Here is a 57671-nt window from a genome sequence, read left to right on the forward strand (position 1 = left end):
AAAGGTAGGCGGATTTTTTATATCACCAACTTTTTTTTGAAACTATTTTAAACAGAAACGCCGCAACCCTTTGTGGTAAAGGATTACAGCGTTCATTTTTTTCATCAGTTATCTATCTATCCGCTGTAATAATCCCTCCGGATAACTTACTTTCATCAAAAACAAGCCTTGTGGCGGCACTGCAAAATCAGCTTTTGTACAATCCCTGCTTTCAATTGCTTCCCTGAACTGATCCATCGTCAGCTTACCACGACCTACCCGTAACATCGTACCAACAAGGCCTCGCACCATTCCGCGCAGAAAACGGTTAGCGGTAACGTTATAGACTATACGTTCTTCCGACACCTCCCAATGCGATTCCCCGATCGTACAGAGAAATGTTTTCACCTGCGTATTCCGTTTAGAGAAAGTGGTGAAATCTTTATACTCCCTGATCACCGCAGCGGCTTCCTGCAATGCATCGATATTCATCTTATAAGGAAAGAAGTAGCCCCTGTCTTTCATAAAAGGGTCCTTATGGGTATATAGCGTGTATTCATAAGAGCGGCCCAGAGCGGCGAAGCGGCAATGCGCATCAGGCGGCACGCGGTACACCTGTTTCAGCACTACATCTTCCGGCAGGATGGCATTGATCTTATACAGGAACTGCGGATGCAAGGGCAATGCGGTATCGAAATGCAGAAAGTTCTGCATGGCGTTCACACCGGCATCTGTGCGGCTGGAGCCCGTGCTCACAATCGTATCGCGGAACAAGATGCTCAGGGCCTTGTCTATCTCTGCTTGTACGGTATGTGCATTTTCCTGTATCTGGAACCCGCTGTACTGCGCGCCTTTATATGCTACCTCGATAAAATACCTGTTCATGGGCGCGAAGTTAAAATAAAAAACGTCCGGGGTCGCCGGACGTTTTTGTGAACAGATGAAGGTAAAATTATTTATGCAGCATCGCTTTGAAGCGGCCTTTGTAATAAGAGTCGGTGAGTACACTCTCCAGAGAGCTGTATTTCTCTGAATCATACGTGATCGGGTAAGCCGTATCCAGCAAGCGATAGCGCGTTTCATCGGAAGACATCAGCTGGGCCAGCGTTTTGATCTGCGCCGTTTCCATGCAGTAGTTGCGGCTTTGCCGGCGGAATACATCAAGCATGCTATCGTCGCTCTTAGCAGCAACGAACCTGCGCAACAGTTTGCGGAAGGTGCCATCGTCCATTACATTGGCACAGTCGCTGTTGACAAGGCGGGGCGTATTTTTCTTCACACTGGTTTCATCATTGGGCGATGGTGTGCCTGCTGCCGGTGTAGCAGCCGTTGCATCCGCTGTGATGGCGGCTTCATCATCGGATTTGCGTTTCTTTTTCTTTCTTGTTTCAGCAGGCTGGTCATAGACGGCCAGACCATAGCCACTGGTATCAGTAACGATCTCACCGGAGCGTGAATCGTCGCGGTGCCGTTTTTTCCTTTTAACAGACGCCGGTTGTTCATCGGTACTAACAGGAGCGGGCGTTTCCGGCGCGGCGGCCACTGGTACCGATGCAGGCGCTACTGCTGTAGCGGCGGGCGCATTTTTATCATCCTGAAATTCTATGAAATCGGGATCCCCTTCTTTCTTTTTGTGACGTTTCTGTTTTTTGGGAGCAACATCATCTGCCGGCGCGGCGGCGTCCTTCACCGCTTCTTTTGCCGCCTCTTCTGTGGCGGCTTCGCTGGCAGCAGCTTTATTTTCATTCGCGAGCACATCTTTCAACAGCGCTTGTTCTTCTTCGGTGAGCGGCTCCCTGTCGCCCTTCTGCTTTTTATTCTTTGGTTTCTTTACTGCTGCATCTGCCGCATCAGTGGCTGCGGGTGCGGGTTTGGCAGGAGCTACCTCTTCTACCACGTCTCTGTCGTCTGCACTTACCACTACTTTATCGAGTGCGGAAGAAAAGGAATTACCAGTGGGGGCGGGCTTTTTAGACGCTGCACCAATAGTAGCTTTGCCGGCGAAGGTGGTTTCGATGTCTTTTTGCATATTGGCCATCATCTCCTTGCGGGCAGTATCCTGATCTGCCGGTTTTTCTTCTGTAGCAGCAGTGGTAGTTTCCTGTTCAGCGGGGGCTGCTGCCGGAGTGGCGTCGCCATTATCCGCTTTGATCTCACGGAAAGATTGCAGATTATAGAGCGTATATCCATCCGCGCCTTGTTTCAACAGGAAGCCCTGGTCTTTCTGCGAGATCCTGACAGCGAAATGTTGCTCAGGCGCCTGGTTTTGCGGGAAACCTACGGTGATAGGGTTGGTACCGGCATCCAGCTTGGGGATAACGATATACCCTCTTTCGGTGGAACTCAGCACCTGGCCATTATGTTTCACATAAAACGGCTGTCCTTTTTCACTCTGGATATAAACGTAATAGTGTTTGTCCTGTGCCCACACGCGGGTGCAGAGTAACAGGCACGCCCATACGTACAATACTGTCCTGTATTTGAGATGCATACTAAAAAAGATATAAAAAACTGTCCTTGTGCAAATATTATTCCAGCACTATCAGCACTTCGCCTTTTTCTACGGCGGTGCGCTCGGTTACTTTCACTTCTTTTACTACGGCATCGGCGCTGGCTTTGAAAACGTTTTCCATTTTCATGGCCTCCAATATCAGTACAGGATCGCCTTTGCGGATAGTTTGCCCGGGGCTTACCAGCACTTTGAGTACCAGGCCGGGCATGGGTGCTTTGATGTCGTTCACTTTTTTGGCCATGGCGTCTTTGATGCCCATGGAAGCGAGCAACTGATCAATCGGTTCTTCAATGGCAACTTCGTACTGTTGCTGGTTGATCTGTAATACCACTGTTTTGGTATCCCTGTCCACCTTCAGTACCTGTGCCTGGTAGCTATGGCCATCCATGATAATGCTGTAATCACCGGTGGGGAGCCTGGCTGCGGACCAATCTACTGCTTCGTTATTGCAAGTAAGCAGTGTATCGTTATTCACGGTAAACGTAGATTTACCATTCACTATTGCTTTGATCATAATGCTTTTTTAATGGCCTGTTAGCTTAACAAAAATAGCATTTTTAACCACTCAGGCTTGTTTTTGGCTCATTTGTTTAAATTTGGCCCTATTTAAATTTTGCAAACAATACATTTGTTCAAAACACCTTATTTCATGAATCAACACCTGAAGCAATCCCTCCTGGGCCTGCTGATCGGCGGGATAGCCACTGTGGGAATGACCCGCCCTTCCGTGGCCCAAGCTGTAAAACCACCCCAGGAAGACTCCCTGCTGAAGATCTACCGGGCATCTGCCACCAAGATCAACAATCTCGTACACACCAAGCTGGACGTACGTTTCGATTACGCCAAAAGATATCTGTACGGGAAAGCATGGATCACCCTGAAACCCCATTTCTATCCTACCGACTCCCTCACCCTGGATGCAAAAGGCATGGACATTAAAGAAGTGGCCCTCGTAAAAGGCGGCAAAAACAATCCGCTGAAATATACTTACGACCAGCTGCAACTGCACATCGATCTGGATAAAACCTACGATGCGGCCGAATCCTACACCATCTACATCAGTTATACTGCGAAGCCCAATGAGCTGAAAGCCAAAGGCAGCGCGGCCATCTCCGATGCCAAAGGTCTTTATTTCATCAACCCGGATGGTAAAGAACCCAACAAACCAACCCAGATATGGACCCAGGGCGAAACAGAAAGCTCTTCCGCCTGGTTCCCAACTATCGATAAAACCAACCAGAAATGTACCGAGGAGATCAGCATGACGGTGGATAAAAAATATGTGACCCTCTCCAACGGTAAGCTCATAAGCCAGAAACACAATGCCGACGGCACCCGCACCGATACCTGGAAGATGGACCTGCCACATTCTCCCTACCTTTTCATGATGGCCGTTGGCGATTATGCGATTGTAAAAGACAACTGGCGCGGAAAAGAAGTGAGTTATTATGTAGAACGCCCCTTTGAAAAATATGCGAAGCAGATATTCGGTAATACACCGGAGATGCTCACCTTCTACTCAAAGATACTCGGCTATGAATACCCCTGGGTAAAATATTCCCAGATCACCGGCCGCGATTACGTTTCCGGCGCGATGGAAAATACCACCGCCACCCTGCATGGTGAATTTATGCAGAAGACAGACCGCGAACTGCTCGATAACAACTATTACAACGAATGCGTGATCGCGCATGAGCTGTTCCATCATTGGTTTGGCGACCTTGCCACTGCCGAATCCTGGAGCAATCTCACCATGAATGAATCTTTCGCAGACTATAGCGAATACCTCTGGCTGGAACATAAATATGGTAAAGACGCTGCAGATGAACACAGTTTCGAAGCCGCACAGTCTTATATGTCGATGGTACAATATGCCGGCGACAAAGACCTCGTACGCTTCCATTACCGCGACAGAGAAGATATGTTTGACCAGGTGAGCTACCAGAAAGGCGGACGTATCCTGCATATGCTGCGCAATGCTGTTGGTGATTCTGCCTTCTTCAAATCACTTCAACTCTACCTGAAAACAAATGCATTCAAAGCCACAGAAGCGCATCAGCTGCGCCTCGCCTTTGAAGAAGTGACCGGCCAGGATATGAACTGGTTCTTCAATCAATGGTACTTTGGCCAGGGCTTCCCTGAACTGGACATCAGCTATAAATACACCAACAACAAAGTAACGGTGATCCTGCAACAGATCCAGAAAAGCGACAAAGTATGGCAGCTGCCCATGGCGATCGATATTTACGCCGGCGGCCAGAAAGTACGCCACCAGGTAACGATGAAGAACCGCGTAGATTCCTTCACATTTGCTTACAGCATCAGACCAGACCTGGTGAATGTGGATGCAGACAAGGTTATTTTATCGAAGAAAGATGATCACCGTGATTTTGCCACCTATGCCTTCCAATATGCACATGCACCCAACTATATGGACCGCCGCATTGCCATTGAAGAAGCCGTAGAGCAACAAGGCAATAACCCGGAAGCGGTAAAACTGTTGCAGGCAGCGTTAAAAGATAAATTCGCCGGGCTCCGCTCCTACACCGCTTCAGCACTGAGTTTGAAGCATACTGCGGTAAAAGCGGCCGTACTTGAACAGCTCATCGCCATGAGCAAACAGGATGAAAATGCACTCGTGCGCGCTGCCGCAGTGAAACAGATCGCAGACCTCAAAGACCCGCAATACGCCGCATTGCTGGAAGCCGCCACCAAAGACCGTTCTTATGGCGTGCAGGCAGCTGGCCTGGAAGGCCTGGCCGATCTCGATCTTGAGAAAGCATATACTATTGCCAAACAGTTATCAGCGGATACCAAAGGCAAACTGGTTAGTGCGGTATCGTTGGTGTTTGCACGCAAAGGCAATGCAGAAGACCTGGGCTTCGTTGCAAACAAATTCGATGAAACCAGCGGCCAGGACAAGCTCAACGCGGCTTTCGACTATCTTGGTTTCCTCTCAAGGGTGAACAACACGCCGGCCGTGATCCGCGGTGTGGACCAGGTGAAAGCCATGGTAGACCAGTTCAACAACAACCAGGTGAACGCCTACATCGTAAACTGGTTACAGGAGATCGCCAACATGAAAGCAGAAGCGGCAGGTAAGGCTGGTGATACCGATAAGAGTGAGTTGCGCAAGCAAGCTGATTACATGCGGAAGATCGCAGACCAGATCAAAAATAAATAAAAGATAAAAGCCCTTGAAGCGCTCCATGCGTTTCAAGGGCTATATCGAAACAATACGTTTAAGTGCTGTATTCCAGCGCCACTGGCTGTTTTGAAGCCTTACGCCACCGAGCCACCGGTGTTCCAGCGAAACATAATCAATATAATTTTCTTCATTGTCCAGCACTTCACGGCCCAGCGCTGTGATCTTCAGCATCTGATCGATCTGTTCAATTACGCCGGCTCTGCGCATGCGCAGCGTATAGATATCCAGCTGAAAATCTCCGAAGCCATATATCTTCATCTCATCCCAGAAAAGTACGTAGAGATCATACCAGCGGTAATCTGCCAGCGAGAGCTTTTGCAGCAAGTATAGTTCCACTGCGCTTAACCCGTTGGTGGTATTGGGGAAACGTTGCAGATGCGCATGGATGGCGGCATGCAGGTGTGGCAGCTTTCCACCGGGCATCATGGCCATTGTTTCCAGTGCCAGCGGCGTATCGAGACAGTAGGCATCCCAGGCATCGGTAGCCATTTGGAGGTCGTCGCTATCGAGTATGACGCGTGTTTCAAAAATTGACTTGAGGGTATTGGCATCGCGTTGATGCGGCAGATCCACCAGGCTGATATTGGGCAGCGGCTTTAGTTGTTGCCGGATATAATGCAGCATGAACAACTGGTTGATCTGGCAAAAGAGATCGTATTCGAACCAGAGTATTATTTCGGTCCAGGAGCCGGAGCTATTGAGCTTTTCCAGCTCCTGGACTACATTGGAGTAATAAGTTTGTTTATCAATGCCATATTGAAATTCGAGGTGTTTGGCGCGGCTTTCAAAGAAGACGGATGGATCTTTGGTGTGTTTTACTTTTCCTTCGCACAGCATCTCCCTGCATACGATGTAATCTCCTGGCAGGCCACTTTGTTTAAAAAGGGCTACGATGGCATCTCCATTCAACACGTGCAGATATGACATAAAAGATATTTTCTGTTGTTACCAACTGCCGCTGGCGCCGCCGCCGCCACCAGAGCCGCCTCCGAAGCCGCCGAAGCCGCCGCCTCCACCACCGCCGGACCAGCCGCCGCCGTCTCCACCGGACCAACCGCCGCCGAAACCGCCTATTACAGGCCATATCCAGCCGCCTCTCCGGTTGTAGGTAGTGCCTCGTCCGCCGCCACCGCTGCCGCCACCACGGCTGAACAGCGAGATGATGATAACGACGATGATAATGATAATGAATATTGTGCCGGTGCTGAGGCCAGGATCGCTTTGGCGGGGATCGGCTTTGTATTCGCCTTTCATCACCTTGATCACCGCATCGGTGGCGCCATCCAGGCCTTCATAATAGTGACCTTCGCGGAAGGCTGGACTGATGATATTGGTAATGATCTGGTTGGCGAGCGCGTCTGGCACACCGCCTTCCATACCGCTGCCTGTTTCAATTCTGACCTTTCTGTCATTAACCGAAACAAGTATAAGCAGTCCATTGTTCTTGCCTTTTGTACCGATGCCCCAGTCGCGCAGGATCTTGATAGCGACCTGGCTGATATCATACTCTCCTACAGATTTCATGGTAACGATAGCGATCTGTGTGGAGGTACTGTCGTAATAGGCCACCAGCTTACGTTCCAGCGCATCGTCCTCGCTTTTGAGGAGAACGCCGGCGAAATCGTTCACCAGTGCGGGGGGATTAGGACGAGGAGGGATGGGCTGTGCTTGGGCCATGAGGCCGGATAATAACAGCAATCCGGGTAAAAACCAGCGTAATATCCTCATTGTATGTAAGCTAAAAAACGTTTTAAAAGAGCGGCATCAGCGGCCGATCACGATATCATCGGGTAATTCGTTGGTATCGTCTGCTTCATGCGGGAACCAGGTGCGGAGGGATTCTCCGATCTCCCGGATGCAGGCCTCGATGCCTGAGATGATCTGATTATCCTGGAAATGTGTTCTCAGCAGTGTGGCTTCCTGTTGCCAGAAATCATCGCCTACTTTATCGTGAATACCCTGATCGCCGAGAATGGCGAACTGGCGGTCTTTCAGGGCTACGTATACGAGCACGCCATTGCGTTGTTTTGTTTTTTCCATGCCGAGGGAAACGAAGGCTTCCTTCGCCCTGTCCAGCGGATCAACGTACGTGCAGTGGCTTTCCACGAACAGCCTGATCTCTCCGGATGTCAGTCTTTCTGCCACACGGATGGCTTGTACCAGTCTGTTTTTCTCCTCTTCGGAAAAAATCTCTTTTCTTTTAAAAGGGAAAATGCGCATAAGCGATCCATTTATGGAGGTCATGAATGACGGTGTAGACCGTCATTCATGACTGATATAGTTTAGAACTGAACTTTAGGAGCATTCTTCGCGGATTCGTCAGCAGCGAAGTAGCCTTTTTCCTTGAAGCCGGTGATACCTGCCACGATGTTATTAGGGAAGGTACGTACGGTGCCGTTGTAATCATTTACGGCATCGTTGAAATCGTTGCGGGCTACGTTGATCCTGTTTTCAGTGCCTTCCAGCTGCACTTGCAGGTCACGAAAATTCTGATTGGCTTTCAGGTCAGGGTAGGCTTCAGATACGGCGAGCAGGCGGCCGAGGGCCTGACTGAGCTGACCTTGCGCTGCCTGGTACTGCTGAATTTTTTCAGGAGAGAGATCGTTGGCGTCTACCTTGATCTGTGTAGCACTTGCACGTGCTTCCATTACTTTGGTAAGGGTTTCAGTTTCGAAGTTAGCCGCTCCCTTTACGGTGCTCACCAGGTTAGGGATCAGGTCCGCACGGCGCTGGTAGCTGCTTTGCACGGCGCCCCATTTATTTTTTACGTTCTCATCTTTCTTCACCATGCCATTGTACTTTCCGCAACCTACGAACACTAATAATGCGAGAATAATAACGACAATGATTCCTTTTTTCATCTGAATAAATTTTTAGGTTTAAGTGCCGGCATCTGTGCAAAACGCATTCCCGTTTTCGGGGTCTGCCGGTAGAAGTATTGATTTAACCGGTGAACATAATAAAAAGGGCGGTAAACGCCAGCTTTTCTTATCTCCACGAAAATATGGAAAGAAAAGCAGTAAACGACTAAATTACCGAAACGATGAATTTAAAAAAAAGTTCATTCATATCTTGAAAATTTCCCCGTAATACATTATGTTTATATGTACCTTTACGCTGAATTTGCGAATGGGACAGAATGGACACAAAATCGTTTTTTTACAGGTTTCATTGTTCCTAACTCATTTATTATTACTAACTTGGAACTAAGTCTGCCTAAATGAGTGCTCAACACATCCATATACTCTATATCGACGATGAAATACATAATCTGAATGCTTTCAAGGCTTCATTCAGACGACTTTACAACGTATTCACCGCCACTTCCGCAGAAGAAGCAGAAAAGCTGCTGGAAGATCATGAGTTTCATATCATCATCTCCGATCAGCGTATGCCGAGGATGACTGGCATCGAATTTTTTGAATCGATACTGGAAAGATACCCCGAACCCATCCGCATGTTGCTGACCGGTTATGCCGATATTAATGCAGTAGTAGATGCTATCAACAAAGGACAGGTGTATAAATATTTCTCCAAACCCTGGAACGAAGAAGAGCTGAAACATAATATAGACAAGGCTTTCGAAGTATACTCCCTCCGCAAGGAAAACAAGGAACTCACTGCCAAACTGCTGGACGTAAACGAAAAGCTCGAATTTCTGGTAAGACAGAAGTTGATTTCCTGATTTACGGATTGCCTGATTTATGAATTGACCCCGATCAAATCCCCCAAATCCCAAAATCCTCAAATCCGAAAATTCAAAAATCCCGACATTCGAAAATCCGTTAACTTGCAGCCTTTGTGAAACTTAATTTCTTCAATCATGCAAGTTTGGAAAGATTACCAGGCCCAACATAAAGACCGTTTCCTGGATGAATTGCTCGCATTGTTACGCATTCCTTCTGTGAGTGCGGATTCCCGTTACAACAATGATACAGCGCAGTGCGCAGCAGCCGTTAAGCAACGCCTGATCGAAGCTGGCGCCGATAACGTAGAAGTATGCCCCACTGCCGGCCATCCCATCGTGTATGGCGAAAAAATCATCAACCCTTCTTTACCCACCGTATTGGTTTACGGCCACTATGACGTGCAACCCGCAGATCCGCTGGAACTGTGGCACAGCGGCCCTTTTGAGCCAGTGATCAAAAACGGTAACATATATGCCCGCGGCAGCGCGGACGACAAAGGCCAGTTCTACATGCACGTGAAAGCCTTTGAAACAATGAACAAAACCAACACCCTCCCCTGCAATATCAAATTTATGATCGAAGGGGAAGAAGAGGTAGGTTCTGCCAACCTCGGCGTTTTTGTTAAAGCCAACAAAGATCGTCTGAAAGCCGATGTGGTGCTGATCTCCGACACCTCTATGATCAGCCTGGAAAATCCTTCCATCGACACGGGCCTGCGCGGCCTCGCCTACATGGAAGTAGAAGTGACCGGCCCTAACCGCGACCTTCACAGCGGCGTTTACGGTGGCGCCGTTGCCAACCCCGCCACCATCCTGGCTAAAATGATCGCCAGCATGCACGACGACAATAATCACATCACCATACCAGGCTTCTACGATAAAGTACAGCAGCTCTCAGCTGAAGAAAGAGCCGCCCTCAACGCCGCTCCTTTCAACGAAGAAGAGTACAAGCAAGACCTCGGCGTAGATGAATTGTGGGGAGAAAAAGGCTATACTACCATCGAAAGAACCGGTATCCGTCCTACCCTCGAAGTAAACGGCATCTGGGGCGGTTACACCGGCGAAGGTTCCAAAACAGTACTGCCCTCCAAAGCATTCGCAAAGATCTCCATGCGCCTCGTTCCTAACCAGGACTGGCACGAGATCTCCGATCTGTTTGCCAAACATTTCACTGCTATCGCTCCGAAGAGCGTGAAAGTGAAAGTGACAGCGCATCACGGCGGCAGCCCATATGTTACGCCTACTGATTCCGTTGCTTTCAAAGCAGCACACAAGGCTATCAGCACCACTTTCGGTAAAGAGCCGATCCCGGTGCGCGGCGGCGGCAGCATTCCCATTGTGGCACTGTTTGAAAAAGAACTGGGCCTCAAAACCGTATTGATGGGCTTTGGTCTCGACAGCGATAACCTGCACTCTCCCAACGAAAAATACGGCCTCGATAATTATTACAAAGGCATTGAAACAATTCCTTATTTCCACCAGTTCTTTGCGGAACTAAGTAAATAAGAGAGGAATTTTCGGATTTTTTGATGTGAGAATTGGATGGACCTGATACTTCAAAAAATTCTTACATCAAAAAATCCGAAAATCTTAACTGTTCAATAATGGAAAAATTACGTGTAGACAAATACCTCTGGGCGATCCGCGTGTTCAAAACCCGCAGTCAGGCTGCTGATGCCTGCGATGGAGGTAAAGTGAAAATGAACGGTAATACCGTGAAAGCCGCCAAACCTGTTGCTGTTGGCGACAAATTTGAAATTAAAACGGAAGCCCGCAAATGGGTGATCGAAGTAACCGGACTGCTTTATAACCGCGTTGCTTATAGCGAAGCTATCAAATACTACGTAGACAATACTCCTGAAGAAGATAAACTCGCCCCTGCCTATGTAGCGGCTGTTTTCCAGACCGGTAAACGGCAAAGCAAGATCGGGCGCCCCACCAAAAAGGAACGCCGTACCCTCGACGATTTCATGGGCAACGAAGAAGAATAGTCACTCAGGGATAAGCGGCACGCAACGCAGCGCGCGCTTCTGCCGCATTGATCTCATCTGCATTGTACAAAGCGCATACGTTGCCATTCGTACGTGAAAAATGTGCGGCACTGGCCAGATTATCTAATTGAGTGAGGGTCATCCAGTCGCTCACACAATCCCTGATGATCGGGCAAGTAAGCCCCAAACCATCTTCCGTAGTGATCATATAATCTCCTCCGGTAAGCAGGTCGTGGAATTGTTGCGCCTGATTGTTGAACTGAAATACCGTATTGCAGTTCTGCGGTTGTATGCCTGTTCTGGCAGTGGTGAAAGAAGGAAGTTTCATGGTGATCATTTTGAGGTGATACTAACAATACAATTACCCAAAGAGAATAGTTTAAACTGAAATGCTATAACAGCCGTGGGTGTTATATTCATAAACAAAACCCTGTTTTTATGAATGACCTCCAGAAGCTCAAAGTGCCCCCTACCTCTACGCTGGTGCTACAGTATGCACAAAAGTTCTATACCGGCAAAAAAGAAAAGCAATACCTTCAACTGATCGATTACAGTGGCGTAGCTGAGTTGGCGGCAAAGATAGACGCACTGTACAGCTCCTTCGATGAATTGATATGTCTCCGTAAATTCTGTATCCGGGAGATGATCCGGGAACGTTTTCTCGAAAACGGTATTCAGCAAGTACTGATCCTTGGTGGGGGCCTCGACCCGGTAACCATATTCCTGATGGAGCAATACGGCAACCGTATCAGCCATGTTTTTGAGGTCGACAACGGGTTTATAGAAGAGAAGGAGCAGCTGTTCCGCCAGCTGTTCGACTATGGGCGGCGCATGCATTTCATCAAATGCGATATCACCGACAGCGACCTGCTGATGGCCAAGCTGGCCGTAGCCGGCTACCAGCCTGGCATTCCTACCATCGTCATCTTTGAAGGGGTGATCCATTATATCACCAATACCGAATTTGTATCGCTGTTCAGGTATTTCATGACCGACGATCATCGCAACATTGTGCTGATGGATTATTCCCTGGTGCTGGAAGAGGCCACAGCAGCCTTTTACCAGCTACATAAGAATTTCCTGGATATGGTGGCCGATAGCCTGCGTATACCTTTCAACGTCAACTACCGCGATACAATACTGGACCTCGTAAGCCAGCTGGATGGCCAAGATGCCCGTATTCATACCTATCACGAGCTGGAAAAGCGGCTGTATGGCGAAACCCGGCTATTCAAAGCCCGCGGGGAGGGCATTTTAGAGGTCATGAGCTTTCATATCTGAATCTCCCTATATGAAAAAATTGCTTATTTAACCAGTAAAAAGCGGCGTGTTCCGAGTTTTATGAAAATTCTCGTTTTTGCGTAGTAATTTTGCCCACTCATTCTTAAACCAAGGATTTATCAATGCCTAAGCAAAGCGACGTACTCACTGCCGACTTTCTCGTGAAAGTGGCCCAGGAATTTGGTACACCGGTATACATCTACCATGCAGAGAAGATCAAAACCCAATATGAGAAGCTGCAAAAGGCCTTCCATAAGGCAGATACCCGCTTCTTTTACGCCTGTAAGGCATTGACCAATATCAACATCCTGAAGTATATCAACTCCATCGGCTGCGGCCTGGATACGGTATCCATCCAGGAAGTACAGCTGGGCCTCAAAGCCGGCTTTGATCCCAAGAACATCATCTTCACCCCTAACTGTGTAGACCTGCAGGAAATCATTGCAGCCAAAGACCTGGGCGTGATCATCAATATCGATAATATCTCTATCCTGGAGCAGTTTGGCAACAAGTTCGGCGATAGCTATCCGATCTGTATCCGACTGAATCCACACATCATGGCAGGAGGTAACTTCAAGATTTCCACCGGGCATATCGATAGCAAGTTCGGTATCTCCATTCACCAGCTGCGTCATATCGAGCGCATTGTGAAATCCACCAAACTGAAGGTGACCGGCCTGCACATGCATACCGGCTCCGAGATCAAAGACGTAGATGTGTTCCTGCGTGGCGTGGAGATCATGTTCGAGATGGCACAGCATTTCCCGGACCTGCAATCCATCGATCTGGGCAGCGGCTTCAAAGTGGCCTACCAGCAAGGCGATCCTGAAACGGATATCGATTTGCTGGGTAAAAAACTGACCGACGCCTTCAACAAATTTGCAGCGCAATACAGCCGTCCACTCCAACTGTGGTTTGAGCCAGGAAAGTACCTGGTGAGCCAGTGCGGTTACTTTGTGGTGAAAGCCAACGTGATCAAACAAACCACTGCCACCGTGTTCGTGGGCGTGAACTCCGGCTTCAATCATCTGATCAGGCCTATGTTCTACGATGCGTTCCACCTGATCCGGAACATTTCCAATCCCAAAGGCACCGAGCGTATCTACACCGTGGTGGGTAACATCTGCGAAACCGATACCTTCGGCTGGGACCGCAAGATCAACGAAGTAAGGGAAGGCGATCTGCTTGTATTCTACAATGCCGGCGCCTACGGTTTTGAAATGTCGTCCAACTTCAACTCCCGCCTGAAACCCGCGGAAGTACTGATCAAAGACGGTAAAGCACAACTGATCCGCAAACGCGATACGATAGATGATCTGCTGAAAAACCAAATAGAAGTAAATATTTAGATATTTTCATATTTCGGTATTTAGAAATTGTATTGACGTTTTGTTGAACAACAAAACATCAATACAATTTCTAAATACCGAAATTCATAAATCCCAAAATATTTCCCCTAACTTTGCGTCTACAATAATATCCCCCTTGTTCCTGCGCTGTTTTCCATTGTGATTGGATTGAAATAACTTAGTTATTGTTAGATTATGAAGCTTTTAACTGCACACCAGGATCTGTTTAAAGACGAACAGTTGATCTCAACCAGGATTTCATTTGCTCCCTTTATACGTTTTCTCAAAGATAAAATCCGGCAAAATCATGATGGCCGGGCTACTTACTATAAATACATCATCGATAAATTCGAGGAAAACCCTGCCCTGCTGCAGCCGCTCCCCGAAGATGCCGACCTGGAGCCTTACCGCGAATACCTCGATATGGTGACCGCCGCTATCTTCCCTGTTACCATCGACAGCAAGAAAGATATCTACGGTATCAGCATACCATACAAATTTGCCATCTTTTATTATTCCGAGATGTTCCAGCATCTCTTCACCGAAAACGGCACCATGCTGGCCGCCGTACCCCGCGGGGTTTCCCTCGCGAAGGTGAAGAAAGATAAGAAAATGTGGCTCTACAAGCTGATCCTGGAACGCATTTACCATTTCCCGATGGGGTATCAGAACGAGATCATTCATACCATCGAAGCGCCGGACGGATTGAGGCGTCATGTGAAAGTCAATATTGACGCACGTTTCGTGGATGTGAAGGTCAACAACGATGTACCTGCCACGCTCGACTACAACCAGTTCTGCACCAAACAGGTGACCATGGAAAGGCTGGAAGAGTTTATCCCGCTGGATAAATTCAGCCTGGAGGGCTTTGCCATCTGGACCGTGGAAGACGTGACCCAGGCCGAAGCCCTCAACACCGTGAAAGGCCTCGTGATGAATATGCAATCCAGCAATGAACTGGAAAGCTACCGCACCCTCGAAAGATTGATACCCGCCGTATTAGGCATCTTCGATATCACCGCGCACGTGGTCCCCTTCCCGGAAGTGAACGGCAAACCCGTGCTGGAAGAGCAATTCGCAATATCCGACCCCATGCTGGGCGTAGGTAATAAGAAACAGCAGCAAACACTTTTTGCACAAGTACAGGAACACTTATCAAAGCACCGCATGCCGCTGATCATCCCGGAAGTATCGGAAGACAGCATCGCCGCCTATCCGTTCCTGAAATTTCTTCCGCTGAAAAAAGTGAGGAGCTTTATCCTCTTCCCTATCACCCATAAAAACGAAATCCTCGGTGTGCTGGAACTGGCTTCTTCCCGGCCCAATGCGCTGTCGGAAAGGCCTTTGTGGCAACTGCAAAATATTTATCCGTTACTGGTATTGATGCTCAACCGCAGCATCGGGATACTGGAAAGTCGTATCAACGAAGTGATCAAAGAACAGTTCACCGCGCTGCAACCCGCTGTGGAGTGGAAGTTCGTGGATGCCGCCTGGAAATATCTCCTCACGCCGGAAACAGAAAGAAAAGATATCGGTAACATCAGCTTTGATGAAGTGTACCCCTTGTACGGCGCCGTTGATATCCGCAACTCTTCTGTGGAACAGGGCAATGCCATCCGGGAAGACCTGCAGGAACAATTGCAGCTGATCGGTGAAACATTACAAGCCATCGCCAAAGAAGTGCCGCTGCCGCTGCTGGAAGAGCTGCAGTTCAAAACGCAGGACCTGCTCAATAACCTCAGCCACAACCTGCAGGCCGGCGAAGATGTGAAGGTGAACGACTTCATGGACCAGGAAGTACAACCGGTACTGGAACACCTTTGTGAAAGCAACGACAAACTGCAACCGGTACTGCAAAATTATTTTTCCAAAGTAGATAAGTCCGAAGGCCATGTATTCCACCACCGCAGGGAGTATGAGGAAAGTCTTGCGCAAGTGAATGCCGCTATCAGCCAGTACCTGGAAAAAGAAAGGCAATACATTCAGCAATCGTTTCCCTGCTATTTTGAAAAGTACCGCACGGATGGTATTGAATACACTATCTACATCGGGCAGTCGATTGCGCAGGAGAAGAAGTTCGATTCGCTCTACCTCCGTAACCTGCGCCTGTGGCAACTTTCATCGATGGCCAACATTGCGCGCATCACGCACAAGCTCAGTCCCAAGCTGAAGATACCCTTGATGACCACCCAGATGATCCTGATGCACAGCGCACCTATCACCATCAGCTTCCGCAACGACGAACGCCGTTTCGATGTGGAAGGCGCTTACAACATACGCTATGAGATCATCAAGAAAAGGATCGATAAAGTACATGTAAAAGATACCGGCGAAAGGCTCACTCAACCCGGCACCGTAGCCATCGTATATTCCAATGTGCGGGAGATGGAAGAATACCAAAAGTATATCACCTTCCTCCAAAGTAAAAATATCCTGAAACCTGAAGTTGAAATGCTGGACCTGGAAGAGCTCCAGGGTGTGAGCGGGCTGAAAGCCTTGCGGGTAACGGTAAACCTTGAACAGGAATAATTTCCCTGATTTAACGCGAAGATTAACGAGATTCAAGCCCTTGAAGCGCTTTGAGCGCTTCAAGGGCTTCTTTTTTATTTAAATCTCTAAAACTTAAATCCCAATGTTACATACGGCACGGTCTCTTCCCTCGAATGCCCTATCACCGCTGTTACGATGAGCGCATTCACCGGCGCCAGATAAATACCGCCGCCATAGCCATCATGCCATACATGTGAGGTTTCGCCGGGTGTCCATACACGGCCTACATCGTTGAAGGCCAACAGCCCTACGCCGGCAGGCAGGATGTATGTTTTGAGATCAAACAGCTTTACTCTTATTTCGGTATTGTTATATACCCCGGCATCGCCCGCGAAGCGGTAGTTGCGGTAACCACGAAGACTTTGCACCCCGCCGATGGTATAAGCCTGGAAATATTCGAAGTTGCCCCATACCTTGCCACCACCGAAGCGGCTAACGATCACAAAGTTGGCCGGAACGCGGAAACTCATATACACACTCAGATCCGTGAGCAGGCTGGAATAGTGATTACTATTGTTATTCAGCCCGAAGTTGCCATTGAAGGTGGTGGTCCAGAGGATACCGCGGGCCGGTATCAGTTTGTTATCTCTCGTATCTATCTGCGCGATCACTTTTCCACCGGCATATGATTTATTGTTATAGATGCTGGCGCTGTCGAGTTTATTTACCGCGAAGTTGGTGATGAAACGATTGTCGTTCTCACTTTTATTAAATGCATAGTTGCTGACAACAGGGCCATACGACAGGCTGAAATGGTTGCTCAGACTGGTTCTCAGCAATGCTTCCGCGCTATAGAGGTTGAACCTTGCGCGGTAGTAGCTGATTCTTTTACCATTGGATTTATCAAATATTGTTTCGTTGCCGTAGCCGAAGAAATTGATGGTGTTGTTGGGCGCTTTGGCACTGGCATTGACGAGCAGGTCGGATTTACCGATTACGTCGGTGTATTCGCCCATATATTTAAAGTTCCAGGCGCGGGTGGCCAGTGCATGTGTGGCTATGAAAGTATGTTTGGCGCCGAAGGGTTCTTTACGCCAACTCTGTTTCAGGTATTGCAGCGCTACGCCCAGCAGCACGCCATCATCGCGGTTATAGGCGCCGGCGAGCATGGGCGTGAGCTTGTTGTATTTAAAGGCGTTACGGTCGTAGGCGATGTTCTCCGGTTTGTTGGACAGCTTCAGTTTATCATGGCCGTGGAGCTGGAATGTATCGCTGGCACTGCGTTTATCGTATATGCGTATACGTTTGCCACCAGATGCGGTGGAGCTATCGATGAAAGTATCTGCATCGGCGCCGCCTATCAGCCGGATGCGGATGGGGGTGCCATGATCGCCTTTGATCTCGAAGCGGTCGTGACCACCGAGGCCATATACGTTCACTTCTTTTGTTACTTTGGGATCGAAGGTGCGGGAATAGATGTTCTGTTGTACTTCTCCTTTCTTGCTGATCTTGTAGATATTCAGTTCCACCGCGCCTCCCGCCTGTTTATCGATCGTAAAAAGCTCGTTCTTCTCTGTACCCGGTACGTCCACGCCTTTCGCAAGGAAGCGGTAGTACTTCATAATATTTTTCTCCATGATGCCGCGGCGCGCTTTGAGCGTGTTAAGCATCCAGGGGCTCAACATACTTTTTACGGTGTCGGGGAAAGCGTTGACAGCAGCTTCCAGCACGCTGTCGGTCATGCGTTTCAGGAATTTATCGCTTTGCTTTTTCCAGTCGTGTTCATCCAGTTCATTGAGGAAGGAGCGATCGAAGTAGCGCGCGCTGAAGTTGAAACCATTGATATCAGGTATCTTGTCGCGGAAACCTTGAATGGCTGGAAGCAGCCATGGACGGGATATAAGACCGGGCAGCAATCCGCTGTTCACAAAGAATGCCTGATCGCGGTCGCGGGGCACGGGGTAGTAATAATCCTGTCCTTTGTGTTTCTCTTTATACCATCTCCACTGATCGTCATGACGATCAAAATCCATGATATACATATCGAGGATACGTGCGCGCAGCACGGCTTTCTGGTCTACATGGATATCGTTGTCGCCCAGTATTTTCTTCAATACTTTCGGTGTATTGTATGTTTTTTCGTTCTTACCGGTTTTGGGTTCGCGTTCTTCCATCAGGTACACGTCGTTACCGAAATCATGTGCATAGATGCCGAGGGCGGTATCTACGGGCATATAAACGAAGGTGGGATGCGTATGCGGCACATCGGCGGCTTCGGCCAGCACGCTCACTGCCAACGGTGCATAAGGGTTGGCGGCGGATATCTGGTCTTGCACCAGTTCGCGCGCTACGGTTTCGCGGAGCATTTCCGGGATGGCGGCGAGTGGATATTTTTTGAGAGAACGAATGGCGTATTCCGTGCCGGTACTGTCTTCTACCCGGAGCGAACGGGTTTGCTTACCGCCGCCGCGTTGTAATATTTTCAGTCCGCCTTTGGTGTTGCGGAAATCGAGCACCGGAAATTTGAGCGGCGTAGCCCAGATTTCGCGGTAATTTTTTCCAAGCAGGAAGAGGTGAAATTTATTCACATGAGCGTATTGCGTATCTGGCGCCATCGACACGAAAGCCGGCAGCGATGAGGATTGCGTGAACTGCAGGCCTTCTTTCGGCAGGTCGGAAAGATGCATCAATTGCTGGCTGAAGGCGGGATGTGCGGTATCTGCCGCCAGGTAATATTGTACCTGCACGGTACCATCGGCCAATAGTTCTATAGCGCTGAAACCATTGTCGGAAGTGGCAAAGCGCGATTTCGCGCCGCGCTTCACGCGGTTGTTTTTGGCGCCGCTGCCGCTCACAATGTAACTGTTCTGCTGATCCTGTATGTACTGTAAAGTATGGTCATGGCCGGAAACGAATACCACCGGCCCATGCGGGCGCAGGGCGGCTTCCACGCCTTTGACCATCTCCTTGTATTTGGGATGAGGGAGATCTTCATGCGTACCGAACACGCCGCGCGCCAGCGGATAGATGGAACCTATCACCGGCAAAGGCAGGTACAGCCAGGGTTTGAGATCGGTGAGCGGGAAGATATGTTGCTTAACGGTATAATATCCACCGTGGATGCCATAGCTGCGGAAAGGGTGATGCGTGGCAAAGATGATCAGCTTATTCCGGTTGAGCGCTACTATTTCAGACAGTTTGGTGAGCACTTCGTCTTTGTCTTTGCAATCGCAGGAAGATTCCACGCCTGGCTTGGCGTAGGGAAACACCCACCATTCGCTGTCCATGATGATGAGGGTGACATCCTTGGAGAGCTTTACTTCTACAGGGCCGGGGCAGCCGTCTTTCGGCAGGAAGTCGACATTATCGAGGTGCAGTGAATCGATATATTGTTGCTGGTTGCGGATCACCTGCCAGCCATCGGGCTTGCTCTTGTCCCAGTCGTGGTTACCGGGTATGAAGATGCCGTGGCTATTGGTGCCGCGCACGAGGTTCACCTGGTAGTCGAGTATTTCTTTGGCGACGGGATAGGTGCTGCTGCCGGAGTCGGGTAACCCTTTCGGATATACGTTATCACCGAGGAAGAGGACCGTATTGCGGCTATCTTGCAGGTCGAATGTGCTGCGTACTGCGTCCACTACGGGGTTGCGGCCATTGCTATGCAGTTCGCCGGCATCGCCGATGAGGATGATGCGTTTCACTACAGGCTGCTGCGCCTTTACGGCGATGGCGGCCCAGAGCAATAATAAAAGACAGATGAGGGCTCTCTTGATCATTTGTGCGTATACGTAAATTTAAGAATGTTGGCCACGCCATCGTATCCTCCTTCGTTGGAGATATACATGTCGCCGCCGGGTGCAAAGGCCAGTCCTTCCGGTTGCCGGAACAGCCGGTGTTTCAGATTATATGCTTCCTGTACATGTCCTTGCAGGTCGGAGATCACCAGCAGGCCATTGACAGAAGCCAGGATGTATAAACGTTTTTCGATGGGATGAATAGCGGCCGCCGAGGGCTTGAAAAAGCGCATGTCGTTGCCAGCCAGCTGTGCGATCTCTTTGGCGTTGAAATGAAATACCGGCGTGGTATCGAAGGCCATGCGTTGCAGATCGAAGCGATAAGCGCTGGTGATGCCCGCTTTTTTGTCGTCCGCACAATTCTTGCAGATCATGATGATGCTGTTCCGTGCGCTATCGTAGTAAGTGGTCTCAAACTCGTTCTTGCCGGGCTTTTCCAGCTTATAATGCGTGCTCGAAATAGTATCCGTAAACGGATCGTGTATGCGGTACAGTGAGCCGCCGCTCTTGAGCACGAACCAGCCGCTGTCTGTTCTGCAAACATCTTCATAATCGGCATTCTTGGCGAATTTCCAGGAGTCGTAGGGGCCGGCGCCCGTCACATCTATCCGGTAAAGCCTTCCTTCTTCATCATTCACCGCAATGATATTATGTTCATCGGGAAACAGTGCGATGCCGGAGATCTCCTGCATGGATTCCCGTACGCGGTAGCGCACCGGCTCAAGCAGGTGGTAGCCCTTGGGAGAAGCGTATACCTTCTGTTCCCTGTCGGCGAACATGTTGCAGGACAATAACAACAGGCAAAATATTAAGGGGAACCGGACAATCATATCGATGCTTTATGCCATAAATTTAACTCAAAAATGCAGTAACTTCCCTTCCGATTTAATCATCTCCATATGCAAAGTACAGCTATCATAGACGCGGCGAAAGATTATGTAACCTCTCAATACCAGGAGCACCCGCACCCGGAGCTCGTGTATCACAACCTTGTTCACACACAGCAGGTAGTGGCGGCAGCCGCCCAGATCGCGGCCCATTACCGTTTACAGGACGATGAGCTGGCGGCCGTATATATTGCTGCATGGTTCCATGATATCGGTTATTTGCTTGGAGCACCTAAACAACATGAAGAACACGGCGCCGAAGCGGCGGTCCGTTTCCTGCAGGAACACGAAGGTACGGAAGCCTTGCAACAGCTGGTAAAAGGATGTATCCTCGCTACCAAAATGCCGCAATCGCCTACGTCGCTCATCGAGCAGATCGTTTGCGATGCTGACCTCTTCCATCTCGGCACCAAAGAATACAACGATCGTAACAAACTGCTGCGCCATGAAGTGGAAATAACCTACCAGAAAGGCATTTCGCAAACCGACTGGCTGCGTGGCAATATCCGCTTCCTCAGCGAACATCACTACTGGACCGACTACTGCCAGACCCTCTTGAAAGAACAGAAAGAAGAGAACCTGCAGAAGATGAAAAAGAAACTGGAGAAGAAAGACGCAGAAGAGGCCACCAGCACAGAAAGCCCGGCCACGCCGCAGGAAGGCAATGAAACAGCTACCGCCTCCCTGCCTCTCAAAAAGAAAGAAAAAGAAAAGAAACTTAAAAAGCCGGAACGTGGCGTGGAAACGATGTTCCGCATCACCGCCACCAACCACATACGCCTTAGTTCCATGGCCGATACCAAGGCGCATATCATGATCTCCGTCAACTCTATCATCATCTCTTTCATGCTCTCTGTGCTCATTGGCAGACTGGAAGACTATCCCAATATGGTGTTGCCGGCAATCCTCTTTGTTACCACCTCGGTGATCACGGTAACGTTTGCCGTACTGGCCACCCGGCCCAATATTACGCGAGGCACTTTCACGAAAGATGATATCGCCAATAAAAAAGCGAACCTCTTGTTCTTCGGTAATTTCTATAAGATGGACCTTGAAGAGTACAAATGGGGCATGCGGCAGATGATGAATGATGCGGATTATCTCTATGGCAGCATGACGCAGGACGTGTATCACCTGGGCGTGGTGCTCGGCCGCAAATACAAGCTGCTGCGCATTTCATACAATGTATTTATGTTCGGTCTGATCGCCTCTGTGATCGCATTTATGACCGCTGCCATCTTCTTCCCAGTAAAAGCATAGTGTAGTATGGCTGCTTTATATAACCGCGATCTCAGCTGGTTGTCGTTCAACTACCGCGTGCTGCTGATGGCACAGGAACAACGGGTACCACTATACGAAAGAATTAAATTCCTGTCGATATTTTCTTCTAACCTTGATGAGTTCTTCCGCGTGAGAATGCCGGCCATACTGGCGGTGAACCGGGTGCTCGACAAAGAGCCCTTTACCGGCGGCGATGAAACCGTAAGCGTCAATACATTGTCGGAAGTGCTGGGAGAGATACATCGGCAGCAGGAACAATATGGCAAAATATTCACTACAGAGATATTGCCTGCCCTGCTGCAACAGGGCATACATCTTTATTATAACGAAGCATTCAGTCCGGCGCACCAGGCTATTGCACGCGAATACCTGCTCACTACCGTGCTGGCCTATCTTCAGCCGGTATGGCTGAAACATGGCGACCAGCCTTTCTTTCCCGAGAATAATGCCCTGTACCTGGCAGTGGCCGTATCTCCCGAAAATGTATCTCAACAACAACAATATGTGATTGTAAATATTCCTGGTGTGTTGCCGCGTTTTTTGCAATTGCCTTTCAGCGAGGGGCAGCATCATATCGCCATCCTGGACGATGTGATCCGGACGCAGCTCGATTATCTCTTCCCGGGATATACGATTAACGATTGCTACAGCTTCAAACTCACGCGCAATGCGGAGATGGATATGGACGAATTTAAAGGAGATATCCTGGAAGAAGTAGAAACGTTGATCCGTAAACGTGAGTTGGGCGTGCCTACCCGCTTTCTTTATGATGCCCGCATGCCCGCGCCCTTGCGGCATTTCCTGGCACAGCAGTTTGATATCCGCGATGACGAGATGGTGGCCGGCGGCCGTTATCATAACCTGAAAGACCTGGCCAACCTGCCCATGCCGGTAGCGCTCCCCGATGCCCTCTACCCGCGGCAGGAGGCGGCGCCGATAGCCGCGGCCGCCCAAACAGATCATATACTGGACCTCATCGCGCAAAAAGACCTGCTGATCCATCTCCCCTATCAACAATATGATTACATCCTGCGCTTCTTCAACGAAGCCGCCATTGATCCGGAAGTAACTGAAATATATGTGACCCTTTACCGCATTGCCTCCGGCTCGCAGATCGCGCAGGCGCTCATCAGCGCTGCCCGCAATGGTAAATCGGTAACGGTGTTCGTGGAACTGAAAGCCCGCTTTGATGAAGCTAACAATATCCGCTGGTCCAAACAGATGAAGGCCGCCGGCGTCAGGATCGTATACAGCATCCCCGGTATGAAGGTACATGCCAAAACCGCGCTGGTAAAGCGCCGCAGAGGTTATCAACATCTTTATTCCGGCCTGATCGCCACGGGTAATTTCAATGAAAGCACGGCCCGTTTTTATACCGACCATGTGCTGTTCACCTCTCACCTGGCTATCACGCGCGAAATGGAATTGTTATTCCTTTACCTGCAAAGCCGTAAGCAGCCGGTAGATTACAATTTCCTGCAATTCCGCGAACTGCTGGTGGCACAGTTCAATCTCACGCAGCGTTTTATAGAGATGATCGATCGCGAGATTATACATGCCAAAGCAGGCCGCCCGGCGCGCATCCTCATCAAACTTAATAATCTACAGGAAAAAGAAATGATCAACAAACTGTACGAGGCCGCAGAAGCAGGCGTACAGCTGGATTTGATCATACGCAGCATCTGCTGTCTCGTGCCCGCCGCGAATATGCGCGTGGTGCGGATTGTAGACAGATACCTGGAACATGCCCGGGTATTTGTGTTTCATAATAATGGAGAAGAAGAAATTTACATTGGCTCGGCCGACTGGATGAACCGTAACCTGCACCGGCGCATCGAGGTATGTGCCCCCGTGTATGACCCGGCCCTGAAAAAGCAATTGAAAGATATCGTGGAACTACAGCTGGCCGACGGCACGCATGCCCAGGAAGCAATCCGGGACTATGTTCGGAAAATGCTGTAAATTACGGGATACGACAAATATCTATTTATGAAGAAGTATGTATGGACCTTGCTATTGAGCCTGGGCTTTATCATTCCTGCCTCCGCGCAAACCCTCGACCTGGAGCACATCTACAACCCTGCCGCTGACGCAAAGGCGGATGTTTCGGCGGCTGTAAAAGAAGCGGCCAAAGAAAACAAACATGTGCTGTTACAGGTAGGCGGCAACTGGTGCATCTGGTGCAAAAGGATGTATAAGTTCATCGAGGAAGACGCAGACCTGAAAACGGCCATGGACAAGAGTTATGTGGTGTATCATCTCAATTACAGTAAAGAAAACAAAAACCTGCCGCTGCTGAAAGAACTGGGATATCCGCAGCGTTTTGGCTTCCCGGTACTGGTGGTACTGGATGCAAAAGGCAATCGCCTGCATACCCAAAACACCGGCCTGCTGGAATCCGCAGATTCTTACGACAAGAAGAAACTGATGGAATTCCTCAAACAGTGGAGCCCCGCTGCCTTGCAGCCTTCCCATTACATCAATGAATAATCATTCGATATGAGTAACGGCGTTACTACTTTTAATACGGATGCAGTGCAATCTTTCCGGAGGTTTGCACTGCATCCGTTTAAATTTTCGGCCTACCTTTTCTGGAAGCTGCCCGCAGCCTGGCTTGCCGGCGTGCGCCTGCAATCGCTCGATGAGGATACCTGCGTTACGTCTGTGCCTTTCCGCTGGCTCTCGCAGAACCCATTCCGTTCTACCTACTTCGCCTGCCTGGCGATGGCCGCAGAACTGAGCACCGGCCTGCCTTCCATTATGTATGTGCGGGGAGCTCCCAAGCGTGTATCCCTGCTCGTTACCCAGCTGGAGGCCACCTTTTTGAAAAAGGCCACCGGCATCACTTACTTCACCTGTCATGAGCTGGCTGCCATCAGAGCCGCCATAGAAAAGGCCCTCACGACAAATGAACCTGCTACTGTCACCCTTCATGTGGATGGTAAAAATAAAGACGGCATATTAATTGCCTCCTTCGCTGTCACCTGGTCGTTCAAATCCAAATAAACAATTCCCAAAAATTATGAAAATAGCTTTTCATGGCGCAGCCCGCACCGTAACCGGATCAAAGCACTTGATCACATTGAAGAATGGAAAAAAAATTTTACTGGACTGCGGTATGTTCCAGGGCATGGGTAAAGATACCGATGCCATGAACCGCGATTTCGGTTTCGATCCACAGGAAGTAACGTACATGTTACTATCGCACGCCCACGTGGATCATACCGGTCTTATTCCGCGCCTCGTGAAGATGGGCTACAAAGGCCCTATCTACTGCACGCCCGCCACCCGCGACATGGCCGAAATCCTCCTGCTCGATTCTGCCGAGATACAGGAAGATGATATCAAATTCTCCAACAAAAAAAGAGCACAGGAAGGACAACCTTACCTGCAGCCACTTTACACGGTGGAAGATGCCAAAGCATCCATTCGCTCGCTGAAGCCCACGCAATACGATACCTGGGTAAGCATCGATCCTGATATCCAGGTTATGTTCACCGACGCAGGACATATCGTAGGCGCCGCCGCTGTACATGTGCGCATTACTGAAAACGGCAAAACAGAACAGATCTCCTTCAGCGGCGATATTGGCCGCTACAATGATGCCATCCTGAAATCACCGAAAGTATTTCCACAGGCGGATTACATCCTCATCGAATCTACCTATGGCAGCACCTTACACGCCGATGCCAAACCATCCGATGCTGAACTGCTGCGCTACATACAGGAAACCTGCGTAGAGAAAAAAGGAAAGCTCATCATCCCTGCATTCAGCGTAGGTCGTACACAGGAGCTGCTGTATACCCTCAACAACGCACAACTCGCCGGCACGCTGCCTAAAGTAGATATCTTCGTAGACAGCCCGCTTTCTACAGAAGCCACTGAAGTAACCAAAGCCCACCCGGAAGTTTTCAACAAAGAAGTACAGGACCTTTTGAAAACTGATGCCGATCCTTTTGACTTCCCCGGTTTGCGTTATGTAAAATCCGTCGATGAGTCCAAAGCACTGAACTACCGCAAAGAGCCTTGTGTGATCATCTCCGCCTCCGGCATGGCTGAAGCCGGCCGTGTGAAACACCACATCGCCAACAATATCGACGAGCCGCAAAATACTATCCTCATCGTGGGTTATTGCGAGCCCGAATCATTAGGTGGCCGCCTGATGCGCGGCGCCAAAGAAGTATCTATCTACGGCACCCGCTATGAAGTAAAGGCCGAAGTAGGCGTGATCCGCTCCATGAGCGCCCATGGCGACTACGAAGACCTCAGCCAATGGCTCTCCTGCCAGAACCCGAGGGATATTAAAAAATTATTCCTCGTTCACGGCGAATACGAAGTACAACAGATCTTCCGCAACTGGCTCCTCAAAAAAGATTTCCTGGATATCGAAATTCCGGAAAGACATTATGAGATCGGCTTGTCTTAAGCGAAGTTTGTCTTACTCAGGATTATATTGATTGAAAGGATTAGCAGGATTTTTTTACCGGTAGAATTGGTAGAAAAATCCTGCTGATCTTTTAATCATCACGCCCCTCGTCAACCACATTTGCTATGCAGAAAATCCCTTTTGCCAAGAAATTCATTACCTGTGCACTTGCAGGATTAGTATTTGGTGCTTGTATACTGCGGCAGGGTATTACCTTTTTTCGAACATGGATCTCTATAGGGTTGCTCACCATCGTCCCTTTCCTTTTTTTAGTTGCTGCCGTCATTTATGCTTTTATATGGCAGGCCCGGAAAACCAACAGGCCAGCTACACTTGCCTTCTGGCAAGGTTTAATCCGGTATGGTGTGGCATATGATCTGGCATCATTCGGGTGGGAGAAGATCTGTCATTTTCAGCTGGTGATGCCGCAGAGCAAGCTCGATCTGCCGTACAGCAGCCTTTCGCCATCCGATCTGTTCTGGGCTTTCTTCAGTCATTCTTATCTTTTAGGTTGCATGATAGCAGGATTGCAAATTGCAGGGGCTTTCATGCTGCTCTTTGGAAGAACAAGGCTGATAGGTGTGTTTGTGCTGCTTCCTGTGTTGGCTAACATTTTACTGATGGATATTATCTATCAGATCGGCGGCAGTGTAGTTGTGCATGCTTCCATCATGTTATCGGGCACGCTTTATTTTCTCTTTATAGAATTCAAGCGGTTAAAAGAATTTTTTCTTGCTGCAAAAGATCAATTACCTGCGTTGAACCTGTCGCGATTTTATAAGATAGCCATTCGTTTCTCCATCATTTATATTCCGCTGCTGTTGATTGCTATGCATGGCAAGCCAGATAAGCATCCGGAGCTAACTGGTAAATATGAAGTGAAACAACTGAAAATAAATCAGCTGCCGCAATACCGCACCAGTTGTGCTGATAGCATACTTACAGTGGTTTACTTTGATATCAAAAATGGTTGTGTATTTGAATTCAATTCCCCGCAAAAAAGATGGAATGGTACTTATACGCTGGCTAACAATCACCTGGAGATCGGTTGGCGCTCACCTTCAGATATGCCTGTTTTCAACGGAATGATATTGCCGGATGGCAGCTCCGGGCATTTAATGCTGACTGGAATGCTGGGGAAAGATTCCATCAATATCACTTTAGAAAAACACTTGTGAGTGAAATAAAAAAGGCCATCATTTTTAATGATGACCTTGTAAGTGATTTGTACCACGTACGGGAATCGAACCCGTGATTCCTCCGTGAAAGGGAGGCGTCTTAACCCCTTGACCAACGCGGCGTTTTTCGATTGGGATTGCAAAGATAAGCAAATGTTTTACTCTGCAAAATTTTTTTGAAATAAATGTTCCGTTGCAAGATTGTTTATTTTAAAAGACCGGAACATCTTCATTGAAAAAGAAAAAGGGCTTCTCATAAGAGAAGCCCTCGGCTCTGTACCACGTACGGGAATCGAACCCGTGATTCCTCCGTGAAAGGGAGGCGTCTTAACCCCTTGACCAACGCGGCGTATTGTTTTGGGATGGCAAAGGTATGATCTTCTTTCATATTTCCAAAAAAATTTTCCTTAACCGAAATTTATATTGATTTATACGGGTATAGCTTGTAAATTCGCCTTCGATTTTTTCATACTCAAATCACGATGTAAAATGGGAACTACTCTCAAAATTGGTATTAATGGTTTCGGCCGTATTGGCCGTTTGGTATACCGCCAGATTTACAAAATGCCCGGCATTGATGTGGTAGCAATCAATGACCTCACCAGCCCCGCTGTGCTGGCGCATTTGCTGAAATATGATTCAGCTCAGGGTAGGTTTGATGCAGAAGTAAAACATTCTGAGAACGCAATTAATGTGAACGGTGAAGATGTGAAAATATATGCACAGAAAGACCCGTCTCAAATTCCATGGAAAGACCATGAGATCGATGTTGTAATCGAATGTACCGGTTTCTTCGCCGACAAGGATAAAGCTTCTGCCCACCTGAAAGCTGGCGCAAAAAGAGTAGTGATCTCCGCTCCTGCTACCGGTGATCTGAAAACGATCGTTTTCAACGTAAACCACGCCATCCTTGATGGTAGCGAAACTGTTATCTCCTGCGCTTCCTGCACTACCAACTGCCTCGCTCCTATGGCGAAAGTACTGCAAGACAAATTCGGTATCGTTAGCGGTCTGATGACCACCGTACACGCTTACACTAACGACCAGAACACCCTGGATGCTCCGCACCCGAAAGGTGACCTGCGCCGTGCACGTGCTGCTGCCGCCAACATCGTTCCTAACAGCACCGGCGCCGCTAAAGCAATCGGCCTCGTGCTGCCCGAACTGAAAGGCAAACTCGATGGCGGCGCTCAACGCGTTCCTACCATCACTGGTTCCTTAACTGAACTCACCACCATCCTCGGTAAAAAAGTAACTGCTGAAGAAATCAACGCAACGATGAAAGCCGCTGCCAATGAGTCTTTCGGCTACACTGAAGATGAAATCGTAAGTTCTGATGTGATCGGAATGCACTTCGGTTCCCTGTTCGACGCTACACAAACGAAAGTATTGACTGTTGGCGATCACCAACTGGTGAAAACCGTTTCCTGGTACGATAACGAAATGAGCTATGTTTCTCAGCTGGTACGTACTGTGAAGTACTTCGCCGGTCTGATCAGCAAATAAAACCATTCATGTGGCTCCGTCAGCGGAGCCACTGTCTTGAAATTCCGCGGAACTACACCACAGCAGCGATATAGCCGGATTTTTCCTGGCGGCATGATTGCTTTGTGCTGTCGGCTCCGCGGTTTTTTTTATTCTGTTATTAAACTAATACCCATGAGCAAGTTCTCCGATTATAATTTCAATGGCCGGAAAGCCTTGATACGCGTGGATTTCAACGTTCCGCTGAACGATCAGTTCGAAATCACCGACGATACCCGCATGCGCGCAGCCGTGCCCACCATCCAGAAAATCCTGAAAGATGGCGGCGCCGTGATCCTCATGTCGCACCTCGGCCGCCCGAAAGATGGCCCTACCGATAAATATTCACTCAAACATCTTGTATATCATCTCATTTCCTTGCTGGGTGGCGCTACCGTAAAATTCGCGGAAGACTGCATCGGCCCCGTAGCCGAGAAAGCCGCTGCCGACCTGCAAATGGGCGAAGTGCTCCTGCTGGAAAACCTTCGCTTTCATAAAGCGGAAGAAAAAGGCGATGCCGCCTTCGCAGAACAACTCGCCAAACTGGGCAACGTTTATGTAAACGATGCCTTCGGTACCGCCCACCGCGCGCATGCCTCCACGGCCGTGATCGCACAATTCTTCGCACCGGAAAACCGTATGTTCGGACTGCTGATGGAAGCAGAAGTGAACAACGCAGAAAAAGTGCTCAACAACGCAGAAGCCCCGTTCACAGCCATTCTCGGTGGCGCTAAAGTGAGCGACAAAATCCTCATCATCGAAACACTGATGGACCGCGCCAACAACATCATCATCGGTGGCGGTATGGCCTACACCTTCCTCAAAGCCCAGGGCAAAGAGATCGGTAACTCCCTCTGTGAAAATGATAAACTCGATCTCGCCAACGAACTGATCGAAAAAGCAAAGACCAAAGGCGTACAACTCGTACTGCCAGTGGATTCCATAGCGGCGGATAAATTTGCGGAAGATGCCGCCACACAGATCGTATCCAATGACAACATCCCCGCAGGATGGATGGGCCTCGACGTAGGACCTAAATCTGTAGCGCTTTTCAGCCAGGTTATCAGCACATCTAAAACCATTCTGTGGAATGGCCCGATGGGTGTATTTGAAATGAAACCTTTCCAGGGTGGTACCAAAGGCGTAGCAGATGCGATCGTAGCAGCTACTGCCAAAGGTGCTTTCTCGCTCGTTGGCGGCGGCGACTCTGTAGCCGCAGTGAACCAGTTCGGACTGGCAGATAAGGTAAGTTATGTATCTACCGGCGGCGGCGCCATGCTCGAATTTTTCGAAGGCAAGGTACTGCCCGGTATCGCAGCTATTCAATAAAGAAGTTCTTCAATAAAGAAGTATGCGTCAGGTTACCCTCAGGGGTAACCTGCGTCGCTTTATGCAACATGCTCGCGTAGCTTCACGAACATCTTCAAACAAAATAAAGTCTTGCGGAACTCGCTCCGCTTCTTCATCGCCAGGAAATAATGCCTGTACCGGAAGAATAAAGACATCCGCAAAAAGTTATTCGACAGCGAATAACTTTGATAACTCTGTTGCAATTTATTCAGCACCTGCTTCTCCTTCATCAGCGACGGCGGGCAGCTGCGGTAAAATATCTCCGCACGCTTTCTGGCCTCTGCTATCTTCACATATTTATCTTTCTTCTTCGATGTGATGTTGTAACCATGTTGCCGCCATTTTACCAGGGCCTGATCAAAATATTTGATCGTACCGCTGAAAGTGGCTACAAATGCGAGCCACAGGTCATGCGGCATTTCCACCGGAAATGGCATGGCGCGTTGTACCACCTCTTTTTTCATGATCAGCGCATGCCCGCCCACACAGTTGTCCGTAGCAAAATAAAGCGGGTTATCAAAGTCCTGCAGATTTTTGAGGTCCTTATGTGTGCGGCCCAAACTGTTGAGATCCTCGTCTACAAAGGCCGAATCGCAATAGATCATCGGATATGCCTCCATCGCATCCATCAACAGCATTGTTTTTTCCAGGTCCCAAACATCATCCTGATCTGCCAGGGAAATATAATCACCCGTGGCCAATGAACATCCTTTCTCGAAATTTTTCACATAGCCCAGGTTAGACGGATTGGTGTAAACCCGCAACTGTGGATACTTTGCAGCATATGCTTGCAGGATGGCCGGCGTTTTGTCTTTACTGCCATCATCCACCACAATGATTTCCAGGTTGGGATAAGTTTGATGTACCAGTGAATCCAGTTGCTCTTCCAGGAATCGCTCTCCGTTATAAGTGGCTACTACAATAGATACCAACGGATATTTCCGGTCAGGAATATTCATATGTTATTCAATCAGTTGATCAGGCGCAAAAGTAAGCTGTCTGTTTTATCAGATCAATATTTTTTATCTTTCGGAACATTTAACCCTTGGCGCATGAATAAACGTTTGCTCTGGTATCCTGTCATCATTGGAATTTTCGTGGCCTTGATCTGGCTGATCCTTCACAAAGGGCAATCATTGCCGGTGAAGCCTGCTGTTACGGTTACCAATAACGCTGTTCCCGCTGCAGCGGCCGCCGGCAGCTGGTGGCAGTATTTTGAGAACCTGAAACATCCGCTTAGTCTGCTCCTCCTGCAGATCATCGTGATCATGCTGGCATCGCGGCTTTTCGGCATCCTGGCCAACAAGATGAAGCAGCCCGCTGTAGTAGGCGAGATCATCGCCGGCGTATTGCTGGGCCCTTCCCTGCTGGGATGGCTCTCTCCTTCGTTTTCAGGCTTCCTGTTCCCGGTAGATTCCATGAAAAATTTACAGTTCCTCAGCCAGATAGGCCTGGCATTTTTCATGTTCATCGTAGGCATGGAGCTGGATATCAGCAAGATCAGGAACAAGGCCCATGATGCGGTGATGATCAGTCACGCCAGTATTGTTGTGCCTTTTTTCCTGGGCGTATGGCTGGCTTATTTTCTTTTCACACGCTTTGCGCCTGCGCAGGTGAGCTTCCTCTCTTTTGCGCTGTTCATGGGCATCGCGATGAGCATCACCGCATTTCCGGTACTGGCGCGCATTGTACAGGAAAGAAAACTAACCGGTACTCCGCTCGGCACGATGGCCATCACCTGCGCCGCCGCCGATGATGTAACGGCATGGTGCATCCTGGCAGCCGTAGTAGCCATTGTGAATGCCGGCAGCGTATGGACGGCCGTGCTCACCATTATACTCGCCATAATTTTTGTTGCAGTGATGCTGTATTTTGTACGGCCACAGCTAAGTCGCGCCCTGCGGGCATTACAAACCAGGGGTAAAGAAAAGAGCGCCATATCCCTCGTGTTCTTTATACTGCTGGTATCTGCCTGGATGGCCGAAGTGATCGGCATACACGCACTGTTCGGCGCCTTCCTCGCCGGTGTAATCATGCCGCAGGAAGCGTCTGTAAAAAGAATATTGACAGATAAGGTGGAAGATGTGAGCGTATTGCTGTTACTGCCTATCTTCTTTGCATATACCGGCTTGAGAACACATATCGGATTATTGAACCAGGGCCATTTGTGGATGGCATGCGGGATGATCATGCTGGTAGCTGTTGCCGGTAAATTCGGCGGTAGTGCAATTACCGCCCGCCTGATGGGCCAGTCCTGGAACCAGTCTTTGGCCATCGGCGCATTGATGAATACCCGCGGCCTTATGGAACTGGTAGTACTGAATATCGGTTACGACCTCGGCATCCTCTCCCCCGAAATATTCGCCATGATGGTATTGATGGCGCTGGGCACCACCTTCATGACCGGCCCCTTGCTGGACCTTCTCGCAGCGAGTGAAAGGCGACGGATGATCACCGTATAAAGCAAAAGGGCCACACATATTGCGTGGCCCTTTTGCTTTATACGGTAATGTATTATTTCTTCTTTTTCTTCTTGCCACCAGCATGATGCTTCTTGCTGCTGTGGTGGTGCTTTTTGCCGGAGCTATGAACAGGAGCTTTCTTCGCAACAGTAGCGCTCTTCTCAGGTACGCGTGCCGGCGGCGGGAATTTGGTTTTATCCACACCTACTGCCTTATCATCCAGTGTCATTTGTACAGACTCTTTCAGGATATCTTCTTTCATCGCCATGAACTGCTTCATCTTTTCTTTTGGGATGCGCAGGTCATATGCATTGGCAGGAGAAGCCATCGCTTTGGCGAAACCAGGATTGAGGCGGTCCAGTTCGGGTACTTCCACTTCCAGTTTCTTTGCAATTGCTTCCAGGCGGTATTTACCGGTTACGTTGATCTCAACGGTGTTGTAGATCTCTTCTTCTGTGAGCGGGCCTCTGTTTACAACGCCGGCAGTAGAGAAGCTCATACCGCCGCCGCTTACATTTTCAGCGGGCATGCTTACCGCGGTGTTGTCATCGCTTACACCGAAGAAGTTATTGAATCGGTCGAGGATGTAACCAGTAGCAATAAATTTGTAAACATGGTTACGTGATTCTGCTGGCAGGAAATATTGCATGCCCCAGAAGTCCTCACGGCCGCTGGCTTTCATGGCGCGTTGTACGCCGCCGGCGCCGCAGTTATAAGCCGCTACCACGAGGAGCCAGTCGCCAAACTGATCATACAGTTGGTTGAGGTACTGTGCAGCAGCAAGGGTGGATTTATAAAAGTCTTTTCTTTCATCCAGTTTTCTGCCAACGCTCAGGCCGAAGATACGTGCAGTACCGGCCATGAATTGCCAGGCGCCTACTGCACCCACTCTGGAGCGGGCATTGGTATTGAAGCTGGATTCAATTACGGCCAGGTATTTCATTTCCTCCGGGATGCCATGTTCACGGAACACTTTTTCCACCATGGCGAAATAAGGCTGGCCTCTTTCGATCATGATCTGAAGGTGCTGGCTGTAACGGGTAGCATAGTTATTCACATAACCCGCTACCAGGTTGTTGTTGATCTGCTCGTACACTTTGGCATTGCGGATCGCGTTGGGCAAGCTTTGCGCTGCCTTCTTCACTGCCACCGAAGTAGAGGAGGGAACGGTAGAATCCTTTGGTAACCGCACTTTCGTGTGGTTAAGGATGGCGGTATCCGGCGCACTGCTGAAGTACGCCTTCTCTTTAGGTATGCTGCTGCTACCCATCGCTTTCACACTTCCCAAACTTAATGCTGGCAACAGCGTAAGTAAAAAGATTTTCGTCATACAATTTATTTTAAACAGTCGCAACCTGCTCCTCGGCCATCAGATGCTGGGCTATCCGTAACAGGTTTGCTTCGTCAAATTTCTTTGTGATGATCTGAACACCATAGGGCATCCCGTTTGAATGCCGGTGCAAAGGTACAGATATAGCTGGAACCCCTGCGAGGTTGGCCAGCACAGTATATATATCTGCCAGGTACATAGCTATAGGGTCGTCGGTTTTCTCCCCTAATTTAAATGCCGTTGAAGGCACTGTTGGCATCAAAATGGCGTCGTACTGATCTAATATTTCGTTCAGTTTATCTGTTACCAGGCGCCTTACTTGCTGAGCTTTCGTGAAATAGGCATCATAATAACCTGCACTCAGCACGAAAGTTCCCAGTAAGATACGACGTTTTACCTCTTTACCAAACCCTTCTGACCTACTTTTTTTGTAAAAATCTGTCAGCTCGATGTTTTGTTCGCTCGTCCGGTGGCCATATTTCACCCCATCATAGCGGGAAAGGTTCGAAGATGCTTCCGCGGTGGTGAGCACGTAATAGGCCGGCACCACATAATCCAGGTACTCGAAACTGGTTCCTGTAACCGTATGCCCGGAAGCAACCAGGCTTTCAAAGAAGTCTATGTAACCATGTTTCATCTCCGGGTCCAGCCCGTCGTGATACAATGCGTCCCTTAAATACGCAAATTTCCAGGATTTATTGTGCGACAAAGCCACTTGATAATCAGGCACTTCCTTTTGAGATGCCGTGCTATCGTACTCATCTGGTCCTGCCATCACTTGCAGAACAGCGGCCACATCAGCAATATTCTTGCCGAAAATGCCGATCTGATCGAAGGAAGAGGCGTAGGCGATCAATCCATAGCGGGAGATGCGGCCATAGGTAGGTTTCAGCCCCACAATGCCGCAGAAATCCGCCGGCTGGCGTACTGACCCGCCAGTGTCGCTGCCCAGGCTTACCAGGCAGAGGTCTGCCTGTACTGCCACCGCCGAACCACCGGAAGAACCGCCCGGTACCCGGGAAGTATCCAGCGCATTCAGCACCGGGCCATAAGCAGAGTTTTCATTGGTAGATCCCATTGCAAATTCGTCGCAGTTGAGCGTACCAATGATAATGGCATCTGCCGCCAGCAGTCTTTCCACTGCGGTGGCAGAATATAATGATTCGAAGCCTTCCAGTATGTGCGAAGCGGCGCTTAAACGATGGCCCTTATAGCAGATCACATCCTTGATGCCTACCACTACGCCTGCCAGCGAACCTAGCGGCTCACCAGCCTGGATACGGGCATCCAGCTCACGTGCCTTTTCCAATGCTTCTTCCTCAAATACCTCTACAAAGGCGTTCAGCTGTTTTGACTGTGCTATACGGTCAAGATAATACCGCACCTGCTCCGTGCAGCTGATGCTGCCGGCGTATAATGCTTTATGAAAAGTATTTATACTGCTGTATTCAGACGAAGCCAAACCAGTTAAATTTAAATTCAATAAAGATAAAAAAGCTCCTTTGTCAGGAGCCGTTCTACTATCAGATTAACCGTTGTGTTGTTGTGTATCGGTAGTAGATGGTGTGGTAGGTGGCGCAGGTTTTTCCCTCATGCCTTCTTCAATTTCCTGGCGCACATTGTTCTTTGCGTCATTGAACTCACGGATACCCTTACCCAGTCCGCGCATCAGCTCAGGGATCTTTTTACCGCCAAACAGGAGCAATACCACGATTGCGATCAAAAGCAGCTCGGACATACCGATATCCTGAAGAATTAAGAGCGGTGATTTTACGAAAACAGCAGTCATCTCAATTGTTTGTTGTGTTAAATTCAGTCAACAAAGATAAACTATAAAATCGGCTTTTTCACCCCGTCTGTAAAGCTTTCGGAGTTTTAATTTGATTTTAACGAAAACGAAAAAAGCGGAACCGGCTGGCCCCGCTTATTACTAATTTCCCTGTATTTTATACTAAACCCTTTTTTCTTTGATACGGGCTGCTTTACCAGCGCGCTCACGCAGGTAATACAGTCTGGCTCTGCGTACTTTACCAACTTTGTTCAGCACGATGCTGTCGATGTTGGGAGAGTACATCGGAAACAGCCTTTCTACACCAATACCGTCAGAAATTTTTCTAACAGTGAAAGACGCAGTAAATCCTGTACCCTGGATTTTCACCACATCACCTTTAAAGGACTGAATCCTTTCTTTATTACCTTCCACGATTTTATAATTGACAGTGACGTTGTCGCCTGCTTTAAACTTCGGGTACTGTTTTTTTGCTGTCAGTTGCTCGTGAACAAACGAAATTGCGTTCATCTTTCAAATATTTATGGGAGTGCAAAAGTAATTCAAGAATTCACATTTACCAAATTAATCGTTGGTAAATCTTGAGATTACTTAATATTGATAAAAATATAATTTCTAATACATTCATTTACAGAAGATCCGGGCGACGCTCTTTGGTCCGCTCTATTGCCTGCTGATGACGCCAATCATCGATCTTTTTATGATCGCCGCTCAACAGCACCTCCGGCACTTTCCAGCCCCTGAATTCTACCGGGCGGGTATATACCGGCGGCGCCAGCAGATTGTCCTGGAAAGAGTCGAAAAGGGCACTGGTTTCGTCATTCAGCACGCCAGGCAGCAAACGCCCGATGGCATCCACCAATATGGCCGCCCCCAGCTCTCCGCCGGAAAGCACAAAATCCCCGATGGAGATCTCCTTTGTGATGAAATGGTCCCGGATACGCTGGTCGATCCCTTTGTAGTGCCCGCACAGCATGAGCAGGTTACCTTTGAGCGACAGCTGATTAGCCATCTTCTGGTTAAAAGTTTCCCCGTCGGGCGTCAGGTAAATGACTTCATCGTACTGCGTTTTGGCTTGAAGCGATTCAATCGCATTCACAATTGGTTCCAGCATCATTACCATGCCGGCGCCGCCGCCAAATTGGTAATCATCCACCTGGCCATGTTTCAGCGTCGAGTATTCCCGCAGGTGGTGTACATGTACTTCCAGTAAGCCTTTGGCCTGCGCGCGCTTCATGATGGAGTGTGAAAGCGGGCTTTCCAGTAATTCCGGCAGCACGGTGATTATGTCAATACGCATGTTCTTTGCGAGCCCTTTATACAGTTGCGCCCCTGTTTAATATCAGCTGGTATACAGCTCAATAAGGCCATCCGGCAGGTTCAGGTGCAGCACCTGATTTTTCTTGTCCACCTTCACAAGTGATTGCTCGTTTACCGGCAACAGGGCTTCTTTGCCCTGGATCATCACTTTTACCAGCACCTGCATCGGCATTTCAATCACTTCTGCCACTACGCCCAGGGCGCCATGCTGCTCATCTTCCACCATGTACCCCAGCAATGCCAGCGGAGAAGAGGAGGCTGCCTGCGCCTTGAAATCATCTTCCTGCAGGTATACCTGGCCTGGCAGCAGCTTTTGCGCCGCTTCCTTGGTATCAATGCCTTCCAGTTTGATATAGATATGCTCGGCATCCTTAACAGTGGCCTGTTGCAGGAAATAAGGTAAAAAGCTGTTCTTCCGCTCTTCGAGGAAAATGGCCGTCACGCCCTTCAGGGCAGAGCGCTTGCCGAGGCTATGCCTCACCAGGATCTCCCCTTGCAGCCCGTGAGCAGAAACGAGTTTACCGATACTGAAATAATTGGACATCAGAATAATTCCTCAATCAATCGAAAATCATGAAATAAAAAAGGAAATATTTGCGGCTGCAAATATTTCCTTTTCAGGTATTTCTTAAAACGTTGCCGTTTTATGCTTCTGTACCTTCTCCTTCTGCAGATGGAGCAGCAGGAGTGTCTTCTACTTTCCTAACGATAGGAGCAGCCATCTTTGCTTTCCTGTGACCGTCGCGGCGAGCGGATACTTTTTGCTCGTGTTCAGCTTGCCATTGAGCAAATTTCTGATAAGCAGTAGGCTCGTCGAACAGGTTCAGGCTTACACCCCTTAAGAGGTGTTTCAAATACAATACACCTTTGAAAGAGAGGATTCTTCTTACGGTATCAGTAGGCTGAGCACCTTTCTGCAACCAACGCAATGCTTTTTCAGTATCGATGTTGATGGAAGCAGGTACTGTCAGCGGATTGTAAGTACCGATTTTCTGGATGAATTTACCATCTCTTGGAGCGCGAGCGTCAGCTACTACGATAAAATAGAAAGGCCTTTTTTTCGCGCCATGTCTCTGCAGTCTGATTTTTACTGGCATAAATAAGTCGAGTTATTTTTTGCGAGTTAGGAAATATTGTTTAGTTAATTAGGGATGCAAATGTAATCCCTAAATTGAAATTAGCAAAAAAAATTTATTCCCAGGGAAATATTAGCGGACCATGCCCTTCAGTCCGCGGCCACCACCGCCAAATTTGTTCATCATTTTCATCATCTGGCGCATCTGTTCGAACTGCTTCATGAACTGGTTCACGTCCTGGATATCTTTGCCGGAGCCTTTCGCAATACGTTTACGGCGGCTGCCGTCGATCAGGTCGGGGTTGCCTCTCTCGGCCGGTGTCATGGAATTGATCATGGCTTCGATGCCTTTGAAGGCATCATCGCTGATATCAATATCCTTGATCGCCTTGCCTACGCCCGGGATCATGCCCATCAGGTCTTTCAGGTTACCCATCTTCTTGATCTGCTGGAGCTGCTCCTTGAAATCGTCGAAATCGAACTGGTTCTGGCGGATCTTTTTCTCGAGCTTTTTGGCCTGCTCTTCGTTGAACTGTGCCTGGGCGCGTTCTACGAGGGTGGTGATATCACCCATGCCGAGGATACGTTGGGCCATACGTTCCGGGTAGAAAACATCGAGGGTATCGAGTTTTTCACCCATGCTCACGAACTTGATCGGCTTTTCCACGGTGTATTTAATGGTAAGGGCCGCACCACCGCGGGTATCACCATCGAGTTTGGTGAGCACCACGCCGCTGAAATCGAGACGTTCGTTGAAGGCTTTGGCAGTGTTCACCGCATCCTGGCCGGTCATGGAATCCACTACAAAGAGGATTTCCTGCGGCTTCACAGCGGATTTTACGTTGGCCACTTCGGTCATCATCGCCTCGTCTACGGCCAGACGGCCGGCGGTATCGATGATGATGATGTTATTATTCTGTGCCTTGGCATGTTTCACGGCATTTTCCGCGATCTGCACGGCATTCTTGTTCTCAGGCTCGCTGTATACTTCCACGCCGATCTGTTCTCCCAGCACTTTCAGCTGGTCGATCGCCGCGGGACGGTAGATATCTGCCGCTACCAGCAAAGGCTTCTTGCCTTTCTTGGATTTGAGGTAGTTGGCCAGTTTACCGGAGAAGGTGGTTTTACCGGAACCCTGCAAACCCGCGATCAGGATGATGGTGGGATTGCTTTTGATATCCAGTTCTGCTTCGGTACCGCCCATCAGCTCGGTGAGCTCGTCTTTCACGATCTTCACCATCAGCTGGCCCGGAGAAATGGCGGTGATTACCTTTTCGCCCAGGGCTTTATCTTTTACTTTATCAGTAAACTCTTTTGCAATTTTATAGTTCACGTCCGCGTCCACCAGTGCACGGCGGATTTCCTTGACGGTGGTGGCGATATTTATTTCGGAGATACGGCCTTCCCCTTTGAGCTGTTTAAACGCGGAATCAAGCCTCTCTGATAATGATTCAAACATTGTTGGTATTTTAAACGGACTGCAAATGTAGTTGTTTTGGCTTAAAGCATAAAGACATTGGGCGATTTTGACGCTGTGCATCAAAATCGCCCAATGTCCTTATGCTTTATCCTGTTGCGTTTAGGCGCCGAGATAGTTTCTCAGCAGCTTGCTGCGGGACGTGGTTCTTAATTTGGTGATGGCCTTGTCTTTGATCTGGCGCACCCTTTCGCGGGTGAGGCCAAATTTTTCACCGATATCTTCGAGCGACATGGGATGTTCCACTGCGATACCGAAGTAGAGCATGATCACGTCTTTCTGGCGATCGGTGAGGGTAGACAGGGAGCGTTCGATCTCGCGGCGGAGGGAGTCGTGATGGTCGAGTTCTTCATCCGCGCTCACAGCATTCGGATTTTCGAGCACGTCCAGCAGGGAATTGTCTTCCCCATCGATGAAAGGCGCATCCATAGATACGTGACGGGCGGCTACGCCGAGAGTGGCTTCTACTTCGTCGGTGTTGATTTCGAGGATGGTGGCCAGTTCGTCGGGAGAAGGCTCTCTTTCAAACTCTTGTTCCAGCTGGGAATAAGCCTTGCTGATCTTGTTGCTAAGGCCCACTTTGTTGAGCGGGAGGCGTACGATCCTGGATTGTTCAGCCAGTGCCTGGAGGATTGATTGGCGGATCCACCATACGGCATAGGAGATGAATTTAAAACCGCGCGTTTCATCAAAACGTTGTGCAGCTTTAATTAACCCCAGGTTGCCTTCGTTGATCAAATCGCTGAGCGACAGACCCTGGTTCTGATACTGTTTGGCAACGGATACCACAAAGCGGAGGTTGGCTTTTGTAAGCTTTTCCAGTGCTCTCTGATCGCCCTGCTTGATCCGGATAGCGAGGTTTACCTCTTCTTCCGGCGTAATTAAATCCACTTTCCCAATCTCCTGCAAGTACTTCTCCAGGGACTGAGATTCCCTGTTGGTAATGGATTTAGTGATTTTGAGTTGGCGCATTGACATAAAGTCGGAACAGTTACAGGTTAATAAAAAGTTAAGATTTGATGAATGCCTGACAAAAATAACTTTTTTTAGACACCGCCCAAAAAAAATCTAAGGTTTTTAAATCCTTTTCAAACAAAATCGATTGATCATTAAGCGCTTCCAAATTTTTCCTAAAAGCCGCTACTATCAAGGTATCGCCTGTTGGCCATCAAATGCAGTTTTTTTATATTATTATAATTGATAATAACTTCGATTTAACTAACGTGTGGAAACTTTTCTGTAACGTGTTAAAAAAAAACCGTAAATTATTTTGACAGAATAAAAATATTTCTATAATTGCAAACTGATGATATTGATTTACTAATTATTTGAGAGATGTCCAAGAAAGTGCTATATGAGCTGGAATTCCCGGTTAGATGCTCCCCCGGTATTTTATACGAATTCTTATCTACCCCCGCCGGGCTGCAGGAATGGTTCGCAGATAAAGTAGATTTCCGTGATAATGTTTTTTCTTTCTCCTGGAACGGAACTGCTGAAGAAGCTGAAGTACTGGAGCAGGAAGAGGATGAATTTATACGTTTACACTGGACGCACGCACCCAAAGATGAATACTTTGAATTCCGCATCCAGATATCTGAGGTAACCAATGAAACCATCCTGGTAGTGAAAGATTTCGCAGAGAAGAAGGAAATCAAAGACCAGAGCCAACTTTGGGAATACCAGGTAAAAGATCTTTTTCACCGTATCGGAAACTGATTCAGCCCTAACTATTCAACAGATCCAGCAGGGCTGCATATGCCGCCGCTACTCCGTTTATTACGTCCTTCCAGTCTTCCAGCGCAAAAGGTTTGGCCAGCTTAATAAAACCGTGACGGTCCAGCAATAATTTCCATTCTTCAAAACTAAAACTCCCAATGGGCCTGTAATTACTATTCCCGAAATCATGTTGCCAGGGATCTTCCTGCATATACACCTGAAAATCCCTTTCAGCCAACTGCGTGTAGCCGTTCAATAAAGCAGTCAGGTATCTTTCCTTTACAGTGCCCGCCAGGTGCAGGGTACAGCTGAAATAATGCCCCCACCAGAACATTGTTCTGAAAGCAAATACCTCGCTCCTGCTAAAAAATCGGGGATAGTCCAATATTACCCATGGCAATCCTTTGTATTGCTCTCCTCTTGATATTTTCGGGCCAGCGGCCAGCCACTCCGGCGCCAGCTGATGCCGGTGCTGCTCATCCGCGGCGGCCAGCGCTTGTTGCATCTCCCCCATCCACACCATCACCTTGTGCATTACGCTGTTCTTCAGCTGTATCCATTGCGCATCCCGCACGATGGCCGCTTCTTCCGGCGTCAGATAAAAATTTTCCATATAATTTAACGCTATTTTCAGGCCTTCCTTATGCTCCTTTATGAAATCATACTAACTTTACAATTTATAGAATCCTATAAATTCGCAGGAGTCTAATACAATTTTTATCAGTGAAAAAACTCGACAAACTCATTATAAAAACATTCCTGGGTCCATTTATCGCCACCTTTTTCGTGACCTTGTTTGTGCTCATCATGCAATTCCTGTGGAAGTACATCGACGATCTGGTGGGTAAAGGACTTGATACCAGCGTGATCATTCAGCTGATCGCCTACACCAGCGCCACGCTGGTAACACTGGCACTTCCGCTGGCCGTGCTGCTGTCGTCGATCATGACCTTTGGTAACCTAGGGGAGAGTTTCGAGCTGGTAGCACTGAAATCTTCCGGTATCTCTCTGCTGCGCTTCATCCGCCCGCTACTGGTGGTGTGCAGCATCATCGGTGTCCTGGCTTTTCTTTTCGCCAACTATGTGATACCAGTAGCTAACCTGCAGGCAAAATCCCTGCTTTATGATATTACAAACTCAAAACCTGCGTTTAATATCAAGGCAGGCGTTTTTTATAAAGATATTCCAGGCTACACTATCAAGGTAGCACAGAAAGATAAAGATAACCAAACCATTCACCAGGTGATGATCTTTGATCATTCCACCGGCGGTGGCGGCGACAAGATGATCATGGCAGAGAAAGGCCAGATGGTACTTACTGCCAACAAACGTTTTCTCTATTTTATCCTGGAAAACGGCTGGCGTTATGAAGAGCGGGGCAACCGTGGTTATACCGTGCCGGGAGATATGATCAGGCTGGGATTCAAGAAATACAGCAAAGCCTTTGACCTCAGCTCTTTTGCCTTCAACCGCCTCAACATGGACCTTTTCGCTTCCAACCAGCAGATGCTGAACATCCGGCAGCTGGACTGGGCGATAGACTCCCTGCAAAAGGTGGAAGACGCCTCCGGTAAAGTGATCAACGCTTATGTGACCACCCGCTTTCCTTTCTACAAATGGAAAGATACCGGCTGGGCCGCCTCCGCGCCGCCTCTGAAAGTAAAAGACTTTCAGGACGTGATCCCTGAAAAACAACGCCGCACCGTATTGGAAAGGGCGGAACAAACCAACAGGGAAATTTTAAGCGCGCTGGAAAGTCCGGTAAGAGAATATGAAGACAAACATGCTTCGATACTGATGCACAAAGTAGAGTGGCAACGCAAATTCACGCTGGCAGCGGCCTGCATCGTAATGTTCCTCATTGGTGCGCCCTTAGGGTCTATCATCAGAAAAGGCGGGCTGGGAACGCCGCTGGTATTTGCGGTGATCTTCTTTGTGATCTTTAACGTATTTTTCATGATCGGGGAGAAAATGGCCCGCAGCGGGGTGATGTTTACCTGGTCGGGCATGTGGCTCTCCAACTTCGTATTGATGCCGATCGCAGGCTTTTTGATCTATAAAGCCATGAATGATTCGCAGCTATTCAATAAAGAGTTTTATTTTCGTATTATACAAACGGTCAAGAAGTTTTGGCAGAGATTTAAAAAGCAACCTACAATTTAAAACCTACAGATTTGAAAACGCTGCTTACACTGTTCAGAAAGAATGCGTATTTCTTTCTCCCCTTTTTACTCTGGGTGATAGTGGGAGGAGTTATGCTGATGACGCACAGCCAGCGGGAGTTGTTCCTGGATATTAACGGTGTACATTCCAGCTGGGCCGACGTGCTGATAACGGGCATCACCTACCTGGGTGATGGTATTATGTTCGGGTTATTGCTATTGCTGATGTTGATCACCAGGCGATTCCGGCTTTTCTTTATGGGACTGGCCACTTTCCTGTTGGCAACGATCATCGTACAGGTATCCAAACATTACTTTAATGCGCCGCGGCCGCTCAACTACTTTGGCGAGGAGATGGCCACCCTGGTGCATACCGTAAAATGGGTAACGGTTCATGGCAGTTACAGTTTCCCCTCCGGCCACACGGCCGGGGCATTCGGGATGTTCAGCTTTCTGGCTATCGTAGTGCCGAACAAAAAATGGGGGCTGTTATTTGTGATACTTGCACTCATGGCTGCCTATTCCCGTATCTACCTGGCACAGCACTTCTTCGCAGATGTGTATGTGGGCAGTATCGTAGGCACTTTATGCACGATCATAGTATCAGGACTTTTCAATTACCGCAATACGACGCAATCGCCGGAAGTTTGCGCGGAAAGCTTGCTGGGAGCGAATGCGCCAGCCTGAGATCATAAATAAAAAGCCCCCACGCGAAACACGTGGGGGCTTTTTTTATTTATGCTAATGCTGCTTTATATCTTTTCTCTACTTCATTCCAGTTGATAACATCCCAGAATGCGTTGATATAATCAGGGCGTTTGTTCTGATATTTCAGGTAGTAAGCATGTTCCCATACATCGAGGCCGAGCACGGGGATACCTTTGTCCTTCACGATATTATGCATGAGCGGATTGTCCTGGTTGGGGGTGTTGATCACTGCCAGTTTCTTTTCAGGCGTAACGATGAGCCATGCCCAGCCGGAGCCGAATACCGTTTTGGCGGCATCGTTGAATTTGGTCTGAAATTGCTCAAAGGAGCCGAGATCTTTTGCGATAGCGGCTTTCAGCTTATCCGAAGGTGTTGTTTTCTGTGGAGAGAGCAGCGTCCAGAAAAGGGAGTGATTGTAATGGCCGCCGCCGTTGTTGCGGATGGCTTTATCTTTTTCCGTCACTTTGTGGAGGATCTCTTCGAGTGAGGCGGAAGCAAAGGCGGTGTCTTTGATCGCGTCGTTGAGGTTTTTCACATAAGCGCCATGGTGTTTATCGTGATGGATCTCCATGGTGAGCTTGTCGATATGTGGTTCGAGGGCATCATAAGCGAAAGGCAGAGCGGGTAATGTAAAGGGCGCCTTAGGATCAGTCATGCCTGTGTGTTGGCTGGCAGGAGCGGCGCTCGCCAGGTTGCTCAATGAACCGCTTAATACTGCGGCGCCGGCCGCCATGCCGGTGAGCTTTATAAATTCTCTTTTGTTCATATGAAAAGATTGAATTTGTTATGCTGATGGTATTCACAAAGCTAAATGTTCGCAGGGTAAAAAAATCATCAAATTTTACACCAACCCATAACGCTTTCAAAATCTGTTGAATATTTAAGGGTATCTATACCATTGAGAACCAAAGACCGGAAAAATTTATACTTATCATTTCCTCAAAAAACGCCACCTTGTTTATGAATTATTATGGAAATAATACTATTTTACCTTTACCTTCATGTGAAGATGTATCGATTTTAATCTATTCAACGATGAATTATTTATCCCGGGGCAACGCTAACTGCGGAGGATAGAGAGATGTAACATCCCTTGCTACTATGACCAACAAAACGCATTGAGCATATCACAATGCCAGGATGTATCGTTGTTAGCACGACTCGTGTTTCTGTGAATAGACTGATGATGTAAAATCCATACCATAAAGCAGCTTATTAAAACATACCGGGCCACCCTGGTTATAAAACTAATTTTATTAAAGCATCCCAGTTACATGCTTAAGGTAAGAGTATTCAAGGCGATAGAATATCCTGAAGAATGTTTGCAATATATTGCAGGGCACCGCAAAGTGCTGGAGGCTTATGGTGTGACCAAGGTCACCTCGGCCAATGTGGACTGGATGTATGAGCCTTATACTTATATCATTACCGTAAGCAATGATGATTATTCCAAGATGTATGGCGGATGCCGCATTCAGCTCGCAGGTGGCAGTGTGCCTTTGCCAATTGAATCGGCGATCAACAACATGGATCCCCGTATATACGGTATCGTGAAAGACCTGGCTGCCGCTGGCGGTACCGGCGAATTCTGCGGGCTCTGGAACTCCCGCGAAGTGGCGGGTTGGGGCATTGGCAGTATTGTACTTTTTCGTGTAGTCAATGCCGTATTGGATCAGCTGCCTGTCACCACTTTCCTCGGGTTCTGCGCGCAAACGACCTTCCGCAACAGCATCCGCACAGGCTATCAGATCATGACCAATATCGGCAACCAGGGTACGTTCTATTATCCCAAAGAAGACCTGATCGCGACGGCCTTGATCCTGAAAGATCCGCTGGAACTGAAAAGTGCGCATCCGGAAGACCGGGAAAGAATGTTAAACCTCCGCCATCATCCCGTTCAGACCATTGTAGAAAAAGGCCCTAAAGGTGAAATGCAGGTAGATTACGATCTTCGCATCATGTCGGCAGAACTGAGCAAGCTGCCTTTCGTGTGAAGCAATATATAAACAGCACTATAAAACGATGAACACAACGATAGCCAACGCAATACTGGCCAGTACGCGAGATCAATATCAACGACAAGTCCAATTCTTCCGGTTAAACGATCCTTCGCAGGCAACAGCACTCATTTCTCTCCTTGAACAACACCCCGATATCAAAGTTTTCGACAGACTGCTGACACAGCTGGCAGAACTGGTAAAACTGCGCCATCCTTCGCAGCTCCTGACGGAAGAAGCCACCCAGGAACATGTTGCAGCAATCCTCGGCAACACAGCGCCGGAGGCCTATGGCGTATGGGTATACTATCCCTGGTCTGGCCGCATTGTGCATATCGTGGATGAAGATGAATTTATAGAACTGCGTACCAGCAGGAATAAACAAAAGATCACAACGGCCGACCTGCAAACGCTGCGCAGCAAAAAAATTGGCGTAATGGGTTTGTCGGTAGGACAATCGGTAGCGCTCACCCTCGCCATGGAAAGGCTTTGCGGCGAATTGCGCATCGCGGATTTTGATCACCTCGACCTGAGCAATATGAACCGCATCCGTACCGGCGTTCAAAATATCGGTATCCTCAAAACCGTGCTGGTAGCCCGGGAAATTGCGGAAATCGATCCTTTTCTGAAAGTAGTGTGTTATGATGAAGGAATATCGGAAGAAAATATCGGCGCTTTTCTGACAGACAATGGCAAGCTGGATATTCTTGTAGAAGAATGCGACAGCCTGGACATCAAGATATTAAGCCGTCACAAGGCGCGCGAACTGGGTATCCCGGTATTGATGGATACCAGCGACCGAGGCATGGTGGACATAGAAAGATTTGATCTCCAGCCTGATTTACCTATCTTGCATGGCAGAGTACCAGAACATCTTACGCCCGCAGATATCCGCCAGATGCAGGGCCCGGCGCGGATGGCTATGGTAGACAGTATCGTGGAGTTCAAAGCACTGTCTGCCAAAATGCAACAATCATTGCAGGAAATAGGCAAAAGTATTACCACCTGGCCACAGCTGGCATCGGCGGTAATGCTCGGTGGCGCTGCGATAGGCCATGTTTGCAGAGAGCTCGCGCTCGGCAACTCATTACCATCCGGCAGGTATTATGTAGACCTGGAACAGATTTTTAAACAACCAAACTGATCGATCTGAAACAATGCTACATCTGAACAAACCGGTTATTTATAAATTCGTATGCCTGTTACTGTTAGTAATGGCCCGCTGTATACCTGTTTGGGCAGATACCATAGAAATATCCCCTGCCACGCCCATACAGCTCGCCGAATACGGGCAGATCGAATACCTGCTCGATCCCACCGGCCAGATGCAGTTTAAAGACGTGATGAAGGAAGACAAATTCCAGAAGCTGGGGAAACAGATTCCGAATTTCGGTCTTACCAAAGATGCCATCTGGCTGCGGTTCACCATTCACAATAACAGCGCCGGCGACGATCTGATGTTCGATGTCACCTACCCCATCCTTGATCTCATCGATCTTTATTTTCCCGACGACAGCGGCCAATACAAAGTAGTACCCGGCGGCGAGCTGCGTCCTTTCAATAAGCGACCGGTTAACCATCAGAATTTTGTATACAATATCAGGATACCTAACGGTACCGCACAAACGTTTATCTTCCGTATACAAAGCCGGGAAGCCATACTGGTGCCCATTTACATTGGCACGCCCAGGGAGATCTACAATAAACTTTATAATGACGACCTCCTGTTATCTATCTACATAGGTATCATCCTCGTCATGATCTTTTATAACACTTTTATCTTCTTCTCCGTACGCGACTGGAGTTATTTCTATTACATTATTTACATCGCGTGCGTGGGCCTGGCACAGGTATGCCTGCATGGTTTCGGCTACCGTTTCTTCTGGCATGAGAACCTGTTCATCACGGAGCAAAGCGTGCTATGGGCGGGGGCCTTGTCGGGTATTTCGGTCTTGTTATTTGTACAGAACTTCCTGCATGTGAAAGAGCGCGCGCCCTGGGCTTACCGCATTTTCACCTTCTTCATTATCGTATATTCCAGTACGTTAGTACTATCGCTGCTCGGTTATTTTTCTATAGCTTATGGCCTGATCGATATCCTGGCGATTACCGGTGTGAGTTTCATCTTATTGTTTGCCGTGTCGCAGGCTTTCCGGCATTCCAAGCCGGCGCGCATCTTTGTACTGGCCTGGACTATCTTCATTGTAGCGGTGATCACCTTTGTTTTGAAAGATGTAGGTATCATCCCGTATAATATCTTCACCAGTCACATCCTGCTGATCGGTTCCGGTATGGAAGTAGTATTGCTGTCCTTTGCGCTGGCCGACAAGATCAACACTTTCAAAGCCGAGAAAGAAGCCTCACAGGCGCTGGCCCTGCAGATATCCAAGGAAAACGAGCAACTGGTAAGAGAGCAGAACATCATACTGGAAGCCAAAGTACAGGAACGTACGGAAGAATTACAGAACAGTAACCGCGACCTGAACGTAGCGCTCACCAACCTGAAAGATACACAGACCCGTCTTGTGGAGAAGGAGAAAATGGCATCACTCGGTCAGCTCACCGCGGGCATTGCGCATGAGATCAACAACCCGATCAATTTTGTTACCTCCAATATCAAACCGCTGAAACTCGATATCGCCGACCTGCAAAGCCTGCTCAACAAATACGCTGAGCTGGGCGAGGCCGCAGATATGAAGTCGGAGCTGGCATCCATAGAACAATTTAAAAAAGAGATCGATATCGATTATATTCACGAAGAGATATCTTCCCTGATCAAGGGTATTGAAGATGGCGCGGCACGTACCGCTGAAATTGTGAAGGGACTGCGTACCTTCAGCCGCCTCGATGAAAGCGACGTAAAATCCATTGACATCCACGAAGGGCTTGATTCCACGCTGGTGCTATTACGCAATGCCATTCCGCCGCATGTGACCATCATCAAGCAATACAGCGAATTACCGAAAGTGGAGTGCTACGCGGGCAAAGTGAACCAGGTGTTTATGAACATCCTCTCCAATGCGCTGAACGCTATCAAGATGAAGAAGGAACAACGCAATGAATCCATCATCATCGCTACCCGCCAGGAAGGAGAATTTGTAGTGATCAGCATCAAAGACAGCGGCATTGGTATGTCGGCCGCCGTGAAAGAAAAGATCTTTGATCCTTTCTTTACCACCAAAGATGTAGGGGAAGGAACCGGGCTGGGATTATCTATCGTTTTCAGTATCATAGAAAAACATAAAGGCAGGATCATTGTTAATTCGGCGCCAGACAAGGGTGCAGAATTTATTATATATTTACCACTAAGACTGGATTTTCAATAATCAATCTATAACCCGTTAGTTGTATCAGTAATAACCATAAGTCCCTTTAATGAAAGAAAACCGCATACGTATATTGTACATTGATGATGAGGTCCATAACCTGAATGCGTTCAAGGCCAGTTTCCGCAGGAGTTATGAGATCTACACTGCCAGCTCCGCGCAGGAAGGCAAGCAATTGCTCAAGGAGATCATGGTGCATATCATCATCGCCGACCAGAAGATGCCAGTATCTACCGGGGTGGAGTTTTTCAATGAGATCAAAGATATCCTGCCTGATCCCATGCGCATATTGCTCACCGGTTATACAGATGTTGAAGATATTATTGATGCGATCAACCGCGGTCATATCTTTTCCTATATCAAAAAACCCTGGGATGAACATGAGCTGCACAAAACCATCAACAATGCATACGAGATCTATTCTACCCGGAAACAGCTGAAAGAAAAGATTGAAGAGCTGGAAAAAACCAATGATGAACTGAACCGGTTCATATATTCCACTTCCCACGATCTTCGTTCACCGCTGATGTCGGTACTGGGGATCATCAATCTTTCCCGGCTGGACAATTCCGTCACAGATCCGAACGGCTACCTCAATATGGTGGAATCCTGTGTGCTCAAGCTGGACGGATTTATACAGAAGATCATTGAATACTACCGCAATTCCAGGCTGGAAGTGGAATATGAGAAGATCGATTTCAACAATCTGCTGAGTGATTGTGTATCGGTGTTCCAGCCACAGAATACAGATATCCGTTTCCAGACGCAGGTAGACCAGGCCATTGATTTCCGCGGAGATACCTTCCGCATCAGCGTTATCCTCAATAACCTGATCTCCAATGCAGTAAAATATCAGAAACCGGATGAAGCCCATCCGATGGTACATCTGTCCGTAAAAGTAGAACCTCACAAGGCCACTATATGTATCCGGGATAATGGTATTGGCATTCTGAGCGAGCATCTGAATAATATCTTCAAAATGTTCTTCCGTTCAAAAAATAATAACAAGCCAGGCAGCGGTATCGGTTTGTATATCGTGAAAGAGGCCCTGAGCAAGATCGGCGGTAATATTAACGTCGAATCGAAATATGGAGAAGGCACTCAATTTGAAATTACGATCCCGAACAGAAATGAATTCGATACCTGACTTGCGTGTCATACTGATTGACGACAACGAGATTGACCTGCTGCTGCATGAGAAGTTGATCACCTTTCAACACATCAGCAGAACAGTGCTTTCTTTCACCAATCCAAACAAGGCGCTGGAATTTCTTTCCAGCAATATTTCCCTGCCACGGATACCGCCCACGGTGATCCTGCTGGACATCCAGATGCCGGAGATGGACGGCTTCGAATTTATGCAGGCCTTTGACGCCTATCCGCATAAGATCAAATCGCAATGCCATATCATCATGGTATCATCTACCCTCGATTATGGTGATATTACCCGTACCAATGCCAGTCCGATGGTAACAAAATTACTCCGGAAACCCTTACTGGTAAAGGATTTAAAAGAAACCATCGAAGGTATTTTCAAAGATTTTTTATAAAATGTTTTATTTTCAGATAAAAAATATATTTTTGCATCCCGCAAGGGAAAACACCAGTACACGGGGGATTAGCTCATCTGGTAGAGCGCAAGCATGGCATGTTTGAGGTGACCGGTTCGATCCCGGTATCCTCCACCGAGTAAAAGTCCGGACCTACCACAGGTCCGGACTTTTTCATTTATGCCGGTACATCTCTCCCTCAATTTGATAAATTGCATTTCCTAATCAGACCATGATATGAATTTAGAAGAACTGGAACGGTTGTACAACGAACAGGAATATAACACCGCCATCAACGAGCTTAGCCCCTATCTGAAGAATCACCCCAATGACGCGCCAGCGTGGCATCTGCTCGGCCTGTGCTATATGGAAACAGCCAAAACCATGGAAACAACCGAGGATACGCTCGCCACTTACGAAAACGCTTATGAAGCCTTCGGCAATGCGCTCGACAACGATCCGCAACATACGCCCGCCCGGCTTCACCGCGCTTTCCTCGGCTCCAATATTTTTGAAGACCGCCCCGACAGCGCCATTGAAGACTGCGAGCTGCTCCTCAGCAGCGACGATGCCCTCACACGCGCCAAAGGCTACATTTATCGCTACCACACCTGGGTACTGAAAAAAGACAGCACACGCGCGCTGGAAGATATACAGCAATGCCTCGCTATCTACGAAACCGTTTACCAGGATAACCTCCCGCAGCTCAATGCCGCACGCTTCGAATGCTATTCCCGCATCGGCGACGTATGGTACTACGCAGAAGATAAACCTAAAGCGCTCGACTACTACCGCCAGGCATTCGACTGTTTGCCTTATAACAGCCGCAATATTGCCACCGCGCGCTTTGCGCTTGAAATGGGCGACTACGAACTCATGGAACGCATACTGCACCTGGAAAGCGCCACCGAAAGCAACTACGCCTACGAAAACGTGCTCACCATGCTCAAACAAATGCAGGCACTGCTCGACAGCGGCGTACGTAATGTAATGCTGGCCCGCGCCTTCTGCTGGGGCATCATCGACTATATCTCTTATTTCTTCGGGGAAGATGAAAACGAAGCTACACTCGAACAAATATCACTCGGCAAACGCTGCATCGCAGACTATCCGGAGGAAGCCTATTTCTATCACTTCACCGGCTCTGCATTCTATCATATCGGCAGCTACAAAGAAGCACTGCCCTACTTTGAAAAAGCCAATGCCCTCGGGCCTTATCCTTCCGGCGTATTGCGCTGGTACCACGCTGTATACTGCACCAGCGGCGCTTTTCCGCCATCATGGCCCGACAGCCGGCATCCTATCCCGGCGGATTGGTACACCTCCGGCCTCACTTGCAGCGATACCATCGACTCCACCGAAGATCCGGAAGTACGTCGCGCACTGCTGCCTGTAAAAAAATATCTCTACAAAAGATCCTTCGATCTCTTCTATCCTTACTGGCATGACAATACCGGCGATAGCACCGCCGGCCATCCGCACGTCTTTGCGATGTGCTGCAACAATTACGGTATCACCCTCAGCGAATTGGGAGAACATGAAGAAGCCATCCGCATACATACCATCGGGTATGAGCTCTCTCCTTTCTGGGAACAGCTGGAATCCAGGGCCAACGCCGAACACCATACCGGCCGCCTGGAAGCCGCCATTGCAGATCGTTCCAGCATTTTAAAGGATTACACCGACTTCCTGCCGCTGATGTATTATGTATCTATTCATGAACGCATCATCGAGGATCTCTGTACCCTGCAACGCTACCAGGAAGCCTATACGCTTTATAATAACATCCTCACAGAATACGATACCTGGATATCCAAAGAGATGGAAGAGGCCAGCGAATATGAACGCACCACCATCATCTACAATATCGACCGTATCAAAACAGGGCGCGCCTTCATCAAAACCGACAACGAGAACGACCTCGATCAACGTATCGAAGCGCTGCAACGCCACCTTGCGGAAAAGCCCGACGATAGCGACGCCTATTTCAATCTCATGTACCTCTATTTCGATGCGGGCCAATACGAACACTGTATCGGCGCCATCAACAACCGCATCTCCATCGGAGGCATAGAAGATATTCCTTTGCTGTCGCAGATGAAGATCTGGTACTTCAGAGGCAAAGCCGAGCTGAAACTTGGCCGCTATGCCGACGCCGTCAACGACCTGCAAGCTACCCTCCGCCTCATGGAGGCCGAAGACGACGACAAGCCCACCAATCATTTCAGCGTATATGCGTTCCTGTCAGAAGCCTATCTCGGCCTGCAAGACTACCTGCAATGCATCGACTACGGCACCCGTTGCGCCAGCATGTACACCGATATGAACTGGGCCTGGGACAAAGAAGCCTCCGGCATCCACTACATCCTCGCCTGCGCCTGGGAAGCGCAGGGCAACATCAGCAACGCCAAAAAACATATCGATACCATCCTCAAAAACGCACCAGATTACACCCCCGCCGTTGAAAAGAAAGAAACCCTCAAAGGTGGCGGGTTATTCGCCTTTCTGAAAAGGAAAAAATAAGCGCGAAGGTTGTCTTACTCAGGATTAAATGATTGAAAGGATTAGCAGGATTTTTTATTGAGATTATGAGGATTTGAAAAGGATTCGCGAAGATCATCTCGATTTGATCTTCGTGAATCCTTTTCAAATCCTCATAATCTCAATAAAAAATCCTGCTAATCCTTTCAATCATTTAATCCTGAGTAAGACAAACTCCGCGTTATTATCTTTGCACTATGAAACCCACTTTTTTTGCAACTCCCGCGGCGTTCCGCAAATGGCTGGAACAGCATCATCAGCAGGAAAAGGAGCTGCTGGTAGGCTTTTACAAAACTGGTAGCGGCAAGCCAAGCATTACGTGGCCGGAATCGGTGGATGAGGCGCTGTGCTTTGGCTGGATCGATGGCGTGCGGAAATCGATAGATGAGCACAGCTATACCATCCGTTTTACGCCTCGCAAACCCGGTAGCATATGGAGTGCGATAAACATCGCGAAAATAGCAGTGTTGAAAGAAAAGGGCTTATTATACCCTGCCGGTATTGCCGCCTTTGAGCAACGGAAAGAAGGGCGCTCAAATCTTTATTCCTTCGAGCAGAAAGAACCTATCGTGCTCGATAAAGAAAGTGAGAAATTATTCAAGGCCAACAAAGCTGCCTGGAAGTTCTTTACAAGCCAGGCTCCTTCCTATCAAAAAGTGATCACCTGGAAAATTATCAGCGCGAAGCAGGAAGCTACCCGCCAGAAACGTTTACAGGAGGCCATTACAGCATCTGCAGAAGGAAAGAAAGTAGCGTGGTACGCAAAATATTCTTCAAAGAAATAATAGAAAAAGCCCTTGAAGCGCTTCAAGGGCTTATATATTTTTGGAAAGATGATCAACTACAATTCACCATCCACTGAACCCCGAACTTGTCGGTAAGCATTCCAAATTTTGACGACCAAAATGTTTTGGTTAATGGCATCATCACATTACCGCCCGCTGCCAGCGAATTGAATATTTTCTCTGCCTGCTCCGGCTGATCCAGGTTTACAGCGATCGTAAAATTTGTACCGTCTGTAACTGGTCCCATCACAGCGTCGCTGGCCATCAGGTGAAATTCATTGGATTTCAGTTCTGCATGCATCACCATGTCATGCTTTTCGGGCGGCATTCTGTCTTTCTCCGGCGATTCACCGATCGTCATGATCTGCAACTCTCCGCCGAGTGCATCTTTATAAAAGTTCATGGCTTCGCGCGTGTTGTTTTTACTGAATGTCAGATAGGAACTCAGACTTAACATGACGTGTATTTTTAGGGTGAGGAATGAATTACAGGATGTACATTAAAGTTAGGGAAAGATCATCACATAATTAACTTATCAATACCCTGTTCCGCACCAGCAGGCAGGCCCCGATAATACCGGCACGTTCTCCCAGCCGGGATATCTTCAGTTTGGTATCGGTGTTTACCAGACTTAGCGAATATTTTTTTACGGCACTTTGTATAGGCAGCAGGATGTAATCCTGTGTGGCGGCCAGACTACCGCCAAGTATCACTAGCTCAGGATTGAAGATATTGATGAGCAGGGCAATGCCACGGCCCAGGTTCTCCCCTATTTTTGCGATCAGCTCAATGGCCAGCACATCGTCATGATTGGCTGCATCGATAATATCCTGCAATTCGATACCCGCGCGGGGCCGGTGTTTGCTGTCGAGCAACGATGCCGCGCCCTGATCCAGCCTTTGCAGGAACATGCGCGTAAGCGCCCAGCCCGAGGCCTCTGTTTCCAGGCATCCCCGCTTGCCGCAATGACAAATGATCTCGTTGTCGAAAAGGGGGATATGCCCAAACTCGCCACTGTAGCCAGATTTACCATAATACAATTGACCATCTACCAATACGCCCATGCCAATGCCATAGTCGAGGTTGAGGAACAATACCTGCTTCTCTGCATACACCGGATCAGAGCAGCATTCGCCATAGGCCATCGCGCGTGAATCATTTTCCAGAAATACCCGTATGCCTACTCTCGATTCTATCACTTTGCTCAATGGCTGGCCATCAAAATGAAAAAAGCTGTGACTATGCCCCGTGGCGTAATTGATGCGCCCTGCGAGATTCAGCCCGATGCCCAGTATCTTTTCTTTAGGCGCCGTCAGCTCATCTACAAATTTGTTGATCAGCAAACACAGCTCATCCAGCGATTCCTGGCTGTTATTGAGCTGATAAGGCAATTGCTCTACGGTATGTACCATGTTCTTTTGCAGGTCCGACAGGCCCAGGTTGAGGTGGTTCTGTTTCACATCCACCCCGATAAAAAATGCGGAGTCGGGCACAAGGCCATAGAGATTGGGTTTGCGGCCACCGGTAGATTCCACTTTGCCGTAATCGCGCACAAGGCCATCGCGTATCAGCTCGTTGAGCAGTTCGGTTACTTTAGGTGCGCTCAGGTTAAATGCCTTACACAAGTCGCTGATGGTGGTATGGCCGGAGCTGGCGAAATAGGCCAGGAAGGCCTTTTTCTGTTGCACATTCTTGAATGGTACACCGGTCAGGTTCACCCGGTTCAGCTCCTGAAAAAAAGTTCTTGCCATACAGCCTATTGGTTGAAGCGCCTAAGTTAGCATCTGTGCCGCTAATTTTTAGCAAAAGATGTTAGCAATGGCATTTTTGCCATTTTTTCTATATTCGGCCCATGTTTGAAGTATTCCGACAATACCTGTTAAGCAAGGCGGCATTTACTCCGGAGGAACTGGCGCAGATCGAAGAGAAAAGTGTGGTCAAGAAGCTACGGCGCAAACAATACCTCCTGCAGGAAGGCCATCTGTGGAAGCATTACGCTTTCGTTTGCAAGGGATGCCTGCGCACCTACCAGGTAGATGACAAGGGCGTAGAACATATCTTCCGTTTCTCTCCCGAGCACTGGTGGGCAGGCGACCGCGAAAGCCTGATCAATGGCACACCTTCCACCAGCAATATTGATGCGCTGGAAGACAGTGTATTGTTATTATTTACGAGAGATGATTTTGACGCGCTGCGCCGCAGCATCCCCGCGATGGAGGAAGTAGTAAACACCTTGCTGAGCCGCAGTTATATGGCGGCCAACAAACGTATCCAATCGGCCATCAGCCGCAGCACTGAAGAACGCTACAAAGAGTTCATTGAGCAGTACCCCGACCTGTTGAATCGTATCCCCTTGCATATGATCGCTTCCTACCTGGGCGTTACCGCCGAAACCCTCAGTCGCATCCGCGCCCGCAATGTATCGTAACGTAATCAGCTGCATCTTGACAAACATCAAGGTTTTTTCCTGTCAATAGTCAATGGCGCGGCCTCTC

Annotated in this window: 52 protein-coding genes and 3 tRNA genes (1 of these 55 cut by a window edge); 29 read left to right on the top strand and 26 right to left on the bottom strand. The window is 48.5% G+C overall.

Annotation, left to right across the window (positions count from 1 at the left end):
* Positions 1-108 precede the first annotated feature (108 nt).
* From truA to FPG75_RS24175, 3 genes are all read right to left on the bottom strand, one after another.
* Positions 109-864, bottom strand: coding sequence for a tRNA pseudouridine(38-40) synthase TruA (gene truA, locus FPG75_RS24165; RefSeq protein ID WP_143310619.1), 756 nt, complete (start codon positions 862-864; stop codon positions 109-111).
* A gap of 67 nt (positions 865-931) precedes the next feature.
* Positions 932-2470, bottom strand: coding sequence for a DUF4476 domain-containing protein (locus FPG75_RS24170; RefSeq protein WP_143310620.1), 1539 nt, complete (start codon positions 2468-2470; stop codon positions 932-934).
* Positions 2471-2507: 37 nt separating this feature from the next.
* Positions 2508-3005: a biotin/lipoyl-containing protein gene (locus FPG75_RS24175; RefSeq protein ID WP_143310621.1), complete on the bottom strand. Its 498-nt coding sequence runs from the start codon at positions 3003-3005 to the stop codon at positions 2508-2510.
* 135 nt (positions 3006-3140) lie between these two features.
* Here FPG75_RS24175 and FPG75_RS24180 point away from each other — a divergent pair, with 135 nt between their 5' ends.
* On the top strand, positions 3141-5675 hold the full coding sequence (locus tag FPG75_RS24180; RefSeq protein ID WP_143310622.1) for a M1 family metallopeptidase: 2535 nt from the start codon (positions 3141-3143) through the stop codon (positions 5673-5675).
* A gap of 39 nt (positions 5676-5714) precedes the next feature.
* Here the strand turns inward: FPG75_RS24180 and FPG75_RS24185 are convergent, their stop codons facing one another.
* The 4 genes from FPG75_RS24185 to FPG75_RS24200 all read right to left on the bottom strand — a co-directional run bounded on the left by FPG75_RS24185 (position 5715) and on the right by FPG75_RS24200 (position 8560).
* Positions 5715-6626 carry a hypothetical protein gene (locus tag FPG75_RS24185; protein WP_143310623.1) on the bottom strand — a complete coding sequence of 304 codons (912 nt, stop codon included), beginning with the start codon at positions 6624-6626 and terminating at the stop codon, positions 5715-5717.
* An 18-nt stretch (positions 6627-6644) separates the two neighbouring features.
* Positions 6645-7376 (bottom strand): TPM domain-containing protein, encoded by a 732-nt coding sequence (locus FPG75_RS26330; RefSeq protein WP_143310624.1) that lies wholly within the window; start codon positions 7374-7376, stop codon positions 6645-6647.
* Positions 7377-7463: 87 nt separating this feature from the next.
* The gene (locus tag FPG75_RS24195) at positions 7464-7919 is read right to left on the bottom strand and encodes a TPM domain-containing protein (RefSeq protein ID WP_143310625.1); all 456 of its coding nucleotides are present in this window, start codon (positions 7917-7919) and stop codon (positions 7464-7466) included.
* A gap of 62 nt (positions 7920-7981) precedes the next feature.
* The gene (locus FPG75_RS24200) at positions 7982-8560 is read right to left on the bottom strand and encodes a LemA family protein (protein WP_143310626.1); all 579 of its coding nucleotides are present in this window, start codon (positions 8558-8560) and stop codon (positions 7982-7984) included.
* Positions 8561-8919: 359 nt separating this feature from the next.
* Between FPG75_RS24200 and FPG75_RS24205 the strand changes: the two genes are divergently transcribed.
* The 3 genes from FPG75_RS24205 to FPG75_RS24215 all read left to right on the top strand — a co-directional run bounded on the left by FPG75_RS24205 (position 8920) and on the right by FPG75_RS24215 (position 11378).
* Entirely contained in the window at positions 8920-9384 is a 465-nt protein-coding gene (locus tag FPG75_RS24205) for a response regulator (RefSeq protein ID WP_143310627.1), read from the top strand.
* A gap of 138 nt (positions 9385-9522) precedes the next feature.
* Complete coding sequence (locus FPG75_RS24210) at positions 9523-10893, top strand: dipeptidase (RefSeq protein ID WP_143310628.1); 1371 nt, start codon at positions 9523-9525, stop codon at positions 10891-10893.
* A gap of 98 nt (positions 10894-10991) precedes the next feature.
* Positions 10992-11378: an RNA-binding S4 domain-containing protein gene (locus tag FPG75_RS24215; RefSeq protein ID WP_143310629.1), complete on the top strand. Its 387-nt coding sequence runs from the start codon at positions 10992-10994 to the stop codon at positions 11376-11378.
* A gap of 4 nt (positions 11379-11382) precedes the next feature.
* On the opposite strand, the gene FPG75_RS24220 is transcribed toward FPG75_RS24215, so the two are convergent.
* Positions 11383-11706, bottom strand: coding sequence for a hypothetical protein (locus FPG75_RS24220; protein WP_143310630.1), 324 nt, complete (start codon positions 11704-11706; stop codon positions 11383-11385).
* Between the two features lie 110 nt (positions 11707-11816).
* Here FPG75_RS24220 and FPG75_RS24225 point away from each other — a divergent pair, with 110 nt between their 5' ends.
* The 3 genes from FPG75_RS24225 to FPG75_RS24235 all read left to right on the top strand — a co-directional run bounded on the left by FPG75_RS24225 (position 11817) and on the right by FPG75_RS24235 (position 16537).
* On the top strand, positions 11817-12659 hold the full coding sequence (locus FPG75_RS24225) for a class I SAM-dependent methyltransferase (protein WP_143310631.1): 843 nt from the start codon (positions 11817-11819) through the stop codon (positions 12657-12659).
* 122 nt (positions 12660-12781) lie between these two features.
* Complete coding sequence (gene lysA / locus FPG75_RS24230) at positions 12782-14008, top strand: diaminopimelate decarboxylase (protein ID WP_143310632.1); 1227 nt, start codon at positions 12782-12784, stop codon at positions 14006-14008.
* A gap of 195 nt (positions 14009-14203) precedes the next feature.
* Entirely contained in the window at positions 14204-16537 is a 2334-nt protein-coding gene (locus FPG75_RS24235) for a GAF domain-containing protein (RefSeq protein ID WP_143310633.1), read from the top strand.
* An 86-nt stretch (positions 16538-16623) separates the two neighbouring features.
* Here FPG75_RS24235 and FPG75_RS24240 read toward each other — a convergent pair whose 3' ends face one another.
* Positions 16624-20274: a BamA/TamA family outer membrane protein gene (locus tag FPG75_RS24240; protein ID WP_143310634.1), complete on the bottom strand. Its 3651-nt coding sequence runs from the start codon at positions 20272-20274 to the stop codon at positions 16624-16626.
* Positions 20271-21071: a hypothetical protein gene (locus FPG75_RS24245; RefSeq protein WP_143310635.1), complete on the bottom strand. Its 801-nt coding sequence runs from the start codon at positions 21069-21071 to the stop codon at positions 20271-20273. The genes FPG75_RS24240 and FPG75_RS24245 overlap by 4 nt, the downstream gene beginning before the upstream one ends.
* 120 nt (positions 21072-21191) lie before the next feature.
* Between FPG75_RS24245 and FPG75_RS24250 the strand changes: the two genes are divergently transcribed.
* The 6 genes from FPG75_RS24250 to FPG75_RS24275 all read left to right on the top strand — a co-directional run bounded on the left by FPG75_RS24250 (position 21192) and on the right by FPG75_RS24275 (position 28064).
* Positions 21192-22439, top strand: a complete 1248-nt coding sequence (locus FPG75_RS24250; protein WP_143310636.1) for a Pycsar system effector family protein — start codon at positions 21192-21194, stop codon at positions 22437-22439.
* A gap of 6 nt (positions 22440-22445) precedes the next feature.
* Positions 22446-24422: a polyphosphate kinase 1 gene (ppk1, locus tag FPG75_RS24255; RefSeq protein WP_143310637.1), complete on the top strand. Its 1977-nt coding sequence runs from the start codon at positions 22446-22448 to the stop codon at positions 24420-24422.
* 27 nt (positions 24423-24449) lie between these two features.
* Complete coding sequence (locus FPG75_RS24260; protein WP_143310638.1) at positions 24450-24950, top strand: thioredoxin family protein; 501 nt, start codon at positions 24450-24452, stop codon at positions 24948-24950.
* Positions 24951-24959: 9 nt separating this feature from the next.
* Complete coding sequence (locus FPG75_RS24265) at positions 24960-25466, top strand: DUF4442 domain-containing protein (RefSeq protein WP_143310639.1); 507 nt, start codon at positions 24960-24962, stop codon at positions 25464-25466.
* Positions 25467-25482: 16 nt separating this feature from the next.
* Positions 25483-26886 (top strand): MBL fold metallo-hydrolase RNA specificity domain-containing protein, encoded by a 1404-nt coding sequence (locus tag FPG75_RS24270; RefSeq protein ID WP_143310640.1) that lies wholly within the window; start codon positions 25483-25485, stop codon positions 26884-26886.
* Positions 26887-27011: 125 nt separating this feature from the next.
* Positions 27012-28064, top strand: coding sequence for a hypothetical protein (locus FPG75_RS24275; protein WP_143310641.1), 1053 nt, complete (start codon positions 27012-27014; stop codon positions 28062-28064).
* A 50-nt stretch (positions 28065-28114) separates the two neighbouring features.
* On the opposite strand, the gene FPG75_RS24280 is transcribed toward FPG75_RS24275, so the two are convergent.
* Positions 28115-28186: transfer RNA gene (locus FPG75_RS24280), tRNA-Glu, on the bottom strand.
* Positions 28187-28341: 155 nt separating this feature from the next.
* Positions 28342-28413 (bottom strand) — tRNA-Glu (locus FPG75_RS24285).
* A 140-nt stretch (positions 28414-28553) separates the two neighbouring features.
* Between FPG75_RS24285 and gap the strand changes: the two genes are divergently transcribed.
* The gene (gene gap, locus FPG75_RS24290) at positions 28554-29570 is read left to right on the top strand and encodes a type I glyceraldehyde-3-phosphate dehydrogenase (RefSeq protein ID WP_143310642.1); all 1017 of its coding nucleotides are present in this window, start codon (positions 28554-28556) and stop codon (positions 29568-29570) included.
* Between the two features lie 153 nt (positions 29571-29723).
* Positions 29724-30917, top strand: a complete 1194-nt coding sequence (locus tag FPG75_RS24295) for a phosphoglycerate kinase (RefSeq protein WP_143310643.1) — start codon at positions 29724-29726, stop codon at positions 30915-30917.
* Positions 30918-30976: 59 nt separating this feature from the next.
* Here FPG75_RS24295 and FPG75_RS24300 read toward each other — a convergent pair whose 3' ends face one another.
* Positions 30977-31897, bottom strand: coding sequence for a glycosyltransferase family 2 protein (locus tag FPG75_RS24300; protein ID WP_143310644.1), 921 nt, complete (start codon positions 31895-31897; stop codon positions 30977-30979).
* Positions 31898-31990: 93 nt separating this feature from the next.
* On the opposite strand from FPG75_RS24300, the gene FPG75_RS24305 reads away from it, so the two are divergent.
* Positions 31991-33400, top strand: a complete 1410-nt coding sequence (locus tag FPG75_RS24305) for a cation:proton antiporter (RefSeq protein ID WP_143310645.1) — start codon at positions 31991-31993, stop codon at positions 33398-33400.
* Positions 33401-33452: 52 nt separating this feature from the next.
* On the opposite strand, the gene FPG75_RS24310 is transcribed toward FPG75_RS24305, so the two are convergent.
* From FPG75_RS24310 to FPG75_RS24350, 9 genes are all read right to left on the bottom strand, one after another.
* Positions 33453-34730 (bottom strand): lytic transglycosylase domain-containing protein, encoded by a 1278-nt coding sequence (locus tag FPG75_RS24310; RefSeq protein ID WP_143310646.1) that lies wholly within the window; start codon positions 34728-34730, stop codon positions 33453-33455.
* A 10-nt stretch (positions 34731-34740) separates the two neighbouring features.
* Complete coding sequence (gene gatA, locus FPG75_RS24315; protein ID WP_201749698.1) at positions 34741-36192, bottom strand: Asp-tRNA(Asn)/Glu-tRNA(Gln) amidotransferase subunit GatA; 1452 nt, start codon at positions 36190-36192, stop codon at positions 34741-34743.
* A gap of 66 nt (positions 36193-36258) precedes the next feature.
* Positions 36259-36519 carry a Sec-independent protein translocase subunit TatA/TatB gene (locus FPG75_RS24320; RefSeq protein ID WP_143310647.1) on the bottom strand — a complete coding sequence of 87 codons (261 nt, stop codon included), beginning with the start codon at positions 36517-36519 and terminating at the stop codon, positions 36259-36261.
* 162 nt (positions 36520-36681) lie between these two features.
* Positions 36682-37029, bottom strand: a complete 348-nt coding sequence (gene rplS, locus FPG75_RS24325; RefSeq protein WP_143310648.1) for a 50S ribosomal protein L19 — start codon at positions 37027-37029, stop codon at positions 36682-36684.
* A 118-nt stretch (positions 37030-37147) separates the two neighbouring features.
* The gene (gene trmD, locus FPG75_RS24330; RefSeq protein ID WP_143310649.1) at positions 37148-37819 is read right to left on the bottom strand and encodes a tRNA (guanosine(37)-N1)-methyltransferase TrmD; all 672 of its coding nucleotides are present in this window, start codon (positions 37817-37819) and stop codon (positions 37148-37150) included.
* A 42-nt stretch (positions 37820-37861) separates the two neighbouring features.
* Positions 37862-38383, bottom strand: a complete 522-nt coding sequence (gene rimM / locus FPG75_RS24335) for a ribosome maturation factor RimM (RefSeq protein WP_143310650.1) — start codon at positions 38381-38383, stop codon at positions 37862-37864.
* 100 nt (positions 38384-38483) lie between these two features.
* Positions 38484-38936 (bottom strand): 30S ribosomal protein S16, encoded by a 453-nt coding sequence (gene rpsP / locus FPG75_RS26390; protein WP_143310651.1) that lies wholly within the window; start codon positions 38934-38936, stop codon positions 38484-38486.
* Between the two features lie 111 nt (positions 38937-39047).
* Positions 39048-40373 (bottom strand): signal recognition particle protein, encoded by a 1326-nt coding sequence (ffh, locus tag FPG75_RS24345; protein ID WP_143310652.1) that lies wholly within the window; start codon positions 40371-40373, stop codon positions 39048-39050.
* A 120-nt stretch (positions 40374-40493) separates the two neighbouring features.
* Positions 40494-41363 (bottom strand): sigma-70 family RNA polymerase sigma factor, encoded by an 870-nt coding sequence (locus FPG75_RS24350; protein ID WP_143310653.1) that lies wholly within the window; start codon positions 41361-41363, stop codon positions 40494-40496.
* Positions 41364-41726: 363 nt separating this feature from the next.
* On the opposite strand from FPG75_RS24350, the gene FPG75_RS24355 reads away from it, so the two are divergent.
* Positions 41727-42107 (top strand): START-like domain-containing protein, encoded by a 381-nt coding sequence (locus FPG75_RS24355; RefSeq protein ID WP_143310654.1) that lies wholly within the window; start codon positions 41727-41729, stop codon positions 42105-42107.
* Between the two features lie 7 nt (positions 42108-42114).
* Here FPG75_RS24355 and FPG75_RS24360 read toward each other — a convergent pair whose 3' ends face one another.
* Positions 42115-42720 (bottom strand): hypothetical protein, encoded by a 606-nt coding sequence (locus tag FPG75_RS24360; protein WP_143310655.1) that lies wholly within the window; start codon positions 42718-42720, stop codon positions 42115-42117.
* Between the two features lie 110 nt (positions 42721-42830).
* On the opposite strand from FPG75_RS24360, the gene FPG75_RS24365 reads away from it, so the two are divergent.
* Positions 42831-44270, top strand: a complete 1440-nt coding sequence (locus tag FPG75_RS24365) for an LptF/LptG family permease (protein WP_143310656.1) — start codon at positions 42831-42833, stop codon at positions 44268-44270.
* A gap of 11 nt (positions 44271-44281) precedes the next feature.
* Complete coding sequence (locus tag FPG75_RS24370) at positions 44282-44956, top strand: phosphatase PAP2 family protein (RefSeq protein WP_143310657.1); 675 nt, start codon at positions 44282-44284, stop codon at positions 44954-44956.
* Between the two features lie 49 nt (positions 44957-45005).
* Here FPG75_RS24370 and FPG75_RS24375 read toward each other — a convergent pair whose 3' ends face one another.
* On the bottom strand, positions 45006-45743 hold the full coding sequence (locus tag FPG75_RS24375) for a Fe-Mn family superoxide dismutase (RefSeq protein WP_143310658.1): 738 nt from the start codon (positions 45741-45743) through the stop codon (positions 45006-45008).
* A 508-nt stretch (positions 45744-46251) separates the two neighbouring features.
* On the opposite strand from FPG75_RS24375, the gene FPG75_RS24380 reads away from it, so the two are divergent.
* The 8 genes from FPG75_RS24380 (at position 46252) to FPG75_RS24415 (ending at position 55176) form a co-directional block, all read left to right on the top strand.
* On the top strand, positions 46252-46971 hold the full coding sequence (locus FPG75_RS24380) for a hypothetical protein (RefSeq protein WP_143310659.1): 720 nt from the start codon (positions 46252-46254) through the stop codon (positions 46969-46971).
* A gap of 28 nt (positions 46972-46999) precedes the next feature.
* The gene (locus FPG75_RS24385) at positions 47000-48118 is read left to right on the top strand and encodes a ThiF family adenylyltransferase (RefSeq protein ID WP_143310660.1); all 1119 of its coding nucleotides are present in this window, start codon (positions 47000-47002) and stop codon (positions 48116-48118) included.
* A 13-nt stretch (positions 48119-48131) separates the two neighbouring features.
* Positions 48132-50300, top strand: a complete 2169-nt coding sequence (locus tag FPG75_RS24390; protein WP_143310661.1) for a sensor histidine kinase — start codon at positions 48132-48134, stop codon at positions 50298-50300.
* Positions 50301-50349: 49 nt separating this feature from the next.
* Positions 50350-51447, top strand: coding sequence for a sensor histidine kinase (locus FPG75_RS24395; protein ID WP_143310662.1), 1098 nt, complete (start codon positions 50350-50352; stop codon positions 51445-51447).
* Between the two features lies 1 nt (position 51448).
* On the top strand, positions 51449-51850 hold the full coding sequence (locus tag FPG75_RS24400) for a response regulator (RefSeq protein ID WP_161596913.1): 402 nt from the start codon (positions 51449-51451) through the stop codon (positions 51848-51850).
* A 62-nt stretch (positions 51851-51912) separates the two neighbouring features.
* Positions 51913-51985: transfer RNA gene (locus FPG75_RS24405), tRNA-Ala, on the top strand.
* Positions 51986-52087: 102 nt separating this feature from the next.
* The gene (locus FPG75_RS24410) at positions 52088-54373 is read left to right on the top strand and encodes a tetratricopeptide repeat protein (protein WP_143310664.1); all 2286 of its coding nucleotides are present in this window, start codon (positions 52088-52090) and stop codon (positions 54371-54373) included.
* Between the two features lie 215 nt (positions 54374-54588).
* Positions 54589-55176, top strand: coding sequence for a YdeI/OmpD-associated family protein (locus FPG75_RS24415; protein ID WP_143310665.1), 588 nt, complete (start codon positions 54589-54591; stop codon positions 55174-55176).
* Positions 55177-55228: 52 nt separating this feature from the next.
* Here FPG75_RS24415 and FPG75_RS24420 read toward each other — a convergent pair whose 3' ends face one another.
* Together FPG75_RS24420 and FPG75_RS24425 are read right to left on the bottom strand one after the other, a co-directional pair.
* A complete protein-coding gene (locus tag FPG75_RS24420; RefSeq protein ID WP_143310666.1) occupies positions 55229-55633 on the bottom strand; it encodes a VOC family protein in 405 nt (134 codons plus the stop codon).
* Between the two features lie 70 nt (positions 55634-55703).
* The gene (locus FPG75_RS24425; protein ID WP_143310667.1) at positions 55704-56927 is read right to left on the bottom strand and encodes an ROK family transcriptional regulator; all 1224 of its coding nucleotides are present in this window, start codon (positions 56925-56927) and stop codon (positions 55704-55706) included.
* A 101-nt stretch (positions 56928-57028) separates the two neighbouring features.
* Between FPG75_RS24425 and FPG75_RS24430 the strand changes: the two genes are divergently transcribed.
* Both FPG75_RS24430 and FPG75_RS24435 read left to right on the top strand, forming a co-directional pair.
* Entirely contained in the window at positions 57029-57604 is a 576-nt protein-coding gene (locus FPG75_RS24430; protein WP_143310668.1) for a Crp/Fnr family transcriptional regulator, read from the top strand.
* Positions 57605-57656: 52 nt separating this feature from the next.
* Positions 57657-57671, top strand: partial view of an NADPH-dependent F420 reductase gene (locus FPG75_RS24435; protein WP_394348564.1) — the start only. 642 nt of this gene lie beyond the right edge of the window; 15 of the gene's 657 nt are visible here — the first part of the coding sequence; its start codon is at positions 57657-57659; its stop codon lies beyond the right edge, outside the window.

Origin of the sequence: Chitinophaga vietnamensis, from assembly GCF_902167635.1 — a bacterium.
GTDB lineage: Bacteria > Bacteroidota > Bacteroidia > Chitinophagales > Chitinophagaceae > Chitinophaga > Chitinophaga vietnamensis.

Coding starts and splice junctions, on each gene's coding strand:
- truA (WP_143310619.1), bottom strand. CDS start 864: ATGAACAGGTATTTTATCGAGGTAGCATATAAAGGCGCGCAGTACAGC.
- FPG75_RS24170 (WP_143310620.1), bottom strand. CDS start 2,470: ATGCATCTCAAATACAGGACAGTATTGTACGTATGGGCGTGCCTGTTA.
- FPG75_RS24175 (WP_143310621.1), bottom strand. CDS start 3,005: ATGATCAAAGCAATAGTGAATGGTAAATCTACGTTTACCGTGAATAAC.
- FPG75_RS24180 (WP_143310622.1), top strand. CDS start 3,141: ATGAATCAACACCTGAAGCAATCCCTCCTGGGCCTGCTGATCGGCGGG.
- FPG75_RS24185 (WP_143310623.1), bottom strand. CDS start 6,626: ATGTCATATCTGCACGTGTTGAATGGAGATGCCATCGTAGCCCTTTTT.
- FPG75_RS26330 (WP_143310624.1), bottom strand. CDS start 7,376: ATGGCCCAAGCACAGCCCATCCCTCCTCGTCCTAATCCCCCCGCACTG.
- FPG75_RS24195 (WP_143310625.1), bottom strand. CDS start 7,919: ATGCGCATTTTCCCTTTTAAAAGAAAAGAGATTTTTTCCGAAGAGGAG.
- FPG75_RS24200 (WP_143310626.1), bottom strand. CDS start 8,560: ATGAAAAAAGGAATCATTGTCGTTATTATTCTCGCATTATTAGTGTTC.
- FPG75_RS24205 (WP_143310627.1), top strand. CDS start 8,920: ATGAGTGCTCAACACATCCATATACTCTATATCGACGATGAAATACAT.
- FPG75_RS24210 (WP_143310628.1), top strand. CDS start 9,523: ATGCAAGTTTGGAAAGATTACCAGGCCCAACATAAAGACCGTTTCCTG.
- FPG75_RS24215 (WP_143310629.1), top strand. CDS start 10,992: ATGGAAAAATTACGTGTAGACAAATACCTCTGGGCGATCCGCGTGTTC.
- FPG75_RS24220 (WP_143310630.1), bottom strand. CDS start 11,706: ATGAAACTTCCTTCTTTCACCACTGCCAGAACAGGCATACAACCGCAG.
- FPG75_RS24225 (WP_143310631.1), top strand. CDS start 11,817: ATGAATGACCTCCAGAAGCTCAAAGTGCCCCCTACCTCTACGCTGGTG.
- lysA (WP_143310632.1), top strand. CDS start 12,782: ATGCCTAAGCAAAGCGACGTACTCACTGCCGACTTTCTCGTGAAAGTG.
- FPG75_RS24235 (WP_143310633.1), top strand. CDS start 14,204: ATGAAGCTTTTAACTGCACACCAGGATCTGTTTAAAGACGAACAGTTG.
- FPG75_RS24240 (WP_143310634.1), bottom strand. CDS start 20,274: ATGATCAAGAGAGCCCTCATCTGTCTTTTATTATTGCTCTGGGCCGCC.
- FPG75_RS24245 (WP_143310635.1), bottom strand. CDS start 21,071: ATGTTCGCCGACAGGGAACAGAAGGTATACGCTTCTCCCAAGGGCTAC.
- FPG75_RS24250 (WP_143310636.1), top strand. CDS start 21,192: ATGCAAAGTACAGCTATCATAGACGCGGCGAAAGATTATGTAACCTCT.
- ppk1 (WP_143310637.1), top strand. CDS start 22,446: ATGGCTGCTTTATATAACCGCGATCTCAGCTGGTTGTCGTTCAACTAC.
- FPG75_RS24260 (WP_143310638.1), top strand. CDS start 24,450: ATGAAGAAGTATGTATGGACCTTGCTATTGAGCCTGGGCTTTATCATT.
- FPG75_RS24265 (WP_143310639.1), top strand. CDS start 24,960: ATGAGTAACGGCGTTACTACTTTTAATACGGATGCAGTGCAATCTTTC.
- FPG75_RS24270 (WP_143310640.1), top strand. CDS start 25,483: ATGAAAATAGCTTTTCATGGCGCAGCCCGCACCGTAACCGGATCAAAG.
- FPG75_RS24275 (WP_143310641.1), top strand. CDS start 27,012: ATGCAGAAAATCCCTTTTGCCAAGAAATTCATTACCTGTGCACTTGCA.
- gap (WP_143310642.1), top strand. CDS start 28,554: ATGGGAACTACTCTCAAAATTGGTATTAATGGTTTCGGCCGTATTGGC.
- FPG75_RS24295 (WP_143310643.1), top strand. CDS start 29,724: ATGAGCAAGTTCTCCGATTATAATTTCAATGGCCGGAAAGCCTTGATA.
- FPG75_RS24300 (WP_143310644.1), bottom strand. CDS start 31,897: ATGAATATTCCTGACCGGAAATATCCGTTGGTATCTATTGTAGTAGCC.
- FPG75_RS24305 (WP_143310645.1), top strand. CDS start 31,991: ATGAATAAACGTTTGCTCTGGTATCCTGTCATCATTGGAATTTTCGTG.
- FPG75_RS24310 (WP_143310646.1), bottom strand. CDS start 34,730: ATGACGAAAATCTTTTTACTTACGCTGTTGCCAGCATTAAGTTTGGGA.
- FPG75_RS24320 (WP_143310647.1), bottom strand. CDS start 36,519: ATGACTGCTGTTTTCGTAAAATCACCGCTCTTAATTCTTCAGGATATC.
- rplS (WP_143310648.1), bottom strand. CDS start 37,029: ATGAACGCAATTTCGTTTGTTCACGAGCAACTGACAGCAAAAAAACAG.
- trmD (WP_143310649.1), bottom strand. CDS start 37,819: ATGCGTATTGACATAATCACCGTGCTGCCGGAATTACTGGAAAGCCCG.
- rimM (WP_143310650.1), bottom strand. CDS start 38,383: ATGTCCAATTATTTCAGTATCGGTAAACTCGTTTCTGCTCACGGGCTG.
- rpsP (WP_143310651.1), bottom strand. CDS start 38,936: ATGCCAGTAAAAATCAGACTGCAGAGACATGGCGCGAAAAAAAGGCCT.
- ffh (WP_143310652.1), bottom strand. CDS start 40,373: ATGTTTGAATCATTATCAGAGAGGCTTGATTCCGCGTTTAAACAGCTC.
- FPG75_RS24350 (WP_143310653.1), bottom strand. CDS start 41,363: ATGCGCCAACTCAAAATCACTAAATCCATTACCAACAGGGAATCTCAG.
- FPG75_RS24355 (WP_143310654.1), top strand. CDS start 41,727: ATGTCCAAGAAAGTGCTATATGAGCTGGAATTCCCGGTTAGATGCTCC.
- FPG75_RS24360 (WP_143310655.1), bottom strand. CDS start 42,720: ATGGAAAATTTTTATCTGACGCCGGAAGAAGCGGCCATCGTGCGGGAT.
- FPG75_RS24375 (WP_143310658.1), bottom strand. CDS start 45,743: ATGAACAAAAGAGAATTTATAAAGCTCACCGGCATGGCGGCCGGCGCC.
- FPG75_RS24380 (WP_143310659.1), top strand. CDS start 46,252: ATGCTTAAGGTAAGAGTATTCAAGGCGATAGAATATCCTGAAGAATGT.
- FPG75_RS24385 (WP_143310660.1), top strand. CDS start 47,000: ATGAACACAACGATAGCCAACGCAATACTGGCCAGTACGCGAGATCAA.
- FPG75_RS24390 (WP_143310661.1), top strand. CDS start 48,132: ATGCTACATCTGAACAAACCGGTTATTTATAAATTCGTATGCCTGTTA.
- FPG75_RS24395 (WP_143310662.1), top strand. CDS start 50,350: ATGAAAGAAAACCGCATACGTATATTGTACATTGATGATGAGGTCCAT.
- FPG75_RS24410 (WP_143310664.1), top strand. CDS start 52,088: ATGAATTTAGAAGAACTGGAACGGTTGTACAACGAACAGGAATATAAC.
- FPG75_RS24415 (WP_143310665.1), top strand. CDS start 54,589: ATGAAACCCACTTTTTTTGCAACTCCCGCGGCGTTCCGCAAATGGCTG.
- FPG75_RS24420 (WP_143310666.1), bottom strand. CDS start 55,633: ATGTTAAGTCTGAGTTCCTATCTGACATTCAGTAAAAACAACACGCGC.
- FPG75_RS24425 (WP_143310667.1), bottom strand. CDS start 56,927: ATGGCAAGAACTTTTTTTCAGGAGCTGAACCGGGTGAACCTGACCGGT.
- FPG75_RS24430 (WP_143310668.1), top strand. CDS start 57,029: ATGTTTGAAGTATTCCGACAATACCTGTTAAGCAAGGCGGCATTTACT.